The 57,671-nt window shown below is 42.7% G+C and carries 48 protein-coding genes and 3 pseudogenes (1 of these 51 only partly in view); 7 read left to right on the top strand and 44 right to left on the bottom strand.

What is annotated here, in order from left to right; translation table 11 throughout:
- Positions 1-59: 59 nt before the first annotated feature.
- From rfbD to ACE3MQ_RS12585, 17 genes are all read right to left on the bottom strand, one after another.
- Entirely contained in the window at positions 60-944 is an 885-nt protein-coding gene (rfbD, locus tag ACE3MQ_RS12665; protein ID WP_379393021.1) for a dTDP-4-dehydrorhamnose reductase, read from the bottom strand.
- Positions 941-1,963, bottom strand: coding sequence for a dTDP-glucose 4,6-dehydratase (gene rfbB / locus ACE3MQ_RS12660; RefSeq protein ID WP_379393019.1), 1,023 nt, complete (start codon positions 1,961-1,963; stop codon positions 941-943). The genes rfbD and rfbB overlap by 4 nt, the downstream gene beginning before the upstream one ends.
- A 13-nt stretch (positions 1,964-1,976) precedes the next feature.
- On the bottom strand, positions 1,977-2,525 hold the full coding sequence (gene rfbC / locus ACE3MQ_RS12655; RefSeq protein ID WP_379393017.1) for a dTDP-4-dehydrorhamnose 3,5-epimerase: 549 nt from the start codon (positions 2,523-2,525) through the stop codon (positions 1,977-1,979).
- A gap of 24 nt (positions 2,526-2,549) precedes the next feature.
- Entirely contained in the window at positions 2,550-3,293 is a 744-nt protein-coding gene (locus tag ACE3MQ_RS12650; protein WP_379393015.1) for a sugar phosphate nucleotidyltransferase, read from the bottom strand.
- Between the two features lie 190 nt (positions 3,294-3,483).
- Positions 3,484-4,824, bottom strand: coding sequence for a UDP-glucose dehydrogenase family protein (locus ACE3MQ_RS12645; RefSeq protein ID WP_379393013.1), 1,341 nt, complete (start codon positions 4,822-4,824; stop codon positions 3,484-3,486).
- A gap of 13 nt (positions 4,825-4,837) precedes the next feature.
- A complete protein-coding gene (locus ACE3MQ_RS12640) occupies positions 4,838-5,848 on the bottom strand; it encodes a glycosyltransferase family 2 protein (RefSeq protein ID WP_379393011.1) in 1,011 nt (336 codons plus the stop codon).
- Positions 5,849-5,886: 38 nt separating this feature from the next.
- Positions 5,887-6,822, bottom strand: a complete 936-nt coding sequence (locus ACE3MQ_RS12635) for a lysylphosphatidylglycerol synthase domain-containing protein (protein WP_379393009.1) — start codon at positions 6,820-6,822, stop codon at positions 5,887-5,889.
- A 4-nt stretch (positions 6,823-6,826) separates the two neighbouring features.
- Positions 6,827-7,900 (bottom strand): Coenzyme F420 hydrogenase/dehydrogenase, beta subunit C-terminal domain, encoded by a 1,074-nt coding sequence (locus ACE3MQ_RS12630; protein ID WP_379393007.1) that lies wholly within the window; start codon positions 7,898-7,900, stop codon positions 6,827-6,829.
- 8 nt (positions 7,901-7,908) lie between these two features.
- Entirely contained in the window at positions 7,909-9,144 is a 1,236-nt protein-coding gene (locus ACE3MQ_RS12625) for a polysaccharide pyruvyl transferase family protein (RefSeq protein ID WP_379393005.1), read from the bottom strand.
- A gap of 98 nt (positions 9,145-9,242) precedes the next feature.
- The gene (locus ACE3MQ_RS12620) at positions 9,243-11,420 is read right to left on the bottom strand and encodes a hypothetical protein (RefSeq protein WP_379393003.1); all 2,178 of its coding nucleotides are present in this window, start codon (positions 11,418-11,420) and stop codon (positions 9,243-9,245) included.
- A gap of 31 nt (positions 11,421-11,451) precedes the next feature.
- Positions 11,452-13,974 carry a glycosyltransferase gene (locus ACE3MQ_RS12615; RefSeq protein ID WP_379393001.1) on the bottom strand — a complete coding sequence of 841 codons (2,523 nt, stop codon included), beginning with the start codon at positions 13,972-13,974 and terminating at the stop codon, positions 11,452-11,454.
- 2 nt (positions 13,975-13,976) lie between these two features.
- Positions 13,977-15,245 (bottom strand): FkbM family methyltransferase, encoded by a 1,269-nt coding sequence (locus tag ACE3MQ_RS12610; protein ID WP_379392999.1) that lies wholly within the window; start codon positions 15,243-15,245, stop codon positions 13,977-13,979.
- A 40-nt stretch (positions 15,246-15,285) separates the two neighbouring features.
- The gene (locus ACE3MQ_RS12605; protein WP_379392997.1) at positions 15,286-16,560 is read right to left on the bottom strand and encodes an ABC transporter ATP-binding protein; all 1,275 of its coding nucleotides are present in this window, start codon (positions 16,558-16,560) and stop codon (positions 15,286-15,288) included.
- A gap of 1 nt (position 16,561) precedes the next feature.
- A complete protein-coding gene (locus ACE3MQ_RS12600) occupies positions 16,562-17,338 on the bottom strand; it encodes an ABC transporter permease (protein WP_379392995.1) in 777 nt (258 codons plus the stop codon).
- 137 nt (positions 17,339-17,475) lie between these two features.
- Positions 17,476-18,441, bottom strand: coding sequence for a GDP-mannose 4,6-dehydratase (gmd, locus tag ACE3MQ_RS12595; protein WP_379392993.1), 966 nt, complete (start codon positions 18,439-18,441; stop codon positions 17,476-17,478).
- 51 nt (positions 18,442-18,492) lie between these two features.
- Positions 18,493-19,569 (bottom strand): mannose-1-phosphate guanylyltransferase, encoded by a 1,077-nt coding sequence (locus ACE3MQ_RS12590; RefSeq protein ID WP_379392991.1) that lies wholly within the window; start codon positions 19,567-19,569, stop codon positions 18,493-18,495.
- A gap of 1 nt (position 19,570) precedes the next feature.
- Positions 19,571-20,860 carry a glycosyltransferase family 4 protein gene (locus tag ACE3MQ_RS12585; protein WP_379393103.1) on the bottom strand — a complete coding sequence of 430 codons (1,290 nt, stop codon included), beginning with the start codon at positions 20,858-20,860 and terminating at the stop codon, positions 19,571-19,573.
- 98 nt (positions 20,861-20,958) lie between these two features.
- Here ACE3MQ_RS12585 and ACE3MQ_RS12580 point away from each other — a divergent pair, with 98 nt between their 5' ends.
- Positions 20,959-23,415 carry an O-antigen ligase family protein gene (locus ACE3MQ_RS12580; protein ID WP_379392989.1) on the top strand — a complete coding sequence of 819 codons (2,457 nt, stop codon included), beginning with the start codon at positions 20,959-20,961 and terminating at the stop codon, positions 23,413-23,415.
- Positions 23,416-23,440: 25 nt separating this feature from the next.
- On the opposite strand, the gene galU is transcribed toward ACE3MQ_RS12580, so the two are convergent.
- Positions 23,441-24,334: a UTP--glucose-1-phosphate uridylyltransferase GalU gene (galU, locus tag ACE3MQ_RS12575; protein WP_379392987.1), complete on the bottom strand. Its 894-nt coding sequence runs from the start codon at positions 24,332-24,334 to the stop codon at positions 23,441-23,443.
- A 270-nt stretch (positions 24,335-24,604) separates the two neighbouring features.
- Complete coding sequence (locus ACE3MQ_RS12570; protein ID WP_379392985.1) at positions 24,605-24,799, bottom strand: hypothetical protein; 195 nt, start codon at positions 24,797-24,799, stop codon at positions 24,605-24,607.
- Positions 24,800-25,107: 308 nt separating this feature from the next.
- On the opposite strand from ACE3MQ_RS12570, the gene ACE3MQ_RS12565 reads away from it, so the two are divergent.
- Positions 25,108-25,752, top strand: a complete 645-nt coding sequence (locus tag ACE3MQ_RS12565) for a hypothetical protein (RefSeq protein ID WP_379392983.1) — start codon at positions 25,108-25,110, stop codon at positions 25,750-25,752.
- 44 nt (positions 25,753-25,796) lie between these two features.
- On the opposite strand, the pseudogene ACE3MQ_RS12560 reads toward ACE3MQ_RS12565, so the two are convergent.
- The 16 genes and pseudogenes from ACE3MQ_RS12560 to ACE3MQ_RS12485 all read right to left on the bottom strand — a co-directional run.
- Positions 25,797-26,847, bottom strand: a pseudogene (locus ACE3MQ_RS12560) (IS4 family transposase); the annotation flags it as partial.
- Between the two features lie 96 nt (positions 26,848-26,943).
- Positions 26,944-28,131: pseudogene (locus ACE3MQ_RS12555) on the bottom strand (transposase).
- A 475-nt stretch (positions 28,132-28,606) separates the two neighbouring features.
- Positions 28,607-29,350, bottom strand: coding sequence for a CoA-transferase subunit beta (locus ACE3MQ_RS12550; protein ID WP_379392978.1), 744 nt, complete (start codon positions 29,348-29,350; stop codon positions 28,607-28,609).
- The gene (locus tag ACE3MQ_RS12545) at positions 29,347-30,177 is read right to left on the bottom strand and encodes a CoA transferase subunit A (protein ID WP_379392976.1); all 831 of its coding nucleotides are present in this window, start codon (positions 30,175-30,177) and stop codon (positions 29,347-29,349) included. Before ACE3MQ_RS12545 ends, ACE3MQ_RS12550 begins: the two co-directional genes overlap by 4 nt.
- Before the next feature lie 18 nt (positions 30,178-30,195).
- On the bottom strand, positions 30,196-31,527 hold the full coding sequence (locus ACE3MQ_RS12540) for a CoA-disulfide reductase (protein WP_379392974.1): 1,332 nt from the start codon (positions 31,525-31,527) through the stop codon (positions 30,196-30,198).
- A complete protein-coding gene (locus ACE3MQ_RS12535) occupies positions 31,524-32,693 on the bottom strand; it encodes an ABC transporter substrate-binding protein (RefSeq protein WP_379392972.1) in 1,170 nt (389 codons plus the stop codon). Before ACE3MQ_RS12535 ends, ACE3MQ_RS12540 begins: the two co-directional genes overlap by 4 nt.
- A 24-nt stretch (positions 32,694-32,717) precedes the next feature.
- On the bottom strand, positions 32,718-32,990 hold the full coding sequence (locus tag ACE3MQ_RS12530; RefSeq protein WP_379392970.1) for a EutN/CcmL family microcompartment protein: 273 nt from the start codon (positions 32,988-32,990) through the stop codon (positions 32,718-32,720).
- An 18-nt stretch (positions 32,991-33,008) separates the two neighbouring features.
- Entirely contained in the window at positions 33,009-33,674 is a 666-nt protein-coding gene (pduL, locus tag ACE3MQ_RS12525) for a phosphate propanoyltransferase (RefSeq protein ID WP_379392968.1), read from the bottom strand.
- A 14-nt stretch (positions 33,675-33,688) separates the two neighbouring features.
- Entirely contained in the window at positions 33,689-33,964 is a 276-nt protein-coding gene (locus ACE3MQ_RS12520; RefSeq protein ID WP_199925528.1) for a BMC domain-containing protein, read from the bottom strand.
- 51 nt (positions 33,965-34,015) lie between these two features.
- The gene (locus ACE3MQ_RS12515) at positions 34,016-34,291 is read right to left on the bottom strand and encodes a BMC domain-containing protein (protein ID WP_110931148.1); all 276 of its coding nucleotides are present in this window, start codon (positions 34,289-34,291) and stop codon (positions 34,016-34,018) included.
- 99 nt (positions 34,292-34,390) lie between these two features.
- On the bottom strand, positions 34,391-34,666 hold the full coding sequence (locus tag ACE3MQ_RS12510; protein WP_110931147.1) for a BMC domain-containing protein: 276 nt from the start codon (positions 34,664-34,666) through the stop codon (positions 34,391-34,393).
- Between the two features lie 52 nt (positions 34,667-34,718).
- Positions 34,719-35,261 (bottom strand): BMC domain-containing protein, encoded by a 543-nt coding sequence (locus tag ACE3MQ_RS12505; RefSeq protein ID WP_379392964.1) that lies wholly within the window; start codon positions 35,259-35,261, stop codon positions 34,719-34,721.
- A complete protein-coding gene (locus tag ACE3MQ_RS12500; RefSeq protein WP_379392962.1) occupies positions 35,248-35,547 on the bottom strand; it encodes a BMC domain-containing protein in 300 nt (99 codons plus the stop codon). The genes ACE3MQ_RS12505 and ACE3MQ_RS12500 overlap by 14 nt, the downstream gene beginning before the upstream one ends.
- A 25-nt stretch (positions 35,548-35,572) precedes the next feature.
- On the bottom strand, positions 35,573-35,896 hold the full coding sequence (locus ACE3MQ_RS12495) for a BMC domain-containing protein (RefSeq protein WP_379392960.1): 324 nt from the start codon (positions 35,894-35,896) through the stop codon (positions 35,573-35,575).
- Positions 35,897-35,924: 28 nt separating this feature from the next.
- Positions 35,925-37,427, bottom strand: a complete 1,503-nt coding sequence (locus ACE3MQ_RS12490; protein ID WP_379392958.1) for an aldehyde dehydrogenase family protein — start codon at positions 37,425-37,427, stop codon at positions 35,925-35,927.
- A gap of 48 nt (positions 37,428-37,475) precedes the next feature.
- A complete protein-coding gene (locus ACE3MQ_RS12485; RefSeq protein WP_379392956.1) occupies positions 37,476-38,288 on the bottom strand; it encodes a class II aldolase/adducin family protein in 813 nt (270 codons plus the stop codon).
- 296 nt (positions 38,289-38,584) lie between these two features.
- Here ACE3MQ_RS12485 and ACE3MQ_RS12480 point away from each other — a divergent pair, with 296 nt between their 5' ends.
- Complete coding sequence (locus tag ACE3MQ_RS12480) at positions 38,585-39,349, top strand: DeoR/GlpR family DNA-binding transcription regulator (protein WP_110931141.1); 765 nt, start codon at positions 38,585-38,587, stop codon at positions 39,347-39,349.
- 178 nt (positions 39,350-39,527) lie between these two features.
- On the opposite strand, the gene mtnA is transcribed toward ACE3MQ_RS12480, so the two are convergent.
- The 5 genes from mtnA to ACE3MQ_RS12455 form a co-directional block, all read right to left on the bottom strand.
- Complete coding sequence (mtnA, locus tag ACE3MQ_RS12475) at positions 39,528-40,610, bottom strand: S-methyl-5-thioribose-1-phosphate isomerase (RefSeq protein WP_379392953.1); 1,083 nt, start codon at positions 40,608-40,610, stop codon at positions 39,528-39,530.
- Entirely contained in the window at positions 40,603-41,823 is a 1,221-nt protein-coding gene (gene mtnK / locus ACE3MQ_RS12470) for an S-methyl-5-thioribose kinase (RefSeq protein WP_379392951.1), read from the bottom strand. The genes mtnA and mtnK overlap by 8 nt, the downstream gene beginning before the upstream one ends.
- A gap of 90 nt (positions 41,824-41,913) precedes the next feature.
- Positions 41,914-42,906, bottom strand: coding sequence for an ABC transporter permease (locus ACE3MQ_RS12465; RefSeq protein WP_110931138.1), 993 nt, complete (start codon positions 42,904-42,906; stop codon positions 41,914-41,916).
- 1 nt (position 42,907) lies between these two features.
- The gene (locus ACE3MQ_RS12460; protein WP_379393101.1) at positions 42,908-44,413 is read right to left on the bottom strand and encodes a sugar ABC transporter ATP-binding protein; all 1,506 of its coding nucleotides are present in this window, start codon (positions 44,411-44,413) and stop codon (positions 42,908-42,910) included.
- A gap of 90 nt (positions 44,414-44,503) precedes the next feature.
- Positions 44,504-45,643 (bottom strand): sugar ABC transporter substrate-binding protein, encoded by a 1,140-nt coding sequence (locus tag ACE3MQ_RS12455; protein WP_379392949.1) that lies wholly within the window; start codon positions 45,641-45,643, stop codon positions 44,504-44,506.
- A gap of 468 nt (positions 45,644-46,111) precedes the next feature.
- Between ACE3MQ_RS12455 and ACE3MQ_RS27400 the strand changes: the two are divergent.
- Positions 46,112-46,270 (top strand): annotated as a pseudogene (locus ACE3MQ_RS27400) (transposase); the annotation flags it as partial.
- Positions 46,271-46,759: 489 nt separating this feature from the next.
- Here the strand turns inward: ACE3MQ_RS27400 and ACE3MQ_RS12450 are convergent.
- The gene (locus ACE3MQ_RS12450; protein ID WP_379392947.1) at positions 46,760-49,345 is read right to left on the bottom strand and encodes a U32 family peptidase; all 2,586 of its coding nucleotides are present in this window, start codon (positions 49,343-49,345) and stop codon (positions 46,760-46,762) included.
- Between the two features lie 341 nt (positions 49,346-49,686).
- On the opposite strand from ACE3MQ_RS12450, the gene ACE3MQ_RS12445 reads away from it, so the two are divergent.
- The 3 genes from ACE3MQ_RS12445 (at position 49,687) to ACE3MQ_RS12435 (ending at position 52,873) form a co-directional block, all read left to right on the top strand.
- Positions 49,687-51,078, top strand: coding sequence for a transcriptional regulator (locus ACE3MQ_RS12445; protein ID WP_379392945.1), 1,392 nt, complete (start codon positions 49,687-49,689; stop codon positions 51,076-51,078).
- A gap of 470 nt (positions 51,079-51,548) precedes the next feature.
- Positions 51,549-51,968: a helix-turn-helix domain-containing protein gene (locus ACE3MQ_RS12440; protein ID WP_379392943.1), complete on the top strand. Its 420-nt coding sequence runs from the start codon at positions 51,549-51,551 to the stop codon at positions 51,966-51,968.
- Positions 51,863-52,873, top strand: coding sequence for a transcriptional regulator (locus ACE3MQ_RS12435; RefSeq protein WP_379393109.1), 1,011 nt, complete (start codon positions 51,863-51,865; stop codon positions 52,871-52,873). Before ACE3MQ_RS12440 ends, ACE3MQ_RS12435 begins: the two co-directional genes overlap by 106 nt.
- A 169-nt stretch (positions 52,874-53,042) precedes the next feature.
- Here ACE3MQ_RS12435 and ACE3MQ_RS12430 read toward each other — a convergent pair whose 3' ends face one another.
- The 3 genes from ACE3MQ_RS12430 to uvrB all read right to left on the bottom strand — a co-directional run.
- Positions 53,043-53,255 (bottom strand): hypothetical protein, encoded by a 213-nt coding sequence (locus ACE3MQ_RS12430; protein ID WP_379392941.1) that lies wholly within the window; start codon positions 53,253-53,255, stop codon positions 53,043-53,045.
- A gap of 690 nt (positions 53,256-53,945) precedes the next feature.
- Positions 53,946-56,804 (bottom strand): excinuclease ABC subunit UvrA, encoded by a 2,859-nt coding sequence (gene uvrA / locus ACE3MQ_RS12425; RefSeq protein ID WP_379392939.1) that lies wholly within the window; start codon positions 56,802-56,804, stop codon positions 53,946-53,948.
- 34 nt (positions 56,805-56,838) lie between these two features.
- Positions 56,839-57,671 carry the 3' portion of an excinuclease ABC subunit UvrB gene (gene uvrB / locus ACE3MQ_RS12420; protein ID WP_379392937.1) on the bottom strand. Its footprint extends 1,162 nt past the window's final position, so 833 of the gene's 1,995 nt are visible here — the last part of the coding sequence; the start codon falls outside the window, past its right edge; its stop codon occupies positions 56,839-56,841.

The following is a 57,671-nucleotide window of genomic DNA, read 5'->3' as shown; positions in this document are numbered from 1 at the left end:
TTCCATCTCAACAACTCACCTCTAATACATCTCATTATAACAAACCGAACTAGTGGCTGCTACACTATTTTGTCGTTATTACTCGCTGCAAGCTCCCTCAAAAATGATCGTAAACCTTCCCTCCATGGACGGAGATCCTTGAGTCCGTTCGTTCGTATTGCCAAGTGTTCCATGACCGAGTTGCGAGGCCTTGGAGCAGGCCGGGGAAAATCCTTTGTGGTACAAGACTCTACACGAACCCGGTAAGCTTCACCCAAAATACTCTTTGCTTCAGCAAATATTGCTTCGGCAAATTCAAACCAGGTACATTCTCCAGAATTGGAGGCATGGTAGACTCCGTACTTTTCCGTTTGGATGAGTTCCAGTAGAAACTCAGCTAAATCAACCGTGTATGTTGGAGATCCTTTCTGATCATGCACCACTTTTAGCTCGGATTTCTCCTGGCCTAACTTCAGCATTGTTTTCACAAAATTATGACCATTCAGTCCATATACCCAAGAGGTTCGTACGATGAAAAAAGCGGGCGACAAGCTCTGCACCAGCATTTCGCCAGCCCGCTTTGATTTGCCATAAATGGTTTGCGGATTCGTATTATCATATTCATGATACGGCGCCTCCGACTCTCCATCAAATACATAATCCGTACTGATATAACAGAACTTCGCACCTATGCTCTGAGTAGCCACCACCATGTTTCTAGTTCCGGAAGCGTTAACCGCATACGCCCTATCTATGTCGCTCTCTGCTTGATCCACAGCCGTGTAAGCTGCACAATGAATGACCGCATCTGGCTTGAATTCCTGCATACGCTCCACACACATTTGGGAGTCAGTAATATCCAATGTGTCTCGATCACAAGCGAGCACAATGTGTCCTGCTTTTTGAAATACATATGCAACATCCTGCCCTAGCTGGCCACTGGCTCCGGTAATAAGAATCCTCATGCACGCTCACCGAGGCGATCGCCATACTGCTTGGCATAGTACTCCTGGTATGCACCGGATTGGATGCGAGTCCACCACTCTTTATTTTGCAAATACCACTCAATTGTTTCCTTGATACCTGTCTCAAAGTTATGTTTTGGCTTCCAGCTCAACTCGCTCATGATTTTGGTCGGATCAATGCCATAACGCCGGTCATGTCCTGGACGGTCTTTAACGAAAGTAATTAGTGACTCCGGCTTACCGAGCTGTTCCAGGATGGTCTGAACAATCTGCAAGTTCGTCCGCTCATTATTTCCGCCGATATTATATACCTCGCCATTTCGTCCTTTATGGATAACAAGATCAATTGCACTACAATGATCCTCGACGTATAACCAGTCCCGTACGTTCAATCCATCTCCATAGATCGGCAGCGGTTCATCAGCCAAAGCTCTGGAGATCATGAGGGGGATCAGCTTCTCCGGGAATTGATATGGGCCGTAGTTGTTGGAGCAACGTGTAATATTTACAGGGAGACCAAATGTCTCATGGTAAGCACGAACGAGTAGGTCGCCACCTGCTTTACTTGCAGAGTAAGGACTATTGGGTTCTAGCGGAGTTGTTTCCTTAAACAGCCCGGTCTCTCCGAGCGTTCCATACACCTCATCCGTAGAAACTTGAACAAATTTGCTGATCTCATATTTACGTGCGATATCCAGCAGAACCTGCGTGCCCAGCACATTTGTCTTCACGAACACGTCCGGCTCCAGAATGCTTCGATCCACATGGGATTCAGCCGCAAAATTCACAATGATGTCAACGCCCTGACTGACAAGGCCATCCATTGCTTTAGCGTCTGTAATATCGGCTTTCACAAAAGTATGCTTAGAGTTATTCTCCACCGATTTTAAATTTTCTAAATTGCCTGCGTACGTAAGGGAATCTACATTAATAATTTCATACTCCGGGTACTGCTGTAGCATATATAGCACAAAATTGCTGCCGATAAATCCGGCACCACCTGTAACCAGCAACTTCATGAAAAGAGACCTCCTAGTCAAAGTTCATTTCTGCATCCACAAATGTCGGGTGATTCCGATCTTTGTCAGAAAGCAAAGGTTCGCTAACCGGCCAGTCAATGTTCAATGCCGGGTCATTCCATAATATGCCGCGGTCGTGCTCCGGGGAATAGTATTCATCCACTTTATACAGTACCTGTGTGTTCGGCACCAAGGTACAGAACCCATGAGCAAAGCCTTTAGGAACCAATAATTGGCGCTTATTATACTCGCTAAGGATAACCCCAATCCACTGGCCGTAGGTTGGAGAGTTACGACGAATATCCAGAATTACATCGTAAATGGCTCCAGAAAGTACACGAATAAGTTTGGTCTGCGCTTTAGGATTAAGTTGGTAGTGCAGGCCACGCAAGACACCAGGCTCTGCGGAAAGGGAGTGATTATCTTGGATAAAGTTATAACTCACCCCGAGCTGCTTCATAATCTTTTCATTGTAGCTCTCCATAAAAAAACCCCGGTGATCGCCATGTACCACCGGTTCTAAAAGAAAAGCATCTGCCATTTTTAAAGGAGTCAAATTCATAGTTAATGCTCCTCCTTGTTTTATCTATAACTTTAGTTTACCAAACGATTCGTCAAACTTCAGATCCCGCGCAAGTTCATTAGCGCGAGCTAGTGAAGCATGTGTTCCAGCATCTGTCCACCAACCTTGGAGTACATCGAAAGTAAGCTCTCCTCGTTTAATATATGCATTATTGACGTCAGTGATTTCCAATTCACCTCGAGCGGAGGGCTTAAGTGTCTTAATTATATCAAATACCTTATGATCAAACATATATATGCCGGTAACCGCGTAATTCGATTTAGGCAGCTGTGGCTTCTCTTCGATAGACAAGATCCGGTTGCCATGCAGTTCAGGAACACCGAATCTTGAAGGATCAGATACCTCTTGAATGAGAATTTTTGCACCAATCTGTTGATTACGGAAGTTGGCGACAAAAGGAGTGATATCATCAGCAAAAACATTATCTCCCAAGATGACAATCATCTGATCGTCCCCTACAAATTGTTCAGCCAAATCAAGCGCCTGAGCAATCCCCCCTGCTTCATCCTGAACTTTATAGGTAAAGGTGACACCCATTTCGCTGCCGCTTCCAAGAAGGTTCACTACGTCTCCCATATGATCTTTGCCTGTTACGATAAGGATATCCGTAAGCCCCGCTTGTTTGAGCTTATATATAGGATGAAAAATCATTGGATATTTGCCAACTGGAAGGAGATGTTTGTTGGTAACTTTGGTTAAAGGGTAAAGGCGGGAACCTGTCCCGCCTGCCAGGATTATTGCTTTCATGAATACACCTCTTAAATTTCGCCATTATTAATAAGTCTTATTGTTCACATTTATAAGGATAACCCCATTTGTTAATGTGCCAAACACAAAAATTCCTATTAATGAGATAACATGATTAACAATAGAGTAATATAAAAACGTCATTTTCATTCTATCTTTGAATCAAAATGACGCTTCATATTTTTATATATTAAAGCCTTTCCAGAACTTTTAAGTTGTTTACTGGGGTTTCTCTTCCGATACTTCTATAAACAATGTTTAATTTTGAAGCTTCTAGAGGATTGAAGCAGTTTCTTCCGTCAATGATTACAGGCTGCTTAAGATACTTTTTGTAATTATCCAGTCCGAAGGAAACAATTTCCTCCCACTCTGTAACAATCATTGCCGCGTCGCACTCAAAAACTGCTTCTTGCAGAGTAACACAATAATATAGTTTATCTCCAAGTTCCTGTTTAACAGCTTCCATAGCCACAGGATCATATACTTTTATTGTTATTTTAGGATATTTTATTAACAATTCTGAAATTATTTTAATAGATGGTGCTTCTCTTATATCATTAGTATTAGGCTTAAAGCTGAGTCCTAATATTGCTATGCTTTTATAGTTCAGATCCTGAAGTTCGTCTTCTAATTTATTGATTAACGTCCTATAACGATACTCATTAACATTAATAACCTCTTGAAGCAATTTAAATTCGTGTCCGAGATTCTCTGCTGTTTTAACGAGCCCAATTGTATCCTTAGGAAAACACGCCCCGCCAAAACCAATTCCCGCCTTTAAAAACTTCCTGCCAATACGAGAATCAGATCCAATCCCAGCTGCAATTTCAGAAATATCCGCTCCTACTAATTCTGCAATATTCGCTATCTCGTTAATAAACGAGATTTTCATAGCTAGGAATGAATTTGCAGCATATTTAATTAATTCTGCGCTTCGAATGTCAGTCACCTGAATATTGGTGTTCAAAGGCTCATGAAGATTAACAAGTAAATTCTTAGCAACATCTGAATCCACACCAATTACTATGCGATCTGTATGAAAAAAATCTTCTATAGCCGATCCTTCCTTCAAAAATTCAGGAACTGAAGCCATATCAAAACTGATAGTTTTGTCAACTAGATTATTACTAATAATTTCTCTTACTTTATCAGCCGTTCCCACAGGGACTGTACTCTTATTAACTATTACTTTATACCCATTCATACAGGAACCTATTTGCCTTGCCACTGTGTGAACATAAGACAAATCAACATCCCCGTCAGGTAATGAAGGAGTCCCTACAGCAATAATAATTATCTCTGATGCCTTGATTGCCTCTATAATATCCGTAGTAAATTGTAATCTACCGGCAACACGGTTTCTTGAGACAATCTCATCGACTCCTGGTTCATATATGGGCATTATACCCAAATTTAATTGTTCAATTTTTTGTGCTTCAATATCAACACAAATTACATCGTTACCCATCTCAGCAAAGCAAACTCCCGAGGTTAATCCAACGTATCCTGTACCAATTACAGCCAATTTCATTTCAGTCACCACTTTATGAGGTTTGTTTGTTATTGTTCTTAGTTATTTCTGTATTCGCTTCATAGTTTCCGCCCATTTCGAACGGTTGAGTTAATTCAATCTTTCTAACTTTGTAGAGAGTTTCTTCAAGTAGTTTACGGTTATTAGATATGAGGTCTGCAATAAGTCCCAATGTGCCGAGCTGAAATCCTACAATCATCATTACCGCGGCTAATATAAGAGATTGAATATGTCCATTTCCGTTGCCGATCATATAAAAATACATAAATCTTAATCCAATTAATAAACCGATACATACAGAAATAGAACCGCCAATAACAAAAACCTTCATTGGCCTATACATTGTGTAAATTCGCACAATTGTTTTTGCAGATCGTTTCATATAACTCGTTATATTCTTAAACAACCTGGATTCTCTTAATTTTCCATTCGTCCCGATTTCCACATGACCTACAGCAAGTTTCTTATGACCAGCTTGAATAATTGTTTCTAATGTATATGTAAACTCAGACACAACATTTAAACGGAGTGCAGCATCACGAGAATAAGCACGAAAACCACTCGTTGTATCAGGTACATCTGTTTGAGATAATTTTCGAACCACACTACTACCGAACCGCTGAAAAAATTTTTTTGTTGGTGAAAAATGTGAAATATTATCCGTTTTTCTATCTCCAATAATCATATCATAATTCCCATTAAGTATGGGCTCAATTAATTTAGGAATATCAGATCCCTTGTACTGATTATCTGCATCCGTATTTACAATAATATCTGCACCTAACTTTAGAGATGCATCAATTCCTGCTTTAAAGGCTTCTGCTAAGCCTTTGTTTTTTGAGAATCGAACAATATGATCGACTCCGAGCATTTTAGCTACTTTAATTGTCTTATCTGTACTTCCATCGTCAATAATCAAGATTTCCACCTTGCTGATACCTTTTATTTTTTTGGGAATGTCTTTAATAGTAATCGGTAAAGTAGATTCTTCATTAAGACATGGGATTTGAATGATTAGTTTCACTTTATCCCCTCTTTTCTTCAGATATGGCCTAGTTTGACTTATTGGATTCTTCTTGTTATTTTTCTCTTCAATAACACCCCTATAAGGAAGGCAGAACCAATCAATATTACGTCACCTATAATCACCCATAAGCGTGAACCCACCGAGATAATCAATGATTCAGTTGATGAAAATTGATTTTGTAATAAAAATAGCAAAACTCCTTCGCGTACACCTATACCAGAGGGAGCAAAAAAGCTTATTAACCCCACCATACTTGAAAACGCGAAACTTCCTGTTAAATTAAAATACATTGAAAAAGCTATTTCCAAATCAATCATGCTATCTATAAGCATCACAAAACCCAATCCCATTATGAACCAACTGATGCAATATAAGAGTAATATTTTAATCATTGTTAAAAAAGATGTTTTAATGACTATAGGGTTCCGTTTTAATTTCATAAGTATAAAATTAAGTATACTCTGAAATATTTTAGGATGAACAACTAAAACTAATAAGATAACGACAAAAAAAACATAAACTAGGTTTATATTTTCAAATATAGATATATCCATCATTGGTAGAGAAATAATCAATACCACAGCAGAAGCTATTAAAGATAGAACCGTTTCAAGAAGAAAACAATAAGTAATTTTACTCTTACTAATACCTTTTTTCTGATAGTGATAGACTCTTCCACCTAAATAAAACACTTTACCAGGAATATATCTTCCTAACTGTGAATTGATCCAATATAGTAGTGCAGTTGAGTAACGGATAGAGCAATCATTTTTAACAGTTATATACTGCCAAATAAGAGACTGTGTAAATTTAAATAGAAAATATAGAAATAATGATACGCATATTAACATCCAATTCACTGAGATATCGAGTGAATTAATTTCATTGAAATTTTTATAAATTAACAAAAACAAGAAAGCAACTGCAAAAATAACAAAACTTGTTTTTATAGTTTTAAGAATCGAACTCACCTTCTTAACGGCTCAACAATAAGCGAATGAAAGCGTGATAAGAATACATTATTTTTTTGGGGACTTTATATATTATTCTTCTCATTTTTTTATTCTCACTCAACTTAACATTAAGACTAATAAATATACTTACAATATAATGATGAAAAGCTGATTTATCAGGAGTATCCACCTTTAAATTTATACCAAACAAATTAGCGACCACTTTTCTAGCTTTAGCTGCATAAAACTTATAGGTAATTGGACGACGTTGAGAATACAAAACCTTCTTATAATCAAATAAACTAGCTTTTAAAAAACCATCATTTATCATATTCTGAACAATTCGATTAGCTTTATTATTTTTAGCTATAAATAAATTATGTTTGATTGGATTAACCTTCATTTCCTTTAACCAAGCATCTCCAATACTAAAGTCAGCATCATAGCCAAAATGATTTTTACATACACTACACCGAGGTAACATATCAAAGTACATATTCTTGTACATTCCAAAATTTTTCAAATACGAAAATTCAATTTCGGTTCCGTCATTTTTTACTATTTTGGATTGACCTCTCCAGTGTCCTTGTCTAAAATAAAATTTTTTTATATCAGAACTGTTTACTTTTTTATTATTAATAACTTCATGTACCATACTTGTTTTTGGAACTCCACTACAAAATAAGGATAACTTGAATTTAATTTTATCTTTTAATTCTGGATGCTTGCTCTCAAGACCTGAGAGAATCTCAAAGTGGCAAGGTAATCCCACCATAGCAATTTGACCCTTAAAATCTAAAATAGCCCGCAAATTCTTAGTATAATTAAAATCCATATAAATACTTTGTCTGCTATCTAAAATCTCTTGTCTAGTTGTAGCTATGAAACAATCGGCTGTAATTCTCTCATTTCTAACTTCTGATTTGCTTACCAATACGCCATCAACATAGCCTTTTTCTAATAAATATATCGAAATTGCAGAAGTAACTCCTCCAGAACCTGCTCCATTCCTAATTAAATTTTCACTTGCATATCCTAAATAAGTCTCTTCAAATTGCCCAATATATTTTTCTGGATTATCGTAATTTAGTGGCATAGCACACCTCACTGTACTCTTAATATATCTTTAATAATCTCTATATTGTTATAAGAACTCCCCTTCACCTGAGGTAGATTCTTTTGAATTTTCTTTATAATATCTTCATGATCTATTTCTATACGGTTAAACTCTTTGACCAAATCTTCAAAGTTTAAATTTTTATAATCTGAAGCATACTTAGACAAATCAAACATATCTAAAACTTCTTTATATTTATGACTCCACCCAACAAGCAGAACGGGGACTGATTCATGTAACCCCCCAATCATAGCATGAAATCTAGATGCAACTAGTATATTTGAAAGACCAATCATCTCTCTTATTTCCTCTGGAGTAAATTCTTTCGAATAATATCTACATTTAGCTTTATTAGATACATGATCATATACATCTTGACAAACAATTAAATCATTATTTTTTTTACCATGTTTCCCTTCTCGTGCAGCATTTGAGATTATTAAAACACCATACTTTTTTTCCTCAATAAGATAGTCAATAAATTTTGCTAGAATTCCAATATAATCAATACCAACTTTGGAACAGTATTTCTCAACAACCGAACTTATTGACACGCTAACAATAGGCTTTGAATAAAATTCATCAGATCTAATCAAATTATCAATTGCCATCTTAGCTCGATCAGAATCCTTCATAGAAAAGGCTCCATCTGCACATAATTTTATATTATTAAGACCAATACTCTTCAAGTGTCCCATCGTCACTTCTCCTCTTGCACAAATTTGAGTAACTTTGGGTAGAACTATCTTAGCTAGCGTTCTATTCCAGAAACGATCAAATGGTCCCATAGCTTGAGAGAATTTAACAACCTCTTTACCTAAAAGAACGGGAATAGCTATGCACATAAAATTATAAGTGTTCATCACTATTCCCCTTGAGTCAACAAAACTAATCCCCGCTGCATCTACCGTCAAATCAGTTTCATAAAATCCCACTAACAACTTGTTTTTCAACAATAATTTTCGCAATGGTTTTATCCAACTTACTAAGTAATATAAAAGTGCAAGAGGAAACGTAATAAAAATAACCTCTTCCGGTTTAGCCGAAATTATTCGCACATTTTGATGAGGATTTTGTTTCCTATCCTCTTTGGGGTAAACTGATAAAACGTTAAAAAATTCTACGTCACTTTTAAGATTTAAAATGATACTTTGTAGCATTGCTGCTGCACCCTTATTGCCTGAAAATGTAGCAGCTAAAATAGTTACCTTTTTAGTTTTCAACTCAGAATCCTCCTAAGTAAGTTAACGATTAATGCCAAATCTATTTATCTTATTTTTTAATTTTATTACCAGAATTAGATTTAAGTCTTAAAAAGTTATTAATACTCTTCTGAAAAAAGAGAGACTTGTTTCACTTGTAAATTAACACCGGAATTAGTGAAGATTCGAAACTCAATATTTTTTTTCGTTTCTTCTATTTCAACTGGCAATTTAACGGTTAATAAGTGATCATCATTAATCGAACTTCTACTAAATGGTTGTTTTATTAGAGTCCTATCACCACTAACAATATCTATATATCCCAATTCTTCTTGGGAACTGCTAAGTAACTCCAGATCAAAATTAACAAAATATTTACCTTCCTCAAGCCTCATGTAAGGACCATATAACAAAAAATTGGCTGTTCCATCTGATTCTATATATTTATAAGTTACTCCATCTGTATATATTTTTCCATTTAGTGTGTTAAACAGAGACAATGGTAATTCTATTTCTCCACTTTGATTTGGGATATTATCTTCAGCGCCCCACAAAAAGTATGAGCCTATTGCATACTTTAATGAGTATTCACTTTTATTGGGAAATGAAAGAGGATTAGGGTTGCTAGTTATAACATACCTATCGCCAGTTAACTTACTTAATTGATCGTTATTTACACAAATTAATGGCTTCTCACCAAGAAGAAACTGAAACAAATCTTTTGAACTGTTAATGTCAAAGGTATCTTCTAATAAGAAATAAACAGATTTATTATTTCCCCCATGTTGATTTTTAATGTATTTAACAATATTATTTGATTTTACAAAAGACTGATGAACAGGAATCACTCCATCAATCAACACTTTTTTTCCCATAAATATGAACAAAAAGCAAATCACGCTTAAAACTGCATAGGTCAACATTTTCGTTTTATTTTTTAAAATAAAACTCCCCCAGAGTACAAATGCACCAACAATAGTAATAATAGATAGTGTAAATATTTTATAACTACCCTCAGAAAAAAAGTTCCAAGTTCCAACGGAGGTTACAGGATTAATTGCTGTACTCCCAAGGCTAATAATTGCCTGCTTTGTTATCATTCCGCTAATGATTATTACTATTGAACTTAATATAAGAGGAACTAACATACGCTTAGTATTTTCAAACAAACTAATAATTCCTATTAATATTAATGGGCCTAGGATCATTTCTACATAACGCCCATACACTATATGATCCAAACGATTAGGATTATTCATAGAAATTACACTAATTAATAAGGTTGCTAAAAAAGAAAGCGCTAAAAAAAAATGTACTGATTTATTATTACAGACTAATTCCCTAAAACTTATATCTTTATTCAGTCTTCTACAACAAATTGGCTTAAGGATACCAATAATTAAATAAATCATTCCGATATAACACATTAAATAAGAAGAAGCACCAATATAGAATAATTGGCCACTCAACGTAGAAAATGTTTTATAAAGTCCATTTAACGTGAATAAACTCTCTATTTTACTGACTTGACTAGAATAATCATTTTTGGTAGATGTAAAAGAATTTAGCCATACATTCGAGACAATTTCTCTCTTTATAAATATATGTAGAGTAAAAAAACTCACAATAGATATACTAAACACAGAAGCCTGTTTCCAAGTTAAATGCTTACTGAATTTCATGATTAAAATTACAATTATTCCTGCAACTAAAACACCTAACGCTCGCTGATGTATAGTATATGCATAGACTAACAAAAAACCAATTAATAAAAATTTCCATATTGAAGTGTTTTTATTAATGTCCAGGAAGCACCACACAATCATCCAACACATAAAAATCAGCAGACTCTCGCTCCACGCGACATTCGCAAATACAATATACGATGAATACAAAGATACACAAATGGATACAAACAATAGAAGGATTTTGTCAGTCTTCGAAAACAACCTTTTTGCAATATTAAACGAGATTATTGGAATTAAGCTCAGTAAAACGGAGTTTATAACCAATGCCGCTCGATATCTTATAATCGGATCATCAAATATCCAAAATAATGGAGTCAATAGGACAGAGTATCCATATGAATAATAAGCAATATGTGATGTGGCACTTGACCAATCCAATCCTGCAAAATATGCAGCAATACTCCAATATCCAAATTCATCGTCTAATACAAAAGGAAGATAAAAATCATTAATTCTCCAAACATGAATGGTGAATATTACAAAAAAAATCATTAAAAGTGCTATACGTTCTTTTTTTAGAAAAATGTTACTAGTTATACCAAGAGACATTAAATCTGTCTTCCTCTCTCATTGTTTTCTGTTAGTTTTTTATAAGGTATGCAAGAGTAAGAGACAGCTTATACAATTCATCTTTATTATAATCCCTCAAAATGTCTGAAAGATTTTTAATTACTGTCTCAGAAATAGTATTATTAACACTTTTTAGAATATAGTCTCTGTATTGTTTACTAATACTAGTAAGGTTTAAGTTTTCCTTAGCATATTTCCTTGCATTTTCACTAATACTCGAGAATAATCTTGGATTATCTATCAATTGACTCAAATTTACAAAAATATCCTGAACCTCTTGATACTCAGAGAGTCCTTCGGCACATCTTAACTTAATACAACAATCATCAGGCAATTCTGAGAAGCTCCCTAAATCACTAACTAACGAACATTTCCCCTTTCCTAAAATCCTCATCAAACTTGCCGATGTCTCCCCGTTATAGGGATATCGCAAATTTATACAAATGTCTGAAGCATCAATATAGTCTTCAAAAACTGACAATTCAGTAAAACCTGTAACTACAACTTTATCCTCTAAGTCATTATTAATAATTAAATCTTCGAGTTCCTGAGTAATACTTGGAGATGGCTTGCCGACTAAATATAATCGCACATTTTCATATTTTTTTTGCAACAAATTAAAAGCTTTTATTATCGGAACTATTCTTTTTGTCTCGTGAATATGACCAAATGCTGAAATTACAATTGCATCATTCGGTATATTAAGATCAGCTCTAAGATTGGAGTTATTCTTTATTTCTTCACTCTTAGAATACAATAATATTTTCTTTACAGTTCTCCCAATATTCTTTTCCAATAGTAACCGTTTTGCATAATCACTATGCACAATGATTTTTTTAGCATAGTTAGTCACAGCACCATTTGTTGGAAGATCAAACTCTTTAATATTAGTTCTTCCTTTTTTAAGATCATCAATATAACTATCGATAATCTCTGAGCCGTAATCTTCATACAAAAATTCCTTATAAACATTCAATTCCCCTTGCTTAGTGGATTCAAGATGTAATAATCCATGTAAATTATAGTCATGGAGAACAATAGTACCGGGATATTCTCTAATATACTTAAGCATGTAAGAATGATACTGACTATTCCCAACCTGATATATAATATCTAAATAATCTTCAGATTTTTCTAAAAATAAAGGATGCTTCAATACATTAATGTTTTCCATAAGACTGCAATTAGCGTCATAACTATTATCAATATATACATCTATGTCAAAATAACTAGACAATTCATTTAAAATATCCACGCTATAATCTGAGATTCCAGACTCCAATGGAGGTAGTGGAGTAAAGAAAGCAATCTTATTACGAATCACTTCGGACTTATTACCAGTTACTTTATCTATTTGTATTAGTGATTTGAATGCCTCGAGGGTATTAATTGCAACTTTTTCCCACGTGAATTTTTCCACTTTGTCAAAACCTTTTCTAACCAGTTCATCGAGATCATCTTTCTCTAATAGCTCAATTAATCCTCTAGTAATGTCAGAAATATCAAAAGGATTAACCAAGATAGCAGCACCTTGTGCTATTTCACCTAAACTTGAATTATTTGATGTAAGAACGGGTGTACCGCATGCCATTGCTTCAATAACAGGAAGTCCAAACCCCTCATATTTTGATGGAAAAGCAAATGCGTACGCAAGATTATACAATTTAATAAGATGATCATGAGGTACAAAATTGGTTAATACCACTCTATCCGCTATTTTATGTTTTCTTGCCAAATCTTTATAATGAGATTCAGAATGCTTACTTAACTTGCACGCAACAACTAGTTGATACTTCTCTATCATATACTTTGGTAATTTTGCAAAAGCTATAATTAACTCCCCAATATTTTTACGTTCGTCATCGCCACCCGTACAAAGTATGAAAGCGTCGTCTATCTCGTAAGCGTCTTTCACTTCCTGATATTCAGAAGGAGAATATTCTTTCTCCTCAAATGACTCATCAACTCCAGCAAAAATAACATCAATTTTTGACTCATTCACTTTTAATTGATTAATGACATCATGTTTCACACTTTCTGAAATAGCTAACATTTTATCAACTTGGATTACATTATTGAGATTATACATATATTCTTTATATGTTACTTTCTCTGAAAGATACTTCTCTTTAAATAAATAAGGAATAATATCGTATACCGTCGCAACTACTGTAGTACCTTTAAGCCAATCTAATTGATAACGAATACTTCCATCAAATGGGGATGTTATATAAAAAACATCAATTTTATTATCTATAATGAACTTTTTAATAATTTCCCCAACAATATAACCATACTTAGAGTCCTTTGCCAGAAAATCATTTATTCCAAGATTAAAGTAATGTTCACTTACATTACCATCGTAATCAAGAAGATCTCTTAACTGAATTTCTTCGTAGAAATTTAATAGAAAGTACTTATTTTCTTTATCAATCTCAAATAACTTTTTTAATTGGTTAGTAGTATAATTGCCTATTCCTCTATTTTTCGATCCAGGTCCTAAAATAGCCAGAGTATCTATCGCAACATTCATTCTTAAAAATTCCTTTCCTCTAAATACTTTCTATCAATAAAGATAGAATTAATTCCAGTATATGCATATTCATCATAGTCCTTAGACTCTAGCCATTGTTTAATCTTTTCATTTTTAGTCCGATAAGACAACTTAGTATCATACTCTATCATCTCTGTTACAATTAATAAGGGTCTGTATTTGTTGAAATCTATGGACTCTAGAATCTCCATTTCTTTCCCCTCTATATCTATAGACAATATTGTAGGACCTTTAGCGAAATAAGTATCTAGTATCTCAGGTAATGTAATTGTTCTCACAATCGTTTTTCCCGTTATTTCCAATTCGCTATTAACGTTACAGTAATTTTGAGCCATGTTATAATCTGACGTACTTAACCCATCACCATTAAATAAGTAAAAGTCCACATTTTTACCACTTATGACGTCAATACAATTATTTAAAATAATATCCCTATGTCGGTAAAACTTAAGCTCAGGTATGAGCTCTGGATTCGCCTCAACGATTACCCCTTTTGCACCCATGCTATAAAAATAATAGGTGTTACTCATTTCCCGAGCATGATTAGCTCCTAAATCTATATAATCCACTTTATCAGGTGAAATTCCCAACCCCCGTATTATATAGGCTAATATACTGTCTTCACCCGATTGAGAATAGGATTTTTTCAAATAAAAATTGGATTCACTCGTATTTACTGAAGTGGAATCAATACTTTCAAGTAATTCCATACTCTTAGCAACTGCCACGAGCTTTTCGGCATGCAAATCGAGCAACGCTTGATTTGCTTCCAGTTTCGCTTCTAATCGTTCAATTACTTGAAGATGTTGAATTCTCATCTGATTTAGTTGGGACTCATAATTTTCTTGCAATTCGAACATTTTCATTTTTTGTTGTTGAATATTCTCTGAAAAGTCACTATTAAGCCCACTCACTAATTCAGTTAATTTCCCTATAGAAGGGGTTACTGCATTGTTAAAATTAGTTTGTTGAATAGCGATTGGGTCAATATACCACTTCAATAATTTTCTTATTACTTTTTTGCCGAATACAATCGTAGAACCTAAAATCTTTCTATGTGAACTTATATACCTATAGGCATAATTTTCTCGTGTATTATTCATAACATTAATATGATGGCTTATCTCCCTATAGTAATCCTCGCTTTTCATAGGCTCTGGATTATCATATGAGAGATAATTATCATTAGTTAACTTGTTAAAAATCACCTCATGTTCAATATTCCTAAATTTATGTTCCATAGCGCTCATCCTTCCCGCCTTTATCTAAAAACAGTCCGCTAAATTATTATCAAAGTATCCATCTATGATCTATAGAAATAACACCAACCGCTTTTTCATTAGAAATTATATTAAAGTCCATATAATATTTAATAAAATCTAATGCCCTGTGTTCTGAATCAACAATCGCAACATTTAATTTATATTTACCAGTTAACAAACTGCATTTTGGAATATAAAAACGAACAGTTCCTGATTTTTTTAAATTTTCTATTTTCAATTTATCTATTTCTGTATTACATCCGTATATCAAAGTTCCGTTCAAAGTATAGAAGCCCATACCAAATATACATTCTTTTTGTTGACTATTTACCTTATAATCTATCTCGATCGTCATGGATTCGCTGGCTAATATAATATCTGTACTTTTACCGTTCCCATTAATAATCCTAGCCTCAGTTATTTCTACTTCTTTAGAACCCCATCGATTATCATCAGAAAAATTCTGCTGTACTTTTTGTTGCGTATTGCTATTATTCACAGTAGTTTCTTCAGGAACGACTATCTGAATATCCTGAGCAAATTCACTTTCCCGCTGTTCAACAAATTTCTTATTCATATGCTGCTGATACAAATTCACAACCCGATCGGGCTCACCTTGCTCTATAATCTTGCCTTTGTCTAGCCATACGACTCTATCACATATTTTCTCAACTGTTCCCAGATCATGTGTAACAATAACTATGGTCGCCCCGCTATTTTTAAAACTTTCAATCTTATCAAAACATTTTTTTTGGAAATTAGCGTCCCCCACGGAAAGAATTTCATCGATCAACAAGATTTCAGGGTTTACATTAATGGCTACCGAAAATGCTAATCTCATATACATACCAGATGAATAAGTACGGACTGGATTATCAATGAACTCCCCTAACTCAGAAAATTGAATAATTTCATCCAATTTTTCATCGATTTCTTTGCGGGATAATCCAAAAATAGAGGCATTTGTATATATATTTTCACGTCCCGTAAAGTCAGGATGAAACCCAGCTCCCAGTTCTATAAGACTGGAGATTCTCCCATTAACCTTAATTTCTCCTTTATCGGGATAAAGAATTTTCGTTATAAGTTTTAGCAGTGTACTTTTCCCGCAACCGTTGTGCCCTATTAACGCTAAGGTTTCTCCTTTTTTTATTTCAAGATTTACTCCATTAACAGCATTAAACATGCTATAGTCGTTACTTCTTAGTTTCAATAATTTTTCTTTTAAAGTTAGTGGTTTATCATGGTATATTTTAAAAGCTTTGCTTACATTTTCAATTGATATTGCATATTGATCCTTCATGCTAAAGTTCCTCCGCAAAGGTCTTTTCAAATTTACGGAACACATATACTCCAAGAGTTAGAATAACAAGCCCTACTGCCAATGCATAGGATAAGGCTAGCCAGTCTGGAGATTGACCGTATAACAAAGTATCTCTAAACCCATTAATAATGGGTACCATTGGATTGTAACTAATAATATCCGCTATATGAGCTGGAAATATATCAATACTAAAAACAATAGGAGTTAAATAGAACCAAACCATAATAACAATTCCAACAATATGTTCTAAATCTCTAAATTTAACGTATAGAGCTGATAATAGTAGGGAGAGTCCCAATGTGAAGATAAAAGCCACAAATAATACAATAGGAAGCCAAAGTACATTGAAAGTTAAATTAACACCTGTTAGTAACAAGGCAGGGAATACAATGATTAGACCATATATATAATTCATTAGGTTAGTGCACACTACAGAAAGTGGGAGAATCGCTCTAGGAAAGTAGATTTTCTTAACTAGATTAGCCCCTGCAACAATACTGCTGGTAGAGCCCTGCAGAGATGATGAGAAGAAAATCCAAGGCAACAAAGCTACAAACAAAAACATCGGATAATTTTCCTGATTAAACCTAAGAAGGTACGGAAATACAATTGAATAAATTATCAGCTGAAGAAGCGGATTAATAAATGTCCAAAGAAATCCAAGAAAAGAACCTTTGTATCGAGAACGCAAATCTTTACGTACAATGCTTATCAGCATCTGTCTGTAATTGTATATTTCTTTAAATTCTTTAATCATCTCTGTTACTACCACCTAAGCTAACTTATTGATATAATGACTGATTTTAAAATGGATTAAGCAAGTTACAAAGTAACTTATCACTTTGTAACTTGCTTTCTGCGTGTGCATCTCCCTAATATTCTTAGGTTAAGTATTTATTTCTTCAAATTAAGAGCTAGATCACTGTCCACCATCATTTTCACTAACTCTTCAAAACCTACCTCAAGCTTCCATCCCAGTTTTTCTTTGGCATTAGAGCAGTCTCCAAGGAGCAGATCCACTTCGGCCGGACGGACAAATTTAGGATCAATTACAACATAATCCTTCCAGTTTAGACCTACATGGCTAAACGCAATTTCCACCAGTTCTTCAACAGTATGTGTTTCGCCAGTCGAAATAACGAAGTCTTCTGGTTTATCCTGTTGCAGCATCAGCCACATTGCTTTGACGTAGTCACCTGCAAAGCCCCAGTCACGTTTGGCATCCAGATTGCCCATTCTTAATTCCTTTTGCTTTCCTAGTTTAATTTTCGCTACCGCATCGGTTACTTTGCGGGTTACAAACTCAATGCCTCGACGAGGAGATTCGTGATTAAACAAAATACCCGAACAAGCATATAAATCATAACTCTCACGATAATTCACCGTAATCCAATGCCCGTAAACCTTGGCGACCCCATAAGGACTGCGTGGATAAAATGGAGTTGTCTCTTTTTGTGGTGTCTCCACCACTTTACCAAACATTTCGCTGCTTGAAGCTTGATAAAACTTAGCCTCGGGTTTCTTAGATCTCACTGCCTCCAATAAATTGGTTACACCAATGCCTGTAATCTGGCCAGTTAATGATGGTTGATCCCAAGAAGTTCCAACAAAAGACTGGGCTGCCAAATTGTAAACCTCATCTGGATTTGAAGCTAGAACAGCATTAACAAGAGAACCATGATCCAGCAGGTCTCCTTCAATAAACTCTATCTCGTTTTTAATGTGTTCGATATTTTCCATCATTGGCGTACTTGTTCTACGGCGAAGACCATATACTTTGTAACCCTTTTCTAGCAGAAGTTCTGCCAAGTACGAACCGTCTTGTCCCGTTATTCCTGTAATCAATGCACTTTTATTCATGGTATTAATCTCCTTTAATCCTTAATTAAATGACTTTACTTTATTTTATGTTTATAAGTATTGTTCCAACTTCTGCATTCTCAGCTCTTTAAGCAGCAGTTTGACTTCTTGAGCCTTATCCTTACTACAAATTAGAGTTACATCCTCAGTATCAACAATAATTAGATCCTCAATTCCCAGTGTTGCTATAAGCTTTCCATTGCTCTCAATAATGCATCTTTTTGTATCCAAATTTAAAATATTTCCTTTAATTACATTACCATTTTCATCAAGGTCATTAATTCGTTCAAGCGCTGTCCAACTGCCAACATCATCCCATCCGAATATGCACGGAATTACAAAGATGTCATTCACTTTTTCCATTATACCGTAGTCAATTGATTGATCAGGCATCTTTATAAACTCTGTCCGAATAATATCGTCGACGTTTGTTTGACCAAAAGCAGCACGGATCGTTTCAAGTATATCATGCATTTCCGGCATCAACTGCCTAATATAACGACGTATGACTTCAGTTCTCCAAACGAAAATCCCACTATTCCAATAATAGTTTCCTGCTTCCATATAGGACTCGGCAGTTGCAAGGTCTGGCTTTTCAACAAACTTACTTACTTTGAACACTTCAAGCTCGTTTACCATATCCTTATGATCGGTGCTTTCAATATAACCATACCCAGTTTCTGGATAAGTAGGCCGGATCCCTAAAGTCACTAAACTTATATTATCCTGTGCCACTTCCGCTGCAGTCTTCAGAATTTGTATAAAACCCTCTTCATTTTCTATGATATGGTCAGATGGTAATACAACCATTGTACTATCCGGGAATTTCTCTTCAATCAAAATCGAAGCTAGCCCTATGCAAGGAGCAGTATTTCTTCCAACAGGCTCAATAATAATATTATCATAAGGTAAATGTGGAATTTGAGCTTTAATTAACTCGGCATAAAGTTCATTCGTGACAATAAAAATCTGACTGATATCTATTAATTTTTCAAGGCGGGCAATGGACTGCTGAATCATCGACTTATTCCCTGAAATATTAAGGAATTGCTTTGGCAAGTTCGTTCTACTTTTGGGCCAAAAGCGTTCTCCTTTTCCTCCAGCCATAATTACACAGGTAATTGTCATATTATCCTCCAAATTTCCATAAATAAATATAGTCAAGACGTTTCTGGATTAACTTACCGACGGCTTCTGGCGAATAGTGTTCCAGAATATGCTTTTGTCCTGCGAGGGCAATGGATTGATAAAAATCTTTATCACTTACTAACCTCTTCATGTATCTCGCTGCGTTATCAATATCAGGATTAGCCCAATATTGATATCCTTTATAAGGGCCATAATCCTCACCTAGTGAAATTAGCGTATAGTCGACCAAACAGGAGTTTCCACTATCCATAAAATCTATATTAGACGACCAATTCGTACCTATCACAGGTTTTCCTAAATACATTGCCTCTGCTAAACCAAGCCCAAATCCTTCACTACGATGCAGAGATACAAAACAATCCGTTATCGATAATAATGAATTAATATCATTTCGACTAATCGTATGTTTAATTAAATAAATGTTCTGATAATCTTCTATAAGGGAATCTAGTAATTCTAACTCGGCCTGACCACTTTTAAAGCTATTTACTTTAAGCACCAGACCAACACGTAGATCATCTGGTGCAAACGCTGATTTGAAGGCTTCTATAGAAGCACGTGGATTTTTTCGCTCTTTGTAGCTTTTCACATCATACATAGATAGAAACAAAAAAGCATTCTCGGGTAAATAATAATACTCTCTATTTCTAGGTTCCTCTATATCAACTTTGATCGAATGGGGTATCTTCACTACTGGGACTGGACTTTTCAATGCTATCGAATCAGCCACAAAAGTGGAAGGCACCCACACCTCATCCACTAGATTAAAATTATCTATCCACTCATCAGGAAAGTCTGGTAATTCCCAATGCCAATAACCTATATTATACCTTTCTTGAAAGAGAGAATTGCCGTAGTGAGCATAAACTTCCGTCATCTGCTCAGCATTAATATGAAACAAATTAACGCTATGTAGTGGATTTTCCACTTCTTTATGGCTCCATGTCAAATCTAGCATCCTGGCAGCATTAGTACCTATGAAATTAAGAATTCCAAATGGAATCTCAGCAACGTATAAATTTCTTGCCGCAATCCTGCATGATTCCCCAATACCCATCTCAGCTCTTGAATAACCTATCAAATTAACACCTTTAGATAAGTTGGTCTTAGGTTGGTTTCTATATGTTTTCTCAATGGGGAATGCCTTTCTAAGAAGCACTTTTTTTGCTTTTTGTCTTAACTCTTGAGGTAACAAACGCACAATTAATGGTTTAAAGACAACTGCAATCTTATATGTGATTTGATAAAGAACACTTTTAATTTTCAACACCACCGAAATTGTATATCAACGATAAATGTATATTTGGCTCCAACTCTACCATTATGCTAAAATAATTGACGTATCTACAAGCAAAGGAGATTGTAACCTTGTCGAATCCAGTATACGGGAAAAAAGCCTCAGCGTCGAGAAATGGGGACAAATTGTCGATTGCTGCATGGCTGTTAAAGATTGGTATTGTTTTTTTGATGATCTGGGCTCCCTTTCAAGCCGGCTTGTTCAATGGTCTATTATTGCAATTTGAGAAGCCAATTTATTGGTCGGTCATCATCGGCAGCTTTCTGCTGCTGATCTGGTTAGTCGCTTACTACAAAAATATTAAACTCGAGGATCAGCGAGATTGGACGGCCGCCTTCGTACTGCTGCTGCCGATCACGTACCTGCTCTCGATCATATCTGCAGCATCGCATTATTTTGCTATGAATATGGTGCTCATTCAGTGTATCTACGCCATTATGTTTATTATAGGCTTATATTTGCTGCAAAATAAACAGGCTAATCGGTTCGTGGAGACAACGACGATTACTGCAGCCTACCTAATTGTACTGTTCGGGCTGCTAAACTGGCTCGGTCAGGGGAAAACCGCATCCGCACTGGTCGGCTGGTTTTCTGGAACAGTAATCGACGGGTATTACAACCAGGCGGTATGGATTGACGCAAACGGCCCGCGGCTAGCCTCGGTATTCCAATATCCGAATACATACGCCGCATTCCTGATGGCTTTCTTCTTTGTCGCGGTGTTCGCTATTACACGCTCCAAGAAATGGTATGAGCAAGCCATCCATGCTTTCATGCTTGTGCCGATGGCGCTTTCCATCCTGCTGACTCTGTCACGTGGTGGCTTAGTTTTCCTGCCAGTCGTGTTTATCGTATTACTGCTATTCCTAAAGCCTGCGAAGCAAATTCTATGGATCCTATACTGCTTAATTGCCGGGGTTGGGACGCTGCTAATCGCCAAGCCCGTCACGGATTTGGGGCAGCAATTCCACAAAGGTCTCATTAATGATCCAGCCAAAGGCTGGGGATACGTACTCATCGTATCTGTAATCGTTTCTGCTCTTGCCTGGGTCATTCAGCGCTTCTTGGCTCCTAAGCTCGAGGAGCGGCTAAGCGGCCTATCTCAGCGGAAGCTATCCAATTTATGGCTGCCTATCAGCTCTGTCGTAGCTGTTGTTATTTTAGCAGCGGTCTTTCTTGGAACGAACGCCAAGCATTTATTGCCAGGCAACATCGGCGAGCGTCTGGAAAACATTAACTTCCAGCAGCACAGTGTGCTTGAACGCTTAACCTTCTATAAGGATGCCCTTAAAGTTATGAAGGACTATCCTATTATCGGGGCTGGCGGCGGAGCCTGGGCTTCCCTGTATGAAAAATATCAGAACAACCCTTATCTCAGCCGACAAGCTCACAGCTTTGTCATGCAATATTTAGTTGAGGTTGGTATTCTGGGATTTGTAGTGTTCTTGGCCTTCATCCTGTTTATTTTCTATAAATATATCAAAGGTTATATTCGTTCATCCGAGGAACAGCGCGAATCCTATTTCATTTACTTCATTCTCGTTTTCTCGTTGTTGATTCACAGTATGATGGACTTCAATATGAGCTATGTTTACATCGGCATCATCGTTTTCGTTGGACTGGCTGGAATGGCTGCGGCTATGGATAACCAACCCGTGAAGCGGCTAGCCCTAAAGCCTTCTACAGCACGCGGGCTTTATAGTGTAGTAGCGGTAGTAGCGTCTCTCGTCCTGATCTTTACTTCTATTCGCTATATTCAAGCTAATGATGAAGTGACAAAGGGCAAATACCTAATGAGCACAAGTTCAGACTTCCAGGAGATCAAATCGCCGCTGGATCGTGCGCTTAAGAAGCGCGCCAACCAGCCAGACGCTGTATTGAACCTGCATGTACTCTTGAAAGCGGGGTATGAGCAGACGCAGGACGAATCTTTCTACAATGAAAACTACAGCTTGCTAACGAAGGCTTTAAAGAAGGAACCTTTTAATAAAAATATCTACAACCAGCTCATTGCACTACACCAGTTAAAAGGGGAAACAGAACAGGTATACGCTATACTTAGGGACAACGCCGACAAATATGCTTGGGATATGAATTGGTACGATCAACTGATCTATCAATCCTATGAGCTTGGTTATCAGGCACTTGGCCAAGCAAATATGGCTGAGAAAGAACAATACTTTAAAACCGGATTAGATGCGTATGCGCATGTTGCCGCTGGGGTCGAGCATTTGAAAAGCCTGCCTCCAGGACAGTTCCAAGGTGGCGAATTCTACATTACACCGCAGATGTCTTTAAGCGCTGGTAAAATGCAATTTATGATGAATCAGCCCGATCAGGCAGCTGCCATCTTAAAAAATGGCCTGACTGAAGATTTGAATGATCCAACCGTGCGGGAAATTGCCCGCTGGTATCTGGCTGCTTTGCAAAAGAGCGGTTCAAGCGATCAAGCGGTTTACGATAATCTAATCCAAATCGATCCTGCTGAGAAAGACTCCATTGATCAGCTCGTAATGCTGCAGTTCTAAATACAACATAAAAACGGCTTCTCGGTTAACGAGAGGCCGTTTTTTTACGTTCGTTTCTATCTACTATCTGTGCCATATAATCCAGCAGCTGGTCTCTTAATTCCTCGTTCTGCAAAGCATAATGTATCGTCGTTTCAATAAATCCGAGCTTCTCGCCTACATCATGACGGGTTCCCTCGAAATTGTAAGCGATAATCCGTTCATACTCTTTGAGCCTTGAAATCGCATCCGTCAACTGGATTTCGCCGCCAACGCCGATACGCTGTTCCTCCAATATACTAAAGATTGCCGGAGTTAAAATATATCTGCCCATAATAGCCAGGTTAGACGGCGATTTATCGGTATCGGGCTTTTCTACCAACTGATTGGCAATGTAAACACGATCCCCAATCTCCGTTCCATCCACGATGCCGTACCTCGAAACTTCACTCCATGGGATCGACTGCACGCCAACGATCGATGACTTCTGTTCATTATACACTTCAATCATTTGTCTCAGACATGGCTTCTCTGATTCGACAATATCATCCCCGAGCAGCACGGCAAAAGGCTCGTCCCCTATAAACTTTCTCGCGCACCAAATCGCGTGCCCCAGACCCTTCGGCTCTTTCTGCCGAATATAATGGATGTCTGCCATCTCCGAAGACTTTCGAACCTCCTCTAAGAGCTTCCACTTGCCTTTTTCATGGAGATTAAATTCCAGCTCAAAGGAATGATCAAAGTGATCCTCAATCGCCCGCTTGCCCTTCCCAGTTACAATGATGATGTCCTCGATTCCTGAGGCGACTGCTTCCTCTACAATATACTGAATCGTCGGCTTGTCCACGATCGGCAGCATTTCTTTAGGCATCGCTTTCGTCGCTGGCAAAAACCGCGTTCCTAATCCTGCTGCAGGTATAATCGCTTTCCGAATTTTCATCTCATTACGTCCCCTTCTAAGTATCAGACCTGAAATAATATATGCCTATTATACACAAAAAAGGGACATGAACACGATCTATTACACGATCCACCAAACAACTTGTGGATTTTATGTAATTATTTTGATTGAGGTAGTTCCCATTTAAAATGGTACCCTCCTCCCCATTAAAAAAGGCGATCCCCCGAATCATATCCGGAAAACCGCCAATTCCTGAATTGTACTGCATCCTGCTGCTCCCCGACCCTTGTTAAAAGAGCCTGGCTGCGTCTACTGACTCCAAATTTTGCGTATAGAGAAGCGCCCAGACTGCTCCTGGCTAGGATGGTGTCTGCCTGGCTCCGGCGTGTGGAGAAATCGATCCGTACCATACTCGAGCTTGCGATACTCCAATTCCCCGCCAAGCTCCAGCTTCTCATGTACACGAGTAACCACGGCCTGCATTTCCAAGAACCCCTCGAACATGAAATTCATCCTCCTTCAAATGAATGAACAACACGAACGTATATCATATTGGTTACGCTTACATTATACCATGGATAGACTTTCCTCGACGGTGAAACCTTTATCTTTCTAGGCTCTTTACAGACTGTGTTCACTAAAAGTTTGAAAATTCGTGGGTAGGCGATGTTTAAGCATCAAGCATTTTTTATAAGAATAGGTTGTTAAAAACCTCCCAAAATTACCTTTATCTTATGAGAGGGGTAATTGCTAGGCATGCCCTCTGCTTGTCCTCTCTTTTTCCTAAAATATAACGAAAAGAGGTAATATTCATGGAAGAGTATGCAAAAGTTCTGCGTTGGTCAAAGGATGAGGCCGTATATGGGCTAAAAACTACCATTCAGCTTCCGAAAAGTGCGATCTTCGAAAAGAATGTCGGCTTCATTAACTTCTATTTAGGGGTATATGGCGCGAGTGTCCATTACGAGTGCGGCCTGTCCACTAAACCTGCCGAAGCAGCTAACGATAATTGGCACTGGTTCTGGAATACCGGATTCGCCAACGATGGAGGGCCCTACATGATAAAAAGCGGTGCAACGATTCCTATTGAATTATCCATGAATTGTGATAACAATCTGGACTTTAAAGTGGGCGGTGAGGTTGTAAAAACTTTCATTGCCGAAGCTGAGCCCTTTGGAGCTTTAACCAATGCCAGGCTCGTCGTCGCGGCTTGCGATCAAAAATTCGAATCCATTCCCGATCCTCTTCCCGAATGGACGACACGTCATGATGCCGTAACATGCGACTGCTTGAGCTTTAGAGACAGCTGCGGTACATGGGTAACGATGTCTTCATTGAATTCTAATCCACCGACTTCAACAATTTTTTGGCCGACTGGTCACAAGCATTCTGGAACGCCCGCTGATTATACGACAACCCTATCTGTGGGCAGGATAATCGCTTCGCTTAAAGATTGAGGACAGTTTTTAGGCTATTCTTCTATATATTTGATATTTTTAACTCAACTTTCGCAGCTTGAAATCGGCAAATAAGCCTTGATGTAACTGGGCAAAGCGGCAATCCATTGTTGGAGTTGCGTTTGGATGTGAGTTGTGATTTTCTTGCTCGCTTTCTTCGCCACCTCTTCAAGGATTTCAATGAGTTGCTTGAGAGCAACCGCCCAATCGAGTTGACTGACTTCATCACAAAGTAGATGAAATAAGCCTCCGAGGGTACGGTTATCGGTACTTTGTCGATGCTGCCATGCCAGGAGGATGTAACGGGAGAAGACAATTGTCGTGTGACTGACTAGCAGATCATAAGAACGGCCCTGGAACTCTTTTTGCAGACGCAGTAACAATTTGGCACACTTGAAGAATACCTCGATATCCCAACGGATTCCGTAGATTCGGATGATTTCTTCTTCGGACAGCGTCAGATCGGTGCACAGAATGGCAAGCCATTCTTTCTTGTTTGACCGGTGGCGCACAAAAACGATGGTAACGGGTATTCCCGGTGATAGCTTCGTATGGATGGAACGCAAAATCCCTTTGTTCGTTCCTTGAACGGGGACAGCTTGGTAGTACAGCTCTTGAAGGGTCAAGCGACGGCGGCCCAACAGATACCGTTTCTTATCGGCTTTGACCATACCGATAACACCCATACCGCGATCGAGCATCGATTGGATGAGCGGAGCGTGCGTAAACCAACTGTCCATCAACACGTAAGAAGCCCGCACACCAATGGAAATCGCACGATCGATCATGGAGGGAATGACTTCGGGAGCAGGCAGCAAAGCCTCGATCCGCCGCTTGTAGCCGGAGGTTCGTTTATCGATCCCCTCCAGGATGCCGTTTACTTGCGACCGGAGCGAAGCGAGCAAAGAGAAGTCGACCGGAATAAACATCCGACCAGCCCAGTGTGAGCATGCGGAATCCCTTGTAGTAGCAGCCGGTTGCATGATCCTTAAACCGGGATAGCAGTTCGACCACCTTACTCCGATTACGCTCAAACATGGAATCATCGACGACAAATACGGACTCGCGACTCTCGCCGGTGAGTGGCTGAACCTTGACAAAGTCCAGGGCCTAGTAGAACGGGATTATTAGCTTAACCGACTTGAATCGCAAAAAAGGGCAGACCTGCAGAATTTTTGCTGTATCAAAAATTTAAGCGGCGGTTTCCTGACGGGCCACCGCTAACGCAGAGGCCAGTAATACGATCGCGTTTAGGTACTGGTGAGTGGTCACCTTTTGAATGCCCCAGACGTGCATGGCATCCGCGGTCAGATAAGTTTTCAACCGGGAGTTACATCGTTCAACACTTGTTCTTTCGTTATAAAGCTCCTTCCAGCGTTTCGTGTCCCGATGTGGACTCGAGTAGCGTCGTAAATCGCTTTTCGTATCGACTTTAACGACCATTCCATAGTTGGATGCCGAGCATGAAGCCATGCCGAGCGAACAGTCGATCTTACCTGTGGCATGGGGACAGCGAAATTTCAAGTAATCACCATCGGCTCCCCAGTAGGTCATAGGCAAACCCATCGAGCAGCAGGGTGTACCACTGGATGTCATACCCGCAGGAGGTTCCTTTTCATTGCGCAGGTTCATCGGAATAATCGCCTGGGCTTTTACGTTTCGCGCTGCATCGTAGTTTTTCAGTTGGTCATATCCTGCATCAAGAATAAAGAACTTCACTTTCGTTCCCGCTGCTACTTGTCCTATGAGTGACGGAGCCATATCGCCGTCGTTGACATGAGCTGGTGTGACGGAGAGCTCCATCGGTAGCTCGCTTGCAGTGTCAACTGCAAGATGAAGCTTGTAGCCGAACCACTTGACCTTGTTGCCAAACGAGTCGAACTTCGCGCCCCAGTTGACATTGCCAGTCCGCTCGCTTTTCCGTTTTGGCTGCTTCATCTCATAGGCATGAATTGCTGCACTATCGATCGCAACATGACTTCCGTCGATGATTCCTTCCTTCTTACATTGGAGGACGAAATCTTCAAACAGGCGTTTAGCCAACCCCTTGCTGGTTAATTCAGCAAACACGCGGCTTAATGTCGCGATAGAAGGAGCTTCACGATCCAGCCGAAGTCCACATTGATAACGAAAGCGAAGATCGACATCCAAACGACGATGTAGACCCGTAAATGTATTGATATTCTCGAGCGGTGCAGCAAGCAGCGCTCGAGGAATCCCTTGCCTACAATGCCCGTCAGCACCTCGGGCTGAATAACTTCTCAATTACTTAGCATAGGGTCGTAAGTCTAGGGGACTGAAAAAGATAGGCAAACATTCCTTAGATTCAAGTTTTTGTAGCTCATCAAAGGAAAATAGACTTTCTTGTAGAATATACAAAGTGACTTCCCTCCCTTGGGTTTTCTGGTTTGGTCACTTGAAAACTTCTCCAAGTCGGGGTGAAGTCCCTTTTTTGTGCTCAAAAACCTTTGTTCATCAGGGCTTAGATTAATGCAAAATGCTCATTTACAAATATAATTTATGCTATTAATGCATGATACAAAAAGCTTGGGTCTGTTTTTAAAGTAATGTAAACGAAGCACTGTAAGCCTATATTTAGTCTCAATGACGATATGCAGTTTCGTTGGATTCAATTTGGCACTATTTTTGAGGTAATAGCGTTCTGTAATTTCGTTAGAGAGACAAAGGAGCAGCAGAGCCGACCACTTTCCACGCTTCAGATGAACTGAGCAACTCCTGGTGCAAACTTCTACCCCCGAGCCCATCCACCACCCTACTAACTAGATTCAAGAACATGCCAAAAGAGCCGTCCGTTTCCCGGCTTTATACCGGTCGGGCGACTCTATGCGAGACTTTACATTTCCTTCGCACGATAATCGAAGGGGTCGATCTGCTTCAACAGGCTCATTTCGCGCTCTGTCGGCAGTGGGGTATAACGAATCTCGTCGTAGCGCAGCGGGAAGTCCGTGTTGGCAGCCACCTCTTCAAGTGAGGAGGTCGGATGGATCGAATCCAGGTGCAAGCTGCCATTCTTGAATTCAAAGACACATAGATTCGTGACGATCTTCCACAGGTTTCCCCTAGTCGTCACAAAATCAACCTTCTCCACAAAGGTACGCTTATCATGCTTCGTACGCCAGATGATCGCGCGCTTCGCTGTAGGGATCAGCACCGCGCTGCCTGCTCCGCCGGGCAGACGTACCTTCGGCTTATGATAATCACCAATGACAGATGCATTGACATTGCCCGTAACATCAAACTGTACGCCACCAAGGAAGGCTACATCAAGCCCTCCGCGCATGGACAGATCGAATACATAATCTAGCGGGAAATAAGCTTCGCCGCTCGCCAGCAATTCGGAGCCTGCCGAGGAGTATGACGGCTTCTTAATCGAAGCCGGATTGACACCACCGGGAATATTCAGATGAACGAGATTCGGGGCATGCATATGTCTGGCCAGCATCATCGCTACCATTGGCATTTGCGACGATACGCCGTGGAATACACGGTCCTCATCTCTTAATAGCCTTGCCATCGCGCAGATCATAATATCGCATACTCTCGGCTCAGCGCCCTTGCTCATGAAATTTATACTCATCTTAATCCACCTGCCTTAAAACCTCTGTCCTTCGTCTCGTACTCGCGCAAATAGACGTCCATTTCCTCAGCTTTGAGCTTCTTAAAGCGCTCGATAGCCTTCGTATCAGCATCATAGGCCTTCTCCACCGAGCAAGGCGCCGCACCTCTCGGGGCATGCACCACGGCACTGACTAGAAATCCGGGAATGTTGACTAAATCAGGGCGCATCCTGATTTTACTGCGGGGTACGACCTTCTCTGTTGTTACGATCACTTTACGTGCCGCACGGCTCATCAGCGCATCCTCAAATTTCGGTCCATAAATGATGGCATTGCCCAGATCATCAGCCTCTTGAACGTGAATGACAGCAACATCCGGCACAATTGCCTGAACAACCGTTACCGGATCGCCGCTGAACGGATCCTGTATCACCCGGAAATAATCCGCTGCCTCCAACAGATCTCCAGCCTTAAGTCCAACAACAGGCATAAACGGCGCTCCCGCTGCCGCGGCACGCAGAGCGCAAATTACGGTATAGCAGGCATGCTCATTACCGATCACTCTTCCGGCTTCTACCGCTTTGCGGTAATGCATCGCCAGACCAAATTCCGTCTCATAGCTGACGAATCCCGCATCAACGGACTCCACACAACCAGCAGCACACAGAAGATCAATGTCATGCGCTCCTGCCGTCTTCACAATGCGAAGATTCTTCCGCCGCTGACGGGCCAACTCACGCACCATTGCCATCGGCGCACGGTGCAGCACATTGCCGCCGAAGGCAATGCGGTCACCGTCATGGACTAATCCCGCCGCTTCTTCCAAACTTATCATTTTTGAACTCATCCGTTTCTCCCTCCCAGGCTACTTCGCTGCATTACAAGCAATATGAACGGCATCCCACACACCTGCGAAAGGTGGAGCATAGCATAGATCGACCATGCCCAACTCGCGTGTCGTCATGCCAGCGTGAATAGCAACCGCAAAAATGTCGATCCGCAGCACGACTCCCTTCTTACCAATGCCTTGGGCACCGAGTAGAACATGTGTTCGCTTGTCATAAATCAGCTTGAACCGGATCGGAGTCGGATCAGGATAATATCTTGGGTGATCACCCGAAGTAACAAACACCGTGCTGTAATCGATACTCAGCCTGCGCGCATCCGCCTCAGACATCCCTGTCCGTCCAAGCTCCTGTCCCAACACCTTGATCGCTGCGCTGCCCAGTGTGCCGATGAATTTCTCATGCTTGCCAAGCATATTGCTGCCTGCGATCCGTCCGCATTTATTCGCGGTCGTGCCGAGCGGGATGAAGGTATTCTCTTCCATCACTCTGCTGTACACTTCAGCACAGTCGCCAGCAGAATAAATATCCTCAACGCTAGTACGCATCTCACGGTCAATAATGACAGCTCCGTTGCGGGCCAGCGCAACACCCGAGCCCTGCAGAAAATCGGTATTCGGTCTGACCCCTATAGACATGATGACTAAATCTGCCGGATAGCTGCCTTTATCTGTCTGCACGCCTTGCACCTTGCCATCTCCAGTAATTGCTTGAACCATCTCTCCAAGATTTAGCTGAACACCATGCTGAAGCAGTTCCTCTGTCGCTATATCAGTTATCTCCTGATCAAAGGTCTTCAGAATGCGATCGCCAAGCTCTACTACTCGTACCCGCTTGCCAAGCTCGACCATGGCCTCCGCGACCTCGATCCCGATATAACCGGCACCAACGATGACGACATCTTGAACATCCGGCTTCGTGACGATCTGCTGCATCGCAATGCCATCCTCCAGCGTCTTCAGTGCCATAACCCCGTCCAGTTCCTTGCCTGGCAGGTTCGGCATGATCGGCCTAGTCCCTGTAGCAATCATCAGCTTATCGTAGGATTCCATGAATACCCGATTACGTTCCAAGTCCTTGACCATAATCTGCTTGCTACCCGGAATCACCTTGAGCACCTCGTGCCGCAAATGTGTATTAATGCCAGCCTCTTCAAATTTCTCACGCGGACGGGCGATCATTTTCGTATAATCATCATTCACACCCGAGATATAATACGGTAATCCGCATGCTCCATAAGATAAGAAGCTCCCTTTCTCATACACGACCACTTCTGCAGTCTGATCCATTCGCTTAAGCTTTGAAGCCGCAGACATGCCTGCTGCAACTCCTCCAACGACAACTACCTTCATGATGACTTCCCCTCTTTCTGCATGGAGAGGATCTCCGCTTCCGCTTGCAGAAGCGCTTCCTCAACCGTCAACTCTGCCTGAAAGGCCTTGCTTATTTTATCGTACAGCACTCCTAATATATCACCAGCGTTATCCAGCGCAGGAAGAGGCTGTGCACAATTCTCTATCATATTAAGATGAGCGGAATACCAATTGTATTTCTCCGAGTCCATGTCATAAGTTGAACGTCTGACTGGCGAGCCTGCATAGGCGCCGACCACTCGATCTACTTCTGGTGAAGCCAGATACTGCAGTAATGAATTAGCTTCCTGTTGCTTAGACGACTTCGCATTTATAGCGAAGCTCCACGTCACGTTCCAGGCTGTCTTCAATGTTGAGAAACCGACATCCTCTACCTGCTCACAACGTTCATCCAGCATAACACCGAGTTGCCCTCCCCAAGTGACAGCGAATACGGAGCGTAACTGTTGAAAGGCTTCCCGCACCTCATCATTTCCATACAAATGGGTGTCCGGCGGAGCGAACTGCCGCAACCCGATATATTTCCGCAGTGCCGAGCGGCCTTGCTCATTGTTGAAGACAGGAAGATGCGTATTTGGATCAAAAGTATCCGCTCCTTCCTGACGTAAGTATGGCAGAAAATCGAGGAATATTTCACTCGGATGCGCTTTAAGCACAATGCCGTACATGGAGGAATCCTTATGGCATTTTGCTGCCATGCCTAGCAGCTCATCCGTCGTAATCACGTCAGGAGGAAGAGTGCCTAAGAGACGGAGAACGATTGATTTGCGGTACAGCACCATATGTCCATCACAGAATGAAGGATATAAATAAGGATTTCCCGCTATCTCCAACTCTTGGCGTACGACAGGGACGATATCCTGCAGATTCCAAGCGGCATTCCGAGGATAGTTGACTTCGGCCAAGTGACCTTTATTTACGAAATCCTTGAGCCACAAATGTCCTGCAATCATGACAACGTCATAATTCTGCTCTCCCTGAAAAGCCGCCATCATTGTGCCGTAATACTGTTCAAACGGTACGATGTCAAAATCAACCTTCACTTGATTCCTCTGCTCATAGGTGGTAATCAGGCCATACTTCTGTTCCACATAAGCAGCCACTGCCGGATCGCCTACAGCCAGAACGCGAATCGTCTCTGTCAATTCAGCTTCCCCCTTCGTTTAAGGCTAAGGCTGCTCAGACAAATCGATGATCGGCTCGTTATCGACAATCCCGACGACTAACGCGTCGATCGGAGCGTTCTTGGTTAACGCATACTGGTTGCCCTCCCCAAATGACACGATCACCTGCTGACCTATACCGGCACCCATCACATCAGCAGCGACGATAACTTCTCTCTTATCCGTATATTGAAGACGAATGAGCAGCAATTTATAGCCCTGAAGCGTGTCATATTTACGGGAAGAAACGACATTGCCTATTACTCTACCAATAATCATCCCTTTGTCCTCACTTTACTATTTAATAATCTCAAGCGTATCCCCTGTCTTCAATCCGAAGGCGTTGCCGTCATCCGTATCAATATGCATGTCCAGTGCAAAATCATCTCTTACTCGGATCATGACTTCATCCATCAATCCACCTCTCGGCCCATTGATCTTCACCTGGACCTTCTGCCCATTCTGAACACCGAAGGCAGTAGCGTCGCAAGGTGTCATATGAATATGACGCTCGGCTACGATGCATCCCTGCTCTATAACAACGGTTCCCTTAGGACCAATAAGGGTAATACCCTGTGTGCCATGGTGTACGCCGGATTGTCTGACTGGAGGATTTACGCCAAGCCTTCTGGCATCGCTGGGCGCTATTTCTGCCTGCGTATCCTTGCGCAATGGTCCGAGTATGCGAACCTTCTCGAGCCTGCCCTTCGGACCGACCAATGTTACCTGCTCATTTGCTGCAAATTGGCCGGGCTGGGAAATATCCTTGAATTTAGTCAACTCATATCCCGATCCGAACAGGATGTCTAAATGTTCGCGATTTACATGCACATGCCTGGCCGATACACCGACCGGTACATATTTTCGAGGCTCCCCGGAGGGAGCCAATCCAGCTTTATTCAGCTCTTCTATCACAAGCTTTGTAATCGTCTCTGTCCATTCAGCTGTAAGTGATTGTTTCATAGGATCACCACTTCTTAGTTCATGCTAGGGAGAAGCTTCACAACGTCTCCATGCGGTCTAGGAATGACATGTACGGCGATAAGTTCACCAACTCTTTGTGCTGCTTCAGAACCAACCTCTACCGCCGCCTTCACTGCGCCTACTTCCCCCTTCACCATCACGCTGACCAAGCCGGAGCCGATCTTCTCTGTGCCTATGATTTCAACATTCGCTGCCTTCAGCATCGCATCAGCCGCTTCAATCGCTGCCGTCAAGCCTTTTGTCTCAATAACACCTAAAGATTCATTCATAATGTAACCTCCTTATTTTTTGTTAGGGCCGATCGTTAATTTTCATATTCATTATTTCAGCATAGGAAGCAGCTTCGCTATGTCGCTATGCGGTCTTGGAATAACATGTACTGCTACAAGTTCGCCAACTCTCTGCGCCGCCTCAGAGCCTACCTCTGCGGCGGCCTTCACTGCACCTACATCACCGCGGACAATGATCGTCACCAGGCCTGAGCCAATCTTCTCTGTACCTGCAATTTCAACATTCGCTGCCTTCAGCATCGCATCAGCCGCTTCAATAGCTGCTGTTAAGCCTCTTGTTTCAATAATGGCGATAGATTCCTTCATGGGGATGCCTCCTCAAATTTTAAAAAGTTCATAGAATCGATATAGTAATTGCAGAAGATACACCTAAATCACTCACACCTGCTGAAAGGTGTCAGAGGACTACTTCAACATAGGAAGAAGCTTCGCCACATCGCTATGCGGTCTTGGAATAACATGAGTCGCTACAAGCTCGCCAACTCTTTGCGCTGCTTCGGAACCTACCTCTGCTGCTGCCTTCACTGCACCCACATCGCCGCGTACAATGACAGTGACAAGACCGGAGCCAATCTTCTCCGTGCCTACAATTTCAACATTCGCTGCCTTCAGCATCGCGTCGGCTGCCTCAATCGCTGCCGTCAAGCCTCTTGTTTCGATAATCGCTATAGATTCGTTCATGGGATAATTCCTCCTAATAGGGTTGTATTTTGAAAGAGTTTGGTTCGTACTTTTATTTACGTTTCTTCATACCCTTGCGAGGGCTAGAAATCTGTGTTTGAACCTCTGCTTGAGTTTGTACTTGCTGATCCTGCACTGTTTCAGAATGGCTCACTTCAACCTTCTTCTCCGGCTCTAGCTTTTGCCTTGCTTTCTTCTTCCGAGGTGCATCTTCATCTTCCGCTATATTCTGCACCGCCGAATCTTGCGCAACTGTCTCTTGCAATAACGACTCGGAGGCGGTTATCTTCGCCGCTTCGCCCTCTTCTTGTACCGGGATAATAAACTTCATAATTTCGCCATGCGGCTTGGGGATTACCAGACTCATCTTAAGCGGATTACTCGGTTTCTTTGCGCAAACCTCTCTAGCTGCTTCAATGGCTGCCGTCACATTCGCAATACTGCCAGCCACGATCACGCTAATGAGTCTTCCTCCCAGATACTTCTCGGCACCGAGCAGTTGAACATGAGACGTCTTGCACATTTCATCGACCAGTTCCAGTGCCGTCGTAAAATGCTGTGCTTCTACAACGCCAATCGCCTCATAGCTCTTCATCTTCATTCTCCATTCTGTCAACCGGAATTATAGGGTGGATTCCTTCATAGGGATTGTTAATCGCATGTACGGCGATGATGTGTCCCGTACGGCCCGCTTCTTCCTCTCCAATCTCCAAGGCAGCCTGTACAGAAGCGGTCGAGCCTTTGATCAATACCGTTACATAACCGGCACCGGATTGTTCAAATCCAATCACTTCGACATAAGCGCATTTGATCATCATATCCGCAGCGCGGATCGCGGCAGTCATCCCGATCGTCTCGATCATGCCCAGGGCTTCTCTCATCTTCTTCCTCCTGCTGACAATCTGCTTATTTGCGCCTTACCTTTCCAAGCGGCAGTAAGGCATGTAATTCTTTGGAGCTTGAAGGAATGCAGCGGATCATCACTTCATTAGGACTTACATACTCACAGGCTGCTTCACGTGCAACCTCAAGCGCCATCTGCACATCGCTGATGGATCCGGTAAATTTCACCTGTACCATGACCGGAATGACGGCATTCTTCTCATCAGGCGGATTGTTGCAATCTATCCCGTGAATCGTAATATTCGCTGTCTTGCATGCTCTGTCCATCGCGGCAAGCGCTACACTGTAGCCTTGAACCTCCAGGAAACCTAGTGCGTAACGATCCATCTCTCATCACCTCCTGATAGGTCACAAATTATACGATTCGAAATGCGCCTTCTGCCAGTACGCAGCGTCTTTGCCTTGTAAATGTTCTTGCCGAGGTTATGCCCTCTCCTGTCGGCCCCGCAATGGTCATCGTCGTATGCCCTTCACCCCCGAAGCCAACACCTGCCAATGACGATGCGTTCTTTACAAAAATCGTCGTCCCGATCGCTCTCGCAAAACGTGTCAGGTTATCAACATCACGTGAATGCATCATCGCTGTATGGCGATTGCCGTGCTCCGCCTTAACCGCCATATCAATCGCTTCATCCAGATTACGTGCCCGGACAATCGGCAGCACCGGCATCATTTGCTCTAATTGAACGAACGGATGATCGAAATCTACTTCACAAATGAGGAGATCGATCTCCTTACCCGGATTCACACCCAGCTTATTCAAGAAAGCCATCGCATCCTTGCCGATCCAATCCTTTACGGTGTGGTACACACGCTTCGTATCGAGCGAGCAGCCTCTTGCTACTTGCTTCTCATTCGCCTCCAGGGCGAAGCTCATCACCTGTTCAAGCTCCTCTTGATCCAGGCGGTATGCACCGTTATTCATCATGTGGTAAATAAGGTCATCCGCTACAGAATCAACAACAAATACCTCCTTCTCAGCAATACAGAGAATGTTGTTATCGAAGGAGGCTCCCTTGATAATCTCTTTGGCCGCGTGCTCGATATCTGCCGTCTCATCAACAAGGACTGGAGGATTGCCTGCTCCCGCACCGATCGCCTTCTTGCCTGAGCTTAGCAGCGCTTTGACCAGTCCTGGACCGCCAGTACCAACCAGCAATTTCGTTTCCGGTGCCGCAACGATCTGATCCAGAGTTTCTTTCGTTGGTTCTTTCACCATCGTAACGAGGTTCTCCGGACCGCCCGCAGCAAGCATCGCCTGATTAATCATTTGGACAGCGAATGCGCTGCATTTCTTCGAGGACGGATGGACATTGAAGACAACCGCATTGCCTGATGCAATCATTCCGATCGAGTTGTTGATAATCGTCTCTACCGGATTTGTAACAGGAGTCACCGCTCCAATTACACCAAATGGCCCTTGCTCCACAATCGTCAAGCCTGAATCTCCGGAAAATGCTAGCGTTTTCAAATCTTCAGTCCCTGGAGTCTTGACAGCCGTTAGCTCCAGCTTATCCAGCTTGTGCGCCAGCTTGCCCAGCTTCGTCTCGCTGACGATCATCTGAGCCAACTCATTCCTGTTCGCGAGAGTTGCTTGACGAATAGCCGTAATCATCGTCTCGCGGTCCTCCAGCTTATAGTTCTTAACAAAATTAGCCTGAGCCTGATGAGCCGCCTTCACGGCATCCTCGACCCGATCAAACACCCCATGATCACCGCCGAAGGCTGCCTTTGCTTGCCGTGCAGGTTCAACCTGTGCCGCTGCTGAAACAGTTGGGATCGTATCCGATAGCTTCTTCTCGATATTGGTCATGACACTGCTAACAATTTTCTGAACGTCTGCTTCGGTTAAATTCATCGATGCTTCACCCCTCTAATCATTAACTTCCAGCCGTACTTAATCATTTCATGAAAGTCTTCTCATTACTTCTTCCGTTACCTTGGCAACTATCGTCGAAATCATTTCCTGTTTGTCCGCTTCTGATGCAGCTTGCTTAGTTGCTTGTGCCGCAGCTAGTGCTTCTGAGTCTGTACGGCAGGTCAGGGTACCTCCAGTTTTAATCCCCATGCTCTCTCTGATCTTGATCAGTTCGGTTAACTGCTCACAGGTTAGCTCCTGAACTTGATCCGTAATCTTCTTCGTAAGGATCACAGTCATCGCATAATGCTCCAGCGATTCCATCCGGAAGTAAGCCTCCGTAATATCTCTGCCCCATGTCAGTGCGCCATGGTTGGCCAGCAACACTGCGTTATAGTCCTTACAGTAAGGCGCAATGGAGTCCGGCACCTCCTGAGTGCTTGGTGTTGCATACGGTGCTACAGGCACATTGCCAAGTAAAATTACGCCTTCCGGCGAATACGCCTGATCCAACCCGATCCCAGCAATCGCAAAAGCCGTTGCCGCCTGCGGATGCGCGTGGACTACAGCGTTTACATTTGGATTTTCTTTATAGACTCTTAAATGCATTTTGATCTCTGAGGAAGGCTTCAGCTTGCCAGCCAGTATCTTACCGTTCAGATCTACCTTCACCAGCATATCCGGTGTCATATAACCTTTACTAACCCCCGTAGGTGTAGCCCAAATCGCATTAGGCCCGGTCTTCACTGATATATTTCCATCATTCGCTGCTACAAAGCCTTTCGCATAAACCCGTCTGCCAATTTCACAAATCATCTTCTTTGCTTCAAAATCGCTTAAATGTTTCTGATTATCCAACATGTAGTCACCTCCTGAATTCTCTTTCAAACAAAATCATAACTTCATACATTGATCATACATTGATTTTCCTACTTTATACACTGTTTGTCAATTGTTTATTTCTGATTGTGTGATGTTTTGTTGTTTTTATGTGATGTATCTTAGAGATATACGGAATAATACGTAAATAAAGGCCAAACAACAATTAAATCTGCAAGCTTTCAATCAAGAAAACCCACAATTGCAGTAAATTCCATCCACAAACATGCTATAATAGCTACAAACCATAACTAATTAGGGGAGTGTGTGATCGCTTTATGTTACCAGTTGCCCGTAAGGCCAAAATAAAAGAGTTGATTATAGAGAAGAAAAATGTAACTGTTGCCGAACTTACTGAGATGTTCAATGTAACTGAGGAAACGATCCGCCGAGACCTAAAACAATTGGAGGACGAAGGGGTTTTAATTCGGATTTACGGAGGCGCCTACATCCCGGACGGAGTGCAGAATGACGTGAATGTCAATCTGAGAGAACATATCCATGTGGAGGGCAAGAAACGAATCGCCAGCAAGTGTGTGGAATTCATCAAGAATGGGGACTCTATATTTCTGGATGCCTCCACAACATCCTTGTATATTGCCAACATGATCGCAAACAAACGAATTACTGTAGTAACCAATTCAATCAAAATCGTCAACACACTAGTAGACAGTCCGAATGTTCGTCTAGTCATCGTGGGCGGAGTTGTATCGAACAGTTCTATGTCTGCGCTGGGCCGCAATGCTGAGCAGAACATGAACAGCTATTATTTCGATCTTGCCTTCATCTCCTGCCGGACGATCAGCATGCAGCACGGAATCACAGATTCCAATGAGCAGCAGGCTGAAGTACGGAGACTGGCTGTGGAACGCGCTAACACCGTGTACTTAATCGCGGATCACACTAAATTCGACCGGACTTCTTTTGCAAGTATTTGTGACTTTGAACATATCCACAACATCGTCGTTGACACACCGCTCAGCCTGGAGTGGCACGAGTTCTTGGAAGCCCATAATGTAGCGTTGACGGAATGCGAGGAATAATCCCTCCGCACTCCGGCCGCACTCCGGAACATAAGACGAACAAGCCGCCCAGCCTGCAGAACATTCACAGACTAGGCGGCTCTTTATTTGAATACTCCAAAAAAAGAGCAACCCAGAGCCATTGCAGGCCAGAGGTTGCTCTTCATCGGCTAAAATCGCTAGCTATATTTAGATCACCCTATGGGTTGTCCTTGAACATCTTCGGCAGACTCTCTTCAAACGGAGCGTATGCAATACCATTCTCCGTAATGATCGCCGTAATCAAACTATGGTCTGTTACGTCGAAGCTAGGATTATACGTCTGAACACCCTCCGGCGCCTGCGGCTTCACGTAAAACTTCGTAGTGATTTCCTCAGATGGCCTTAGCTCGATATGAATATCGTCGCCGTGTTTGCAGTTCAAATCAACCGTGGATAACGGGGCGCATACATAGAACGGAATTCCATAGTGTTTTGCCAGAATAGCCACACCCGACGTACCGATCTTATTCGCAGTATCGCCATTCTCGGCAACACGGTCGCAGCCGACGAGGACAGCTTGAATCTTGCCCTCCTTCATGACGATGGAAGCCATATTATCACAGATCAGGGTAACGTCTACGCCGGCTTCCTTCAGTTCCCATGCCGTAAGACGGGCACCTTGAAGCAGCGGGCGCGTCTCGTCCGCATAAACCTTGAAGTTATAATCACGTTCTTGACCTAAATACATCGGTGCAAGCGCAGTACCATACTTGGCAGTCGCTATCGTTCCGGCATTGCAATGCGTTAATAAGCCCATCCCCGGCTTAAGCAAGGATAGTGCGTATTCACCGATATTTTTACAGATTTGCTCATCCTCGGAGCGGATCAACTCAGACTCTTCAAGCAAGGCAGCCTTCACTTCAGCCACAGACTTGCCCGCCGCTCGTTTGAAACGGGCTTCCATACGGTCAAGCGCCCAGAACAGGTTCACTGCCGTTGGTCTTGAGGAAGCCAAATATTCCTTCGCCTTGAGGAAATCAGCATACAGTTCATCATAGGTTTCCGCCCCGGATTGCTTCGTTCCGAGATATACACCGTATCCCGCTGCAATCCCGATAGCGGGAGCACCGCGAACACGCAGATGATAAATGGCATCCCATATATCCTTCATCTCCTGGAGCTCGAGGAACACCTTCTCATTCGGAAGCAAGGTCTGATCAAGAATGATGAGTGTATCGTTAGTATCGTCCAATGTTACGGATTGAATTACAGATGATAGAATATCCTGTTGATTAGTCATGCTGCACCCCCGCCTGCAAAATTTCCACGTATTTAGTGCCTGTAGTCAACTGCTCCCTCTCCATGATGAACCGCTTGCCTACAATTAAACAGAACTTCTCAGCCTCTGCGCGCTTAGCCTCATCAGCTATAGACGTTATGTCCTTCACATGAGCCAGACCAAGGGTTCTACGAATCATTTCAAGACCAGCTACAGCCGCGGTATCCTTAAGTATATTGCCTAGATAGAAGGACTTGAAGCCTTCGTAACGGGCAACCCGATCCGCCGCCTTCTCATCCCACAGCTTGTTCCATTTATCCTGGAATAAATCTATGATAGACTGGATTGTCTCAAGCAACCAAGCGATATGCTTCTCCTTGGCCACACCTGCCTCCATTGTCATTTCAGCGTTAATGTATGCAAAGATCAGGTTAGCTATGACATTGCCGATGTCATAGCCTGCAGGACCGTAGAAGGCAAATTCAGGGTCGAAGATCTTAGTTGAATCCTCCTTGATGAAGATCGATCCGGTATGCAGATCGCCATGAATTAGCGATTGTGCATTCGTCATGAATTCAAACTTCAGCTTAGCGGTCTCCAGCAGCAATGCCTCATCCTTCCATAGATGTTCCTCGGCAAATGCTCGGGTTGGACCGAATACATCATTACGGGGACAGTCATAGAACGGCTCTGTATATACTAGATCCTCAGTAATCTCGCACAGATCCTGATTAATGAAGCGCTTAACGAGATCCTTCTTCTCTTTATGGTTCATGACAACATCCGAGGTAAGCAGCAAAGTGCTTGCCAAGAAGGTTGTGATATGATCAGCAAACAGAGGAAATTGCTTATGTTCCATAAGCGCCTTTCTCATAATGACATGATCGGACAAATCCTCCATTACGCAGCAATTCATCGCACTGTCAAATTTGTAAATTTGCGGAACAGAACCGGGCGCGAGTTGGTACTGGATGGCAAGAATCTCGCTCTCGATCCGGTTACGGTCGGTAGAAACCACGATATCACTGGAAATTCTAGCTACTGGACCCGCCTGCTTCACTATCATTGATTTGCCCGATTTCTTGTCCTGGATCCGAAACACGAAGTTCAGATTTCCATCCCCGATTTCGGTGCATACCAAGTCCGCATCCTGATCAAATATGTCTAGTTGTGTTGCTGCATATGCAATTACATCTGATTCCTTCATTGTGAAATAAGTGCTGAAATCTCTCATTTTCTCCCATACCTCCTGTAAAGATTAAATGCTTCACCTGCGAGAAACGATAGTTATTTTGATGAAATCAATGAAGTTAGCCTTAGTCCATTATGATTTATTCTTGTAATAGGTCAGAGCTAGCGCCAGAGCTAGAACGGTCCCTTTGACAATATCCATCGCATAGTACGGAACAGACATCATAACAAGCCCATTCTGTAGAACCCCGATCAGAATCGCACCGACAAAGGTACCAATCGCATTCGGTTTTCCCGAACCAAGAACCGATAAGCCGATGAAGGCCGCAGCTACTGCATCCATCAGATATGGAGCGCCTGCGTTAACTTCAGCGGTCATAACCCGCGATGCCAGAATAATACCGCCGATAGCTGCGAACAGAGCAGACAACAGGTAAGCTGCAACGCGATATTTATTTACAGCGATCCCGGAGAGCTTGGCAGCTTCTGGGTTCCCCCCGATCACGTACATATAGCGACCGTGTTTCGTATAATTCAAGAAAATATGAACAACGGCTACGACAACGACCATAATGATAATGATCCAAGGAACCTGACCCAGCTTGGCAAAGAGCGGGCTGATTGTACCTGTCGCGAAGCTGCCGTCCGGCATAACCATGTTCTCGGATACGGTCGCGCCTCTTGTATAAGTCAAGGCAATCCCCTGAACAATGAACATCATAGCCAGGGTCATTAACATATCCGGAATGCGCAGCTTTACGATCGCGAAGGAATTAAGAATCCCGACAATCAGGCTAACGGCAATTGCTACAATAATGCCCAGCACGATGTTCTGACCGTACCAGACGAACATAGAAATGACGACTGCATTCGCTAGCGATGCAACAGAGCCGACCGACAAGTCAAAACCGTCAACCGACAGGGAGATCGTAATCCCGATCGCGATAATCGTTACGATGGAGATTGACCTTAGAATATTAATAATATTAGATCCTTGCAGGAAGCTATCCGACATTATTCCGAAGAATGCAATCAGGGCCACGATGGTAATCAAGGTTCCGTACTTGTACAGGATATCAAAGAAATCAAATTTACGAGCTGTTTGTACCGAGTTCCCTTTGCTCATACTACTTGCCTCCAGTCGAGTAGAACAGTATCTCTTCTTCATTTGTTTTGCTTGTTTCCAGCTCTTTGACAACCTGACCGTCATAGAGCACGTACATACGATCAGAAATCCCCAGCAGCTCCGACATTTCACAGGATGCGTAAATGACGCATTTCCCCTTTGCCGCTAAACCGGAAATCAGTTCGAATATGTCACGCTTTGCGCCGACATCGACGCCTTTGGTTGGTTCATCGAATATATATACCTCGGCATCACCGACAAGCCATTTGCCGATAGCAATTTTCTGCTGATTACCGCCTGAAAGATTTTTTACTTTTGTTTGTTCATGAGGTGTCTTGACGCCCAGGCTGGCGATCATCTGTCTAGAAATCTCCTTCTCCTTCTTAAAGTTAAGGAAAGTCCTCAAGCTGGTGAATTTGCCCAAGCTTACCGCAGTTAGATTGACTGAAACAGATTCAGAGACGAGAATGCCTTCCTTGCGGCGTTCCTCCGGCACAAGGGCAATCCCATCCTTCACTGCTGCATGCGGAGTTTTATAAGCCAGCTTTCGGCCGTTCAGGATCAACTCTCCCGTCCTGACCTTGCTTAAACCAAACAACGCTTTACATAGCTCTGTCTTCCCTGCACCAACGAGTCCAGCCAGGCCAACAACCTCGCCTTTGCGCACATACATGTTAATATCCTGAATATTCGTCCCGTCACTGAAGCCTTTGATCTCAAAGCACTTCTCGCCGATGGTGATATTATGCTTCGGAAACTGCTGATCCATTTTCTTGCCGAGCATATATTCAACCACTTGATTCTGAGCCAAATTCCCAATCTTCTCTTTAATGACAAACTCGCCGTCGCGCATGATCGTTATATCATCACAAATTTCAAACAGCTCAGGCAGACGATGAGAAATGAAGATTACGCCTACGTTCGCTTGCTTCAAATCTCTGACTATTCGAAACAACTCTTCGGTTTCGGCATGACTTAGCGGAGCTGTAGGCTCATCAAGAATCAAATATTTGCATTCCTTGGAGATGGCTCTTGCGATAAGCACCATTTGCTTCTCTGCCAAGGTTAACTCACTGGCAAGCTTCTTGGTGGAGACTGGGACATGGAGTCTAGCCAGCACTTCCTTTGATTTACGATGTATCTCCTTCCAGTTCACAAACTGCCTGCCGCCCATATCATTTACGGTTTCATCCAGCATGATATTCTCACCAACGGTAAGATAAGGGATTAAGGCTGTATCGACCTCCTGATACACGATCTGAATGCCCAAATCCTTGGCATCCTTCGGAGAACGAATATTGACCAGCTTGCCATCAATGAAGATTTCACCTGTATAGTGGTTATAGGCACCGGAAAGGACTTTCATAAGCGTTGATTTACCTGCGCCGTTGGCACCGATCAGAGCATGGCTTACTCCAGATTCTGTAACAAAATCAACTTCCTTTAACGCCTTAACTCCAGGGAACTCGATCGAGATTTTTTTCATTTCGATGTTGGATCTTTTCATATCGTCCATTTCTTGCCACCCTCTAGCCCGTGTAGTTGTATGTAAGCGCCCTCTATAGGGAGAGCGCTTACAACCGGGGTATTAGTAACGCTATTTTTTATAAGCGTCCTTAAGCGCTTTCATCCAGTCTGTTAAGAATGCATCTGTTTTGCCCCATCCCGGAACAACCTCCGACAGATTGACCATGTTGACCGGTTCCGTGGACTCCTTAAGCTTCTCTTGTGTAATAAGACTTGCTTCCAAATCATAAGTTTGCGGTGTTTCTTCACCGGCAATTTTATTAAGTAGAATTCGAACGTTAACAGCACCGATCATTTGAGGATCAACTGCAGCCGTGGATACCCATGGACTTCCTTCCATTTGAAGCAGTTGAAGGTCACTGTTCGATACGTCGATACCATAGATTTGGATTTCATCGCGTCCAGCTTCCTTAATGGCTCTGGTTGCACCGATAGCGAATGCATCCCAAGCCGCGAACACAGCATCGATCTCACCTTTCTTATGCTTCGTCAGCATGGCGGAAACCGCATTTTGCGTTTGCACAGAAGTGTCTCCAGCAGCTACGCCAAAGCGTTCTATTTCAACGATACCAGGGTATTGCTTCAATACTTCTTGATACACATTGTTACGTCTTACCATTGGAGGGAAACCGTCAACCCACAGATAAATGATCTTCGCATTCTCGCCCTTCTCTTTGATCAGGTTATCAAGAGTTAACTTGGCAAGCGCCTCATCATCCTGCGATGTTAATGTGACACCGGGAATATTCTTCAAATCAGGGTTTGAGTCAAAAGTTACTACGGGAATGCCCTTATCAACGATCATCTTCACTTCGTCAACGGTAGCTGCATCATCACCATGTGAAATAATGATTCCATCATAATTTTTGTCTACAGCCTGCAAGATTGCATCATGGAATCTTGCCGTATCGCCATTTGCCGTGAAAGTATCCACTGTAATTCCCATCGATTCGCCTTCCTGCTTGGCTCCAGCCAGAAACTGTGCAGTATGGTCATCCCCACCGATTTTGCGGACTACCATTAATTTGATGTTATCCTTGCTCTTGATGGCATCCGGCAATCCTTCGACGACGACTTTCTTCTCGCCTGCACTCTTGGAAGAACCTTCATCAGTCCCTTTGTTAGTTCCGCCACCAGTCGAACAGCCTGTAGCCACCAAAATCACGGCCAGCAAACTAATGATAAGCGTTTTCATAAATTTGTATTTCATATTTCCAGCCCCTTTGTTTTGATATAAATTTTCATAAAGAATACAAGCAACAAACTTTCAACTACATCCAGCTAAACGTATCATTTTGTTGTTTGTAATCAGATGTTATCATGTTCTTACTGACATTGCAATTAATATTTATTGTTTTATGTTGTATTTATTCATCATTTATATTGTTTTTGGTATAAATCAACATAAAACCCTATGTTTTTTATGGTTTTTTTACCAAATAATACTCATTCAGACCTATAATCCAAATAACCCTTCATCATCCATGCTCTTATAGGGGTTCTGGGGTTCTGGGGTCCTGGGGTTCTGGGGTCCTGGGGTTCTGGGGTTCTGGGGTCCTGCCGATAAACCCAGTAAACCCAAGAGAATGAAGTCACTATGTATATTCTATAAGAGTCATTTTTCTTTGAAGAACTTCAAAAACTTGAAACTAAAGCGTTTATCTATCTTCTTCAGCACAGTAGCGGACTGGCTAAACGTCTGTTTGAGGATCTCGTCACACGCTGTAAAGAGGAAGGAACCATCGATGGAAGTTACGTGCCGATCGACAGTGTAGCAATCCAATCCTACGAGAAGAAACAGCCGAAACGCAAAAGCGAATTGAACGGAAATACCAACTAGAGTACGTTGGCGGTGAGGTTGTAAAAATTTTCTTTGCCGAAGCTGAGCCCTTTGGTGCTTTAACCAATGCCAGGCTCGTCGTCGCGGCTTGCGATCAAAAATTCGAATCCATTCCCGATCCTCTTCCCGAATGGACGACACGTCATGATGCCGTAATATGCGACTGCTTTAGCTATAGAGACTGCAGCGGCATGTGGGTAACGATGTCTTCATCGAATTCTAATCCACCGGCTTTAACTATCTTTTGGCCGACTGTTATGAGCATACCGTAACGCCTGCTGATTATACGACAACCCTATCTGTGGGCAGGATAATCGCTTCGCTTGGAGATTGAATTTAATGTATGAGCTACTGCGCTCGATTATATATATCTTCTATCAGCTGATTGTAAGGTTAAGAAGTAATTAGACTTATCTTCGCGACATACTTTTGTAAAAAAGAACCCCCTCTTCCCGTCAATAGCTATGACGTTCCGAGGGGGTTACATTATTTCACCAACTGTCCGCGTGTGACGCCTAGCTGGTTTGTTGCTTTTAACGTCTTCCATACTTGAGTGCCGCTAATTTCTCCGCGCAAGGCTTGGCTATAGAGGCGAATGACCTCATGCACCTGCTCCGGCGTCTCTTCCAGGAATTCAACGCGGTAGCTCCGCACGCCTAGCTCCAGGAAATTTTGCAAATATTCCGCACCGGATTGCTCAATCGCATTGTATACCGTGTTGCGACATCCTTCATCGACGCGAACGGGATGGGACATTCCTATCCGATCCTGCAGCGATACTCTGTGCTCTTCGCAAGGACGGCCGCAATTCGTATAATCGGTACCCTCGCTCAGGAAGGTGCAGTATACGCAGTGCTCCGTATGGAACATCGGCAGATGCTGGTGAATGACGATCTCCATATCTGCCGCCATGCCCTGGCTCTGTCCCAGCAAATCAACCATCTGCTGAATGTTGAGATCGTAGGATGGCGTAACAATGTCGCAGCCTGCATCCAGGAACAGCTCCACCGTTTTATGATTCGCAATATTCAGCGAGAAATCGCCGATAAGCTGTGGATGCTTCGCTTCCGGATTCTCCTGCCGATGGCGCAGGTAGTAATACAGCGCTCCAGTGTTGCGCACCAGCACCGCGTCCGGCTGAAGACGCAGGATGTTGTTGTGGTAGCCGTTCTCGCCCGGCATATGGATGCGCGGCGTTGCCAGAGCGATTTGCTTGCCCGCTGCATGCACGGCCTCTACCGCTGCCGGGAATTGCTTGATGAATTCAAAGTCGGCGTAGATCATCCCTACGCCCGCCTCCAGCGCAGCCTGCACCTGCGGCAGGCTGCGGCACAGCGCGGTGAGCTCCGCTTCACCGCCGCGCAAAGCGCGGCGCGCGGCTACGCCCGCGCCGCCGCCTTCTGGCGCACCCGCGACCCGCGGTGCGCCCCCCGCTGCCGTGCCCAGCACAGCTGCGGCCGCGGCGGCATCCGCCCGTTTCACATAAACGGGCGGCTTGGGCCGTTCGCCGGCTAGCAGCTCCACTGCGCGCCGGCGGATGCTGTTCAGCTCTCGCATCGGCAGGATCACGTCGCCATACAGCGCCGTGTCCAACTGCTCGAGCTGGAACAGCGTACCGCCGAGACGGCCAAACTGCTCTTCGAGCAGGGCGTCGTCCATCGGCCGTTTTTGCGCCGTCTCGAGCAGCAGCTCGGAGTCGACGCGCACCGTCGTTCCCTTCTGCACATCGCTCCAGAAGGTCGCCAGCGGCTCGCCTGCCCGCCCCGTAGCACGGACATGCACCGGGAACACCCGGTACGGCTTGTCCGTCTCGAAGGTCTGGCGCAGTCTCTTGTCGAGTGCCGGATCGCTCGTCTTCCAGATCCGGTCGCCGACGTGAACCTTCCGCAGATCGACGTCATTCCGTCCGGGAACGATATCGACGATCCATTTCTCGTCCGCTTCGCCCTCCAGCTTCACGCCTTTGCGGCGCAGATCGTAGACGCGTCCGCCTTCTTCTTTTTTGGTAGGATCTCCGGCATCAAAGACAATTCCATCCCCGCGCTTCACAGGGGCTTCCAGACGGCACACCACACCATCGCGCAGCACCTGCTCTACCCGACCCAGGTACACGCCACGGCTCTTCGGAAACGTACCTTCCACCAGCTTCTTGTTGTTCGTGCCTTCCAGGAAGCCATGCGTAAACCCACGCGAGAAGCTCTGCTGCAGCTCACGAACCTCTTCCTTCGAAGGACGGGCATCCTGTCCGTCAAAATAACGGTCAATCGCCTTGCGATATTTACTCACGACGTTAGCGACATATTCTGGGCTCTTCAAGCGGCCTTCGATTTTAAACGACGTCACTCCCGCTTCGATCAACTCCGGCATCAAATCGATCGCTGCCAGGTCTTTCGGAGACAGCAAATATGCGACATCCCCCATCGGCTTTTGAACACCGTCCACCATCAGGTCATACGGAAGACGGCAGGCCTGAGCGCATTCTCCCCGGTTCGCCGAGCGACCGCCCCACATTTCGGACGTCAGGCACTGACCCGAATACGACACGCAAAGCGCACCATGCACAAAAACCTCCATCGGCAGCTTCGCCTGCTCCCCGATTTTCTGGATCTGCTTCAAATTATTCTCGCGGCCTAGCACAACACGTTCCATATTCCATGGCTTCGTGAACTCCACCGCTTCCGGCGAAGTAATCGTCATCTGAGTGGAGCCGTGAATCGGAAAGTCCGGCGACATTTCCCGAATCATTTTGACCAGTCCCAAGTCCTGAACAATTACCGCGTCAACGCCAGCATCAATACAAGCCTCAATCAGCTCAGCGGCATCCCGCAGCTCATTCTCGAACACGAGGATATTGAAGGTCAGAAAGCCTTTGACCCCATAGCTGTGCAAAAAAGCCATGATTTCCGGAAGCTCGTCCATGCGGAAGTTATTCGCCCGGGCTCTAGCATTAAACTTCTCTACTCCAAAAAAAATCGCGTCCGCTCCGTTCGCCACTGCCGCCCGCATACAATCCCAATCGCCTGCCGGCGCCAGCAACTCTACGTCTTGCCGCGTTAATGTTGTACTGCTCATATATTCCTCCCAGAGTGATCTAGAGTATAGACCCTCGTAAATTAATTTCCATTAAATTTAAAATGAAACGACGATAACCTACTTATTTTATCAGACATTCCCCACAGACTCTAGCTTTAATCCCTTCCAGGCAATTAACTTATAACTCTAAATTTCGGAAAACTAAATTGTTACATCATATATAAATATTTTAAAGAGAATTGACCACCCATCAAATATTGTTTATATTTGTAATATGTTAGCAATTCATGGATATAAAAACATATTTTGAAGACAGAAGCTTTTCTCTTTCTAAAGCTTTGCAGTTTTGTAAGAATTACTTCTGAAGAAGGATGATTTGTATGAACCATACAACTTCTGTTCTCCAACATATCGCCGATTTCATGAAACAGGAAAATGTGAATCTAAGGGAATTGGCAAATAAATCCGATATCAATGCAGGCACACTTAGTTCAATATTAAACAAAAACAAAATATTAACGGTACATCATTTGGATCGTCTTACAAAGGTAATGAAATATCCAGAGGGACATTTCTACGAGCAATATATTAAAGATCATTTAAGCCAAGACATCCCCAACTGGCGAAGATTCAAGCCGTTTTTATACCGCTGCGCAGATCTCGATAAATTGGACTGTATGAAGCAAATTATCAGCTTGTTAATGGAAAATCTTATGTACTCTCCCCTTCTATTCGAAGTAGCTGAAGACCTCTACCAGCAGGATAAACCTAAAGCAGCAAAATTATTGTTTGAAAATGTGGCAATTAGCGAGAAGCAACAACATTCAGAACGACTCGCCTTCTGCCAATATCGATTATTTTTAATCCGCTTGGGAACCAATCAAGAGAAAAACTATCAAGCAGCTATACAATTCGAGCCTTATGTAGAGCGGCTGGATGAACTTGATCAATTAGATGCATTGAAAGACTTAGGTAATATATACCGCTCTTTAAACCAGTGGGATAAGGTGGAAATGATAGCAAATAGACTGGGGCATTTAGCTAATACTCTATACTCCACAGTTCGACCTGATAAGATTCAGAAATTCTCTAAACCAAGCAGACCATTGTTTACATATATCGCGCTATCTAGCCTATTCTATGCCGATGTTTGCGATGCACGTAGAGATTATAATCAGGCATTACAATATACCTATTACTATGCCGATTTAAGCTGGGTTAAAGAAGATGACACCGACACTCAGCATTGGAAAAACATTTTTCAGGAATGGGCACAGGCAAATACTTATGTCAACAAGTTAATGTCCGGAGATGCCAGTATACTCCCTGAGTACGTTGCATATATCGAAACTAAACAAGAGGAACTTATGACAGGTCTATTCAACATCCTGGAAGCAGCTAATCGATATCGTATCAATGTAGATGATATTCTCAAAAAATTCGAGTCAGAAATTACAATTTATATCAACCAGGAAATGACTATTAACATATACAAAACCCAATTTATTGAAAACTTTTTTTCACAATTATTATATAAACTTGCCTATTATTACTTAAATAAAAATGACTACAATACCGGATTCGAATATTTGTTAAAGAGTCTTGAAACATCCTCTTCAATCAACAATAAAAGGTATATAATTAAATGTATGGGATTGTTTGAACAATATAGAGACCTGGCATCCTCAGAAACCCTGATCAGTTATAAAACTTTAATAAAAGGAGTACATGAAAATGAAGAGAAAAATCCTGGTACTTGTTTTGACAGCTAGCTTTGCATTTGCTTTGGTCATTCCTACTCAACTACCGACAAACACTAAAGTTAGCAGCTATCTACTACAGCACGGAGGATAGAACTTACTCCTACTTCTAAAGCCTTTATTCATCCCAATGAAGAAAAATTCGCACTAAACGAGCCCATCGTTATGACGTGCACCCCATCAAGTAGACAGTGGAATAAAATTAAATGATTAAACAGCCTTAGCTCGAGCTTCCATTGAGCTAAGGCTGTTTAATTTTCTGTAACCGCTCATAATTATAAAAATAAAGTTAGCTACGATGGACTTATCATGGAGATCTAATATGGCTTTTTCGAAGTGATAACCAAACTACTCAATCACCCTGATCTTTCTGATCCCTTTATTTACTGTAACAATAATTAAGTGTTGTCAAATTATTACATATCCTTTTTTTATGAATTGATACTTACTATTTAGAGACAATATTATCCAAAGGTGATTATATGAACGATACAATCTCTATTCTTGCATATTTTAAAAGATATATGCGGCAAGAGAATTTAAACTTGACTACATTTGCAAGGATGGCTGGCATTAACGCCGGTACCCTAAGCTCTATTATTAATAATAATAAAGCCTTAACGGTAGATCATTTAGACCGACTTACGGCCGTAATGAATCTTCCCGCAGGCAATTTTTATGAGCAATATATTCAAGAGTATCTGACTATATTGACTCCCAACTGGAGGAGATTCAAGCCCTTCATATATCGCTGTGCCGATTGCACAGGCTCGAATGTATTCAGAATGTCCTTCATTTGCTATTGGAAAATCTCATGTATACTCCTCTCTTATTTGAAATTGCCGAGGATCTCTTTCTTCAAGGTAAACATGAGGTGGCAGCCTTATTATTTGAAAACGTAGCTGCCAGCGAAAAGCATCAGCATTCGGAGCGTCTTGCTTTATCTCAATATCGGCTATTTCTTATTCGCTTAAGTGCGGATCAAGAGAAAAACTATCAGGCTGCCATGCAATTTGAGCCCTTTGTAGAGCGCTTAGATGAAATTGAACAATTAGACGCTCTAAGAGAGCTAATAAATACTTATCGCTCGATTCGTCGATGGGATAAAGCGCTCGACATTGCTATAAAGTTAAATCACCTAGCTAAAAATCAATATGCCTTAATCCACTTAACAAAAAAATCAAAGAAAAAATCTTATAAGAAACCTGTAAGACCTTTATTTTTTTACGTAGCCTTTAGTAATTCATTCATCGGAGCAGCATATTATGAGCAAGAAAATTATGAGCAGGCTCTCCAAATCGCTGTTGATTCCGCAGACCTCTCGTGGGTCAAAGAAACGGATGAAGAAACCTTGTACTGGAAAAATCTTTTTTATGAGTGGATGCAAGCCAATATCTTGTTAACCAGATTAATGGCCGGCGAAATGGACGTGCTCCCCGAATACGTAAACTATATTGAATCTAGGGAAGAGGAACTCCCTACAGGTCTTTGGAATATAATCACAGCAGCAAATAGACACAATATTAACGTTGATCATATTCTTGCTAAATTTGAGAAAGAGATTTCCAACCTTGTTCAAAAGAAAGGAAGCAGTATCTATGACCAAAAGAACATTAACAATCAGGTTGTTGGATTACTGAGTGAATTAACGGACTATTATTTTTTTAGGGACGACTATGATAAATCCTTTTATTTTCTATCCGAATGGATGCTTAAATCCTCTAAAATAAACGATGACCATGCTGTATTACGTTATAAGAAGCTATATGAACATTTACGAGAAAAATTGTCTTTAACTACAAATTAGCCGTAACGACTACATCCTTCCGTAGGATAATTTTTCTTACCTTTTTATGTGTTATGTGCAAATAGCCACTCCATCTTAGAGCAGCTTTAAATACATCCTCCAAACCATCCTGGAATTGAAAAAACACCCTGTTCCTGTTACGAAACAAAGTGTCCTCAGCTCATCGTATTTACTTAAACCATTCGCTGATCATCACAGCATCCGATGCCAGGAAAACGAGCAAACTTACGATGCCGAAACCGATGGCAAACAAATTCTTCTTCGGACGGGCGACCATAAGCCGTACCACGCCGATAAAAATAATTACTGTAAACAGCAGCATAAAAATATCGAAACCGTTGAAGTTTGATGTATTCCCTGCCGCTTCTGCGAGCAGTCGCATGCCGTAACCCCCTTCTATAAAATCACGTATATACACATCTTCCTCTATGTTATCTTTCCTATGGTTCGGATGCAAGGGGAACAGTGGATAAAAAATGAATTTGTCACAATTTAGACAATATTTAAGCGCGGTTCACCGAATTAAAGTAACCACCTTCCTTGACTTTCATGTTTTATTCGTTAAAAGTGTTCTGGCTTTTGTCCGACTTTGCCCCTGCAAGAAACGCAACTACGGGTACCTACTCGAAAATTCACTCGGTCTATTCAGATTAGCTGCATTTAATGTATTTATTCTTATTAAATGTGATCTATACGGTGAAAATATTGGATTTGGTGTATTTAACATTTCATCACCCGCCACGTTCCTTCCATCAAGCTTAACTAAGGACATGAAATCCAGCTAATTGTACATTTTGCACCATTTAGTATGTTTTAAATACCTGAAAACCAGTTAAACGGCGGCAATCGGAAATCTGATGAAATTACGTAGTTTCCAGTGACTTCACATAAATACCCCCCTGAGTCACTATTATGTGAATCAGGGGGGAATAAATTAAATAAATGAGTATCCTAAAATCTTAAATTCATCTGCTAAACCTTTGAACTTGTATCCCTGGACTTTTGGACTCGCCACTCTTTGTCCCTATAGTAGTTTAGCAGACTTTTCCAGCCTTTCGGCCTTTGCAGCTTATCAGCCTTGAAGCTGCAGCTCCTTGGTGCGCTTCGTATCGCGCTCCAGAACAGGCTTCAAATAACGGCCAGTGTAGGATTGCTCATTCTTAGCAATTTCCTCCGGCGTACCTGTGCCGATAATCGTTCCGCCTCCACTGCCCCCTTCGGGGCCGAGATCAACGAGGTAATCCGCCGTTTTAATGACGTCCAGATTATGCTCGATCACAAGCACCGTCTCCCCGGAATCTACCAGGCGATGGAGCACGTTAAGCAGGCGGTCGATGTCATCGACATGCAGCCCTGTGGTCGGCTCGTCCAAAATATAGATCGTCTTGCCCGTGCTGCGGCGATACAGCTCGGAAGCAAGCTTCACCCGCTGTGCCTCCCCGCCGGACAGCGTCGTGGCTGGCTGTCCCATTTTAACATAGCCAAGTCCAACATCAAGCAGGGTTTGCAGCTTGCGGTGAATTTTCGGGATGTTCTGGAAAAAGTCCGTAGCTACTTCTACCGTCATTTCCAGCACATCGGCAATGCTCTTGTTTTTGTATTTCACTTCGAGCGTTTCGCGATTGTATCTTTGTCCCTTGCATACCTCGCAAGGTACGTAAACGTCCGGCAGGAAGTGCATCTCAATCTTGATGATCCCGTCGCCACGGCAGGCTTCACAGCGTCCTCCCTTGATATTGAAGCTAAAGCGTCCCTTCTTATAGCCGCGAACTTTCGCTTCCGAGGTCTGGGAGAAGAGGTCACGAATATCGTCAAACACCCCCGTATAAGTCGCCGGGTTCGATCTCGGCGTACGTCCGATCGGTGATTGGTCGATGTCAACGACCTTATCGACATGCTCCAGGCCCTTGATTTCCCGATATTGCCCCGGGCGTACTCTAGCCCGATTCAAATCACGGGCTAAGGTTTTATATAAAATTTCATTGACGAGCGTTGATTTACCTGAACCCGATACTCCTGTAACGGCAGTAAAAACACCAATCGGAAACTTCACGTTAATATTCTTCAGGTTGTTCTCCTTGGCTCCCTTAATCTCGAGCCAGCGGCCGTTCGGCTTGCGCCGCTCCGGATTAACCGGAATGAACCTCTTGCCGCTCAAATATTGGCCCGTCAGCGAGTTCGGATCCTCCATAACTTCCTTAGGCGTCCCCTGCGAAACGATCTGTCCGCCATGCATGCCAGCTCCCGGACCGATATCGATAATATAATCGGCAGCCATCATCGTATCCTCATCATGCTCAACAACGATCAGCGTATTCCCGAGATCACGCATGTGGGAAAGCGTTGAAATCAACCGGTCATTATCTCTTTGATGAAGCCCAATGCTCGGCTCGTCCAAAATATAGAGCACACCCATGAGACTAGACCCAATCTGTGTAGCAAGCCTAATCCGCTGCGCCTCTCCCCCGGATAGCGTTCCGGCTGCCCGGCTCAGAGTCAAATAGTCCAGACCGACATTCACAAGGAATCCAAGACGGCTGTTAATTTCTTTAAGGATCATATGAGCAATGGCTGTCTCCTTCTCGCTCAAGCTTAGGCCATTAAAGAAATCCCTTGCCTCTCCGATCGAAAGACTGGTCACATAAGCCATATTCTGATCATTGATCGTCACGGCCAGAACTTCTTTCTTCAGGCGATGACCCTTACAAGTACCGCATGGCTTGGAGCCCATAAATTCTTCGATGAACTCACGAATGCCTTCGGAGGCCGTGTCCCGATAACGCCGCTCTAAATTGTGCACGATCCCTTCAAAGGTGACGTAAGCATCCTTGCTCATGCCGAAATCATTCTGATAACGGAAGCGAATTTTGGTGCTGCCTGTTCCATACAGAAGGGTATCCATCTGCTCCTTCGTCAATTCGCTGACCGGCACATCCTGCGGGATATCGTAATGCTCGCATACCGATTTCAGAAATTGCGGATAATAGTTGGATGTACTTCCCGCCCAAGCTTCGAATGCGCCCTCTTCAATGCTCTTATTCGGATTCGGGATAAGCAAATCTGGATCAATGATCATTTTTGCGCCGAGTCCGTCACATTCCGGACATGCACCAAATGGACTGTTAAAGGAGAACATCCGCGGAGACAGCTCTTCGATGCTGAAGCCGCAGATCGGACAAGCAAAATTAGAGCTGAACCGCAGCTCCTCCTGACCGATAATATCGACGAGCAGTTGTCCTCCGGACATTTTCAAAGCCGTTTCAATCGAATCTGCTAACCGGCTTCGCACGTCTTCCTTGACGACAATTCGGTCAACGATCACTTCGATCGAATGCTTCTTATTTTTCTCCAGCTCAATATTTTCCGAAAGATCGCGCTGCTCTCCATCTACCCGCACCCGAACGAAGCCTTGCTTCGCAATTTCGGTAAACAGGCTTTTATGCTCGCCCTTCTTGCCTGAAATAACGGGCGACAAAATTTGCAGTCTCGTTTTCTCCGGATATTGCATAATTCGATCTACCATTTGCTCTACGGTTTGCGAAGTAATCTCGATGCCGTGCTCGGGGCAATGAGGATGTCCTACCCTTGCGAACAACAGACGCAAATAGTCGTAGATTTCCGTTACGGTGCCTACCGTTGAACGGGGGTTCCGGCTCGTCGTCTTCTGATCGATTGAAATTGCCGGAGACAAGCCTTCGATAGAATCCACATCCGGCTTCTCCATTTGCCCTAAAAATTGACGCGCATAGGCGGAAAGCGATTCTACGTAACGGCGCTGCCCTTCCGCATAAATCGTATCAAATGCCAGAGAGGATTTTCCTGATCCGCTGAGTCCGGTTAATACAACAAACTTGTCACGCGGAATCGTAATATCTATATTTTTTAAGTTGTGCGCTCTTGCGCCTTTAATGACTATATTCTCAATGGCCAAAGATTTCATCTCCTTGATACTAGCTTAGAATATATTACTCGGCTTTGAGCTCCAGAATAGCATCGCGCAGCTCTGCGGCTCGTTCGAATTGCAGGTTTTTTGCAGCTTCCTTCATCTCGGCCTCCAGACGACCGATCATCGCCTGACGATCGCGCTTGGACATTTTGCCCTTGCCGACGTCAGACAGATATTCACTCTTGCTCTCAGCCACTCGGGTAGCCTCGATCACGTCACGAACCTTTTTACGAATCGTCTGCGGCGTGATTCCATGCTTCTCGTTATAGGCAATCTGAATCGTGCGACGGCGCTCCGTCTCCTTGATCGCTTTATCCATGGACTCCGTAATCTGGTCGCCGTACATGAGCACGCGTCCCTCGGAGTTCCGGGCAGCCCTGCCAATCGTCTGAATCAGGGAACGCTCCGAGCGCAGGAAGCCCTCCTTATCCGCATCCAGTATCGCCACCAGCGACACCTCAGGCAAATCCAGGCCTTCCCGCAGCAGGTTGATACCCACGAGCACATGGAAGGTGCCAAGCCGTAAATCCCGCAGTATGCTCATTCGCTCCAGCGTCTTGATGTCAGAGTGAAGATAGCGCACCTTAATGCCGATCTCTTTCAAATAGTCCGTCAGATCCTCGGCCATTTTTTTCGTCAGCGTCGTAACAAGCACACGCTCATCCTTCTCTATGCGATCCTGAATCTCTCCGATGAGATCATCGATTTGACCCTTCGTCGGACGCACCTCAATGATCGGATCCAGGAGCCCTGTCGGCCGGATAATTTGCTCTACCATTTTATCCGTATGCTCAATTTCGTAAGGGCCGGGCGTCGCGGATACGTAAATCAGCTGATTCGCCTTCTCCTCGA

Origin of the sequence: Paenibacillus lentus, from assembly GCF_042714055.1 — a bacterium.
GTDB lineage: Bacteria > Bacillota > Bacilli > Paenibacillales > Paenibacillaceae > Fontibacillus > Fontibacillus lentus_A.
Note: the sequence above shows the minus strand (reverse complement) of the source record. Positions and strands in the feature narration are given on the sequence as shown.

What these genes read in the sequence shown, in the direction of transcription:
- ACE3MQ_RS12645 (WP_379393013.1), bottom strand. Translation starts at nt 4,824, where the DNA reads ATGAAATTGGCTGTAATTGGTACAGGATACGTTGGATTAACCTCGGGA.
- ACE3MQ_RS12530 (WP_379392970.1), bottom strand. Translation starts at nt 32,990, where the DNA reads ATGATTATTGGTAGAGTAATAGGCAATGTCGTTTCTTCCCGTAAATAT.
- ACE3MQ_RS12505 (WP_379392964.1), bottom strand. Translation starts at nt 35,261, where the DNA reads ATGAAGAGCTATGAGGCGATTGGCGTTGTAGAAGCACAGCATTTTACG.
- mtnK (WP_379392951.1), bottom strand. Translation starts at nt 41,823, where the DNA reads ATGAGAGATTTCAGCACTTATTTCACAATGAAGGAATCAGATGTAATT.
- mtnA (WP_379392953.1), bottom strand. Translation starts at nt 40,610, where the DNA reads ATGACTAATCAACAGGATATTCTATCATCTGTAATTCAATCCGTAACA.
- rfbB (WP_379393019.1), bottom strand. Translation starts at nt 1,963, where the DNA reads ATGAAGTTGCTGGTTACAGGTGGTGCCGGATTTATCGGCAGCAATTTT.
- ACE3MQ_RS12565 (WP_379392983.1), top strand. Translation starts at nt 25,108, where the DNA reads ATGGAAGAGTATGCAAAAGTTCTGCGTTGGTCAAAGGATGAGGCCGTA.
- ACE3MQ_RS12480 (WP_110931141.1), top strand. Translation starts at nt 38,585, where the DNA reads ATGTTACCAGTTGCCCGTAAGGCCAAAATAAAAGAGTTGATTATAGAG.
- ACE3MQ_RS12600 (WP_379392995.1), bottom strand. Translation starts at nt 17,338, where the DNA reads ATGATTAAAGAATTTAAAGAAATATACAATTACAGACAGATGCTGATA.
- rfbC (WP_379393017.1), bottom strand. Translation starts at nt 2,525, where the DNA reads ATGAATTTGACTCCTTTAAAAATGGCAGATGCTTTTCTTTTAGAACCG.
- ACE3MQ_RS12495 (WP_379392960.1), bottom strand. Translation starts at nt 35,896, where the DNA reads ATGGATCGTTACGCACTAGGTTTCCTGGAGGTTCAAGGCTACAGTGTA.
- ACE3MQ_RS12610 (WP_379392999.1), bottom strand. Translation starts at nt 15,245, where the DNA reads ATGAGCGCTATGGAACATAAATTTAGGAATATTGAACATGAGGTGATT.
- pduL (WP_379392968.1), bottom strand. Translation starts at nt 33,674, where the DNA reads ATGAAACAATCACTTACAGCTGAATGGACAGAGACGATTACAAAGCTT.
- ACE3MQ_RS12485 (WP_379392956.1), bottom strand. Translation starts at nt 38,288, where the DNA reads ATGTTGGATAATCAGAAACATTTAAGCGATTTTGAAGCAAAGAAGATG.
- ACE3MQ_RS12630 (WP_379393007.1), bottom strand. Translation starts at nt 7,900, where the DNA reads ATGCCACTAAATTACGATAATCCAGAAAAATATATTGGGCAATTTGAA.
- ACE3MQ_RS12490 (WP_379392958.1), bottom strand. Translation starts at nt 37,427, where the DNA reads ATGAATTTAACCGAAGCAGACGTTCAGAAAATTGTTAGCAGTGTCATG.
- ACE3MQ_RS12620 (WP_379393003.1), bottom strand. Translation starts at nt 11,420, where the DNA reads ATGTCTCTTGGTATAACTAGTAACATTTTTCTAAAAAAAGAACGTATA.
- gmd (WP_379392993.1), bottom strand. Translation starts at nt 18,441, where the DNA reads ATGAATAAAAGTGCATTGATTACAGGAATAACGGGACAAGACGGTTCG.
- ACE3MQ_RS12550 (WP_379392978.1), bottom strand. Translation starts at nt 29,350, where the DNA reads ATGAGTATAAATTTCATGAGCAAGGGCGCTGAGCCGAGAGTATGCGAT.
- ACE3MQ_RS12440 (WP_379392943.1), top strand. Translation starts at nt 51,549, where the DNA reads ATGAACGATACAATCTCTATTCTTGCATATTTTAAAAGATATATGCGG.
- ACE3MQ_RS12590 (WP_379392991.1), bottom strand. Translation starts at nt 19,569, where the DNA reads ATGACAATTACCTGTGTAATTATGGCTGGAGGAAAAGGAGAACGCTTT.
- ACE3MQ_RS12450 (WP_379392947.1), bottom strand. Translation starts at nt 49,345, where the DNA reads ATGAGCAGTACAACATTAACGCGGCAAGACGTAGAGTTGCTGGCGCCG.
- ACE3MQ_RS12650 (WP_379393015.1), bottom strand. Translation starts at nt 3,293, where the DNA reads ATGAAAGCAATAATCCTGGCAGGCGGGACAGGTTCCCGCCTTTACCCT.
- ACE3MQ_RS12615 (WP_379393001.1), bottom strand. Translation starts at nt 13,974, where the DNA reads ATGAATGTTGCGATAGATACTCTGGCTATTTTAGGACCTGGATCGAAA.
- ACE3MQ_RS12520 (WP_199925528.1), bottom strand. Translation starts at nt 33,964, where the DNA reads ATGAATGAATCTTTAGGTGTTATTGAGACAAAAGGCTTGACGGCAGCG.
- rfbD (WP_379393021.1), bottom strand. Translation starts at nt 944, where the DNA reads ATGAGGATTCTTATTACCGGAGCCAGTGGCCAGCTAGGGCAGGATGTT.
- ACE3MQ_RS12430 (WP_379392941.1), bottom strand. Translation starts at nt 53,255, where the DNA reads ATGCGACTGCTCGCAGAAGCGGCAGGGAATACATCAAACTTCAACGGT.
- ACE3MQ_RS12515 (WP_110931148.1), bottom strand. Translation starts at nt 34,291, where the DNA reads ATGAAGGAATCTATCGCCATTATTGAAACAAGAGGCTTAACAGCAGCT.
- ACE3MQ_RS12445 (WP_379392945.1), top strand. Translation starts at nt 49,687, where the DNA reads ATGAACCATACAACTTCTGTTCTCCAACATATCGCCGATTTCATGAAA.
- ACE3MQ_RS12605 (WP_379392997.1), bottom strand. Translation starts at nt 16,560, where the DNA reads ATGAAGGATCAATATGCAATATCAATTGAAAATGTAAGCAAAGCTTTT.
- galU (WP_379392987.1), bottom strand. Translation starts at nt 24,334, where the DNA reads ATGAAAATTCGGAAAGCGATTATACCTGCAGCAGGATTAGGAACGCGG.
- ACE3MQ_RS12455 (WP_379392949.1), bottom strand. Translation starts at nt 45,643, where the DNA reads ATGAAATACAAATTTATGAAAACGCTTATCATTAGTTTGCTGGCCGTG.
- ACE3MQ_RS12540 (WP_379392974.1), bottom strand. Translation starts at nt 31,527, where the DNA reads ATGAAGGTAGTTGTCGTTGGAGGAGTTGCAGCAGGCATGTCTGCGGCT.
- ACE3MQ_RS12510 (WP_110931147.1), bottom strand. Translation starts at nt 34,666, where the DNA reads ATGAACGAATCTATAGCGATTATCGAAACAAGAGGCTTGACGGCAGCG.
- ACE3MQ_RS12500 (WP_379392962.1), bottom strand. Translation starts at nt 35,547, where the DNA reads ATGAGAGAAGCCCTGGGCATGATCGAGACGATCGGGATGACTGCCGCG.
- ACE3MQ_RS12570 (WP_379392985.1), bottom strand. Translation starts at nt 24,799, where the DNA reads ATGTTCGAGGGGTTCTTGGAAATGCAGGCCGTGGTTACTCGTGTACAT.
- ACE3MQ_RS12460 (WP_379393101.1), bottom strand. Translation starts at nt 44,413, where the DNA reads ATGAAAAGATCCAACATCGAAATGAAAAAAATCTCGATCGAGTTCCCT.
- ACE3MQ_RS12545 (WP_379392976.1), bottom strand. Translation starts at nt 30,177, where the DNA reads ATGAGTTCAAAAATGATAAGTTTGGAAGAAGCGGCGGGATTAGTCCAT.
- ACE3MQ_RS12465 (WP_110931138.1), bottom strand. Translation starts at nt 42,906, where the DNA reads ATGAGCAAAGGGAACTCGGTACAAACAGCTCGTAAATTTGATTTCTTT.